Origin of the sequence: Desulfosarcina variabilis str. Montpellier (assembly GCF_048565275.1) — a bacterium.
GTDB classification, from domain to species: Bacteria; Desulfobacterota; Desulfobacteria; order Desulfobacterales; family Desulfosarcinaceae; genus Desulfosarcina; species Desulfosarcina variabilis.
Genome location: NZ_CP159846.1, coordinates 1844819 through 1902489 on the forward strand (window position 1 = coordinate 1844819; position 57671 = coordinate 1902489).

The 57671-nt window shown below is 55.2% G+C and carries 42 protein-coding genes and 1 pseudogene (2 of these 43 running past the window's edge); 24 read left to right on the forward strand and 19 right to left on the reverse strand.

Annotated features, from left to right (window positions below):
• Together Dvar_RS08180 and Dvar_RS08185 are read left to right on the forward strand one after the other, a co-directional pair.
• A protein-coding gene (locus Dvar_RS08180) for a hypothetical protein (protein ID WP_419661202.1) crosses the window boundary here: on the forward strand, nt 1–104 show its 3' portion. It extends 82 nt beyond the left edge of the window; 104 of the gene's 186 nt are visible here — the last part of the coding sequence; its start codon lies off the left edge, out of view; the stop codon is at nt 102–104.
• The gene (locus Dvar_RS08185; RefSeq protein ID WP_419661203.1) at nt 101–277 is read left to right on the forward strand and encodes a type II toxin-antitoxin system PemK/MazF family toxin; all 177 of its coding nucleotides are present in this window, start codon (nt 101–103) and stop codon (nt 275–277) included. Before Dvar_RS08180 ends, Dvar_RS08185 begins: the two co-directional genes overlap by 4 nt.
• 279 nt (nt 278–556) lie before the next feature.
• On the opposite strand, the gene Dvar_RS08190 is transcribed toward Dvar_RS08185, so the two are convergent.
• Nucleotides 557–2449: a hypothetical protein gene (locus Dvar_RS08190; RefSeq protein WP_419664257.1), complete on the reverse strand. Its 1893-nt coding sequence runs from the start codon at nt 2447–2449 to the stop codon at nt 557–559.
• A 72-nt stretch (nt 2450–2521) separates the two neighbouring features.
• Nucleotides 2522–2605: pseudogene (locus tag Dvar_RS08195) on the reverse strand (SEC-C metal-binding domain-containing protein); the annotation flags it as partial.
• A 20-nt stretch (nt 2606–2625) separates the two neighbouring features.
• On the opposite strand from Dvar_RS08195, the gene Dvar_RS08200 reads away from it, so the two are divergent.
• Nucleotides 2626–4707: a DEAD/DEAH box helicase gene (locus Dvar_RS08200; RefSeq protein WP_419664089.1), complete on the forward strand. Its 2082-nt coding sequence runs from the start codon at nt 2626–2628 to the stop codon at nt 4705–4707.
• A gap of 32 nt (nt 4708–4739) precedes the next feature.
• Here the strand turns inward: Dvar_RS08200 and Dvar_RS08205 are convergent, their stop codons facing one another.
• Nucleotides 4740–5363 carry a LysE family translocator gene (locus Dvar_RS08205; RefSeq protein WP_419661204.1) on the reverse strand — a complete coding sequence of 208 codons (624 nt, stop codon included), beginning with the start codon at nt 5361–5363 and terminating at the stop codon, nt 4740–4742.
• A 495-nt stretch (nt 5364–5858) separates the two neighbouring features.
• Between Dvar_RS08205 and Dvar_RS08210 the strand changes: the two genes are divergently transcribed.
• The 5 genes from Dvar_RS08210 (at nt 5859) to Dvar_RS08230 (ending at nt 27267) form a co-directional block, all read left to right on the forward strand.
• Entirely contained in the window at nt 5859–13316 is a 7458-nt protein-coding gene (locus tag Dvar_RS08210; protein WP_419661205.1) for a SpvB/TcaC N-terminal domain-containing protein, read from the forward strand.
• A gap of 105 nt (nt 13317–13421) precedes the next feature.
• Nucleotides 13422–22817, forward strand: a complete 9396-nt coding sequence (locus Dvar_RS08215) for a neuraminidase-like domain-containing protein (protein WP_419661206.1) — start codon at nt 13422–13424, stop codon at nt 22815–22817.
• 204 nt (nt 22818–23021) lie between these two features.
• Nucleotides 23022–23714 (forward strand): sulfite exporter TauE/SafE family protein, encoded by a 693-nt coding sequence (locus Dvar_RS08220; RefSeq protein WP_419661207.1) that lies wholly within the window; start codon nt 23022–23024, stop codon nt 23712–23714.
• 275 nt (nt 23715–23989) lie between these two features.
• Entirely contained in the window at nt 23990–25159 is a 1170-nt protein-coding gene (ercA, locus tag Dvar_RS08225; protein WP_419661208.1) for an alcohol dehydrogenase-like regulatory protein ErcA, read from the forward strand.
• Between the two features lie 86 nt (nt 25160–25245).
• A complete protein-coding gene (locus tag Dvar_RS08230; protein WP_419661209.1) occupies nt 25246–27267 on the forward strand; it encodes a PAS domain S-box protein in 2022 nt (673 codons plus the stop codon).
• Here the strand turns inward: Dvar_RS08230 and Dvar_RS08235 are convergent.
• From Dvar_RS08235 to Dvar_RS08250, 4 genes are all read right to left on the reverse strand, one after another.
• The gene (locus Dvar_RS08235; protein ID WP_419661210.1) at nt 27264–28001 is read right to left on the reverse strand and encodes an ABC transporter permease; all 738 of its coding nucleotides are present in this window, start codon (nt 27999–28001) and stop codon (nt 27264–27266) included. The two genes, Dvar_RS08230 and Dvar_RS08235, sit on opposite strands and share 4 nt — an antisense overlap.
• Nucleotides 27998–28975 carry an ABC transporter ATP-binding protein gene (locus Dvar_RS08240; RefSeq protein ID WP_419661211.1) on the reverse strand — a complete coding sequence of 326 codons (978 nt, stop codon included), beginning with the start codon at nt 28973–28975 and terminating at the stop codon, nt 27998–28000. Before Dvar_RS08240 ends, Dvar_RS08235 begins: the two co-directional genes overlap by 4 nt.
• 8 nt (nt 28976–28983) lie before the next feature.
• Nucleotides 28984–29790 (reverse strand): glutamate racemase, encoded by an 807-nt coding sequence (murI, locus tag Dvar_RS08245; protein WP_419661212.1) that lies wholly within the window; start codon nt 29788–29790, stop codon nt 28984–28986.
• Between the two features lie 64 nt (nt 29791–29854).
• Nucleotides 29855–30313, reverse strand: coding sequence for a ferritin-like domain-containing protein (locus Dvar_RS08250; RefSeq protein WP_419661213.1), 459 nt, complete (start codon nt 30311–30313; stop codon nt 29855–29857).
• 328 nt (nt 30314–30641) lie between these two features.
• Between Dvar_RS08250 and Dvar_RS08255 the strand changes: the two genes are divergently transcribed.
• Entirely contained in the window at nt 30642–31193 is a 552-nt protein-coding gene (locus Dvar_RS08255; protein WP_419661214.1) for a CBS domain-containing protein, read from the forward strand.
• 98 nt (nt 31194–31291) lie between these two features.
• On the opposite strand, the gene Dvar_RS08260 is transcribed toward Dvar_RS08255, so the two are convergent.
• From Dvar_RS08260 to Dvar_RS08275, 4 genes are all read right to left on the reverse strand, one after another.
• Nucleotides 31292–31873, reverse strand: a complete 582-nt coding sequence (locus Dvar_RS08260) for a 2-oxoacid:acceptor oxidoreductase family protein (RefSeq protein ID WP_419661215.1) — start codon at nt 31871–31873, stop codon at nt 31292–31294.
• 122 nt (nt 31874–31995) lie between these two features.
• On the reverse strand, nt 31996–33816 hold the full coding sequence (gene iorA / locus Dvar_RS08265; RefSeq protein ID WP_419661216.1) for an indolepyruvate ferredoxin oxidoreductase subunit alpha: 1821 nt from the start codon (nt 33814–33816) through the stop codon (nt 31996–31998).
• Nucleotides 33817–34345: 529 nt separating this feature from the next.
• Nucleotides 34346–35986 carry an L-aspartate oxidase gene (gene nadB / locus Dvar_RS08270; RefSeq protein ID WP_419661217.1) on the reverse strand — a complete coding sequence of 547 codons (1641 nt, stop codon included), beginning with the start codon at nt 35984–35986 and terminating at the stop codon, nt 34346–34348.
• Between the two features lie 73 nt (nt 35987–36059).
• Complete coding sequence (locus Dvar_RS08275; RefSeq protein ID WP_419661218.1) at nt 36060–36725, reverse strand: TIGR04211 family SH3 domain-containing protein; 666 nt, start codon at nt 36723–36725, stop codon at nt 36060–36062.
• 156 nt (nt 36726–36881) lie between these two features.
• On the opposite strand from Dvar_RS08275, the gene Dvar_RS08280 reads away from it, so the two are divergent.
• Complete coding sequence (locus Dvar_RS08280) at nt 36882–37319, forward strand: DUF1178 family protein (protein WP_419661219.1); 438 nt, start codon at nt 36882–36884, stop codon at nt 37317–37319.
• A 126-nt stretch (nt 37320–37445) separates the two neighbouring features.
• Nucleotides 37446–38171 carry a hypothetical protein gene (locus Dvar_RS08285; RefSeq protein ID WP_419661220.1) on the forward strand — a complete coding sequence of 242 codons (726 nt, stop codon included), beginning with the start codon at nt 37446–37448 and terminating at the stop codon, nt 38169–38171.
• 22 nt (nt 38172–38193) lie between these two features.
• Here Dvar_RS08285 and Dvar_RS08290 read toward each other — a convergent pair whose 3' ends face one another.
• The 5 genes from Dvar_RS08290 to Dvar_RS08310 all read right to left on the reverse strand — a co-directional run bounded on the left by Dvar_RS08290 (nt 38194) and on the right by Dvar_RS08310 (nt 44999).
• Nucleotides 38194–40398 carry an ATP-dependent RecD-like DNA helicase gene (locus Dvar_RS08290; protein ID WP_419661221.1) on the reverse strand — a complete coding sequence of 735 codons (2205 nt, stop codon included), beginning with the start codon at nt 40396–40398 and terminating at the stop codon, nt 38194–38196.
• Complete coding sequence (gene gmhB / locus Dvar_RS08295; RefSeq protein WP_419661222.1) at nt 40391–40954, reverse strand: D-glycero-beta-D-manno-heptose 1,7-bisphosphate 7-phosphatase; 564 nt, start codon at nt 40952–40954, stop codon at nt 40391–40393. Before gmhB ends, Dvar_RS08290 begins: the two co-directional genes overlap by 8 nt.
• Nucleotides 40955–41113: 159 nt before the next feature.
• On the reverse strand, nt 41114–41893 hold the full coding sequence (locus Dvar_RS08300) for a septal ring lytic transglycosylase RlpA family protein (protein WP_419661223.1): 780 nt from the start codon (nt 41891–41893) through the stop codon (nt 41114–41116).
• 208 nt (nt 41894–42101) lie between these two features.
• Nucleotides 42102–44453 (reverse strand): endopeptidase La, encoded by a 2352-nt coding sequence (gene lon, locus Dvar_RS08305; protein ID WP_419661224.1) that lies wholly within the window; start codon nt 44451–44453, stop codon nt 42102–42104.
• A 93-nt stretch (nt 44454–44546) separates the two neighbouring features.
• A complete protein-coding gene (locus Dvar_RS08310) occupies nt 44547–44999 on the reverse strand; it encodes an Hsp20/alpha crystallin family protein (RefSeq protein WP_419661225.1) in 453 nt (150 codons plus the stop codon).
• Nucleotides 45000–45229: 230 nt separating this feature from the next.
• Between Dvar_RS08310 and htpX the strand changes: the two genes are divergently transcribed.
• Nucleotides 45230–46174 carry a zinc metalloprotease HtpX gene (gene htpX, locus Dvar_RS08315; protein WP_419661226.1) on the forward strand — a complete coding sequence of 315 codons (945 nt, stop codon included), beginning with the start codon at nt 45230–45232 and terminating at the stop codon, nt 46172–46174.
• A 91-nt stretch (nt 46175–46265) separates the two neighbouring features.
• Here the strand turns inward: htpX and Dvar_RS08320 are convergent, their stop codons facing one another.
• Nucleotides 46266–46505, reverse strand: a complete 240-nt coding sequence (locus Dvar_RS08320; protein WP_419661227.1) for a hypothetical protein — start codon at nt 46503–46505, stop codon at nt 46266–46268.
• A 186-nt stretch (nt 46506–46691) separates the two neighbouring features.
• Between Dvar_RS08320 and Dvar_RS08325 the strand changes: the two genes are divergently transcribed.
• The 3 genes from Dvar_RS08325 to Dvar_RS08335 are packed head-to-tail and all read left to right on the forward strand — an operon-like array spanning nt 46692 to nt 47949.
• Entirely contained in the window at nt 46692–47267 is a 576-nt protein-coding gene (locus Dvar_RS08325) for a hypothetical protein (RefSeq protein ID WP_419661228.1), read from the forward strand.
• A gap of 42 nt (nt 47268–47309) precedes the next feature.
• Nucleotides 47310–47510, forward strand: coding sequence for a hypothetical protein (locus Dvar_RS08330; RefSeq protein WP_419661229.1), 201 nt, complete (start codon nt 47310–47312; stop codon nt 47508–47510).
• Nucleotides 47497–47949 (forward strand): hypothetical protein, encoded by a 453-nt coding sequence (locus tag Dvar_RS08335; protein WP_419661230.1) that lies wholly within the window; start codon nt 47497–47499, stop codon nt 47947–47949. Before Dvar_RS08330 ends, Dvar_RS08335 begins: the two co-directional genes overlap by 14 nt.
• 3 nt (nt 47950–47952) lie before the next feature.
• Here the strand turns inward: Dvar_RS08335 and Dvar_RS08340 are convergent, their stop codons facing one another.
• The gene (locus tag Dvar_RS08340) at nt 47953–48780 is read right to left on the reverse strand and encodes an aminotransferase class IV (RefSeq protein WP_419661231.1); all 828 of its coding nucleotides are present in this window, start codon (nt 48778–48780) and stop codon (nt 47953–47955) included.
• A gap of 97 nt (nt 48781–48877) precedes the next feature.
• On the opposite strand from Dvar_RS08340, the gene Dvar_RS08345 reads away from it, so the two are divergent.
• Together Dvar_RS08345 and Dvar_RS08350 are read left to right on the forward strand one after the other, a co-directional pair.
• On the forward strand, nt 48878–50854 hold the full coding sequence (locus tag Dvar_RS08345; RefSeq protein WP_419661232.1) for a YgiQ family radical SAM protein: 1977 nt from the start codon (nt 48878–48880) through the stop codon (nt 50852–50854).
• Nucleotides 50855–51243: 389 nt separating this feature from the next.
• On the forward strand, nt 51244–51372 hold the full coding sequence (locus tag Dvar_RS08350) for a hypothetical protein (protein ID WP_419661233.1): 129 nt from the start codon (nt 51244–51246) through the stop codon (nt 51370–51372).
• 336 nt (nt 51373–51708) lie between these two features.
• Here the strand turns inward: Dvar_RS08350 and Dvar_RS08355 are convergent, their stop codons facing one another.
• Nucleotides 51709–52221: a hypothetical protein gene (locus Dvar_RS08355; protein WP_419661234.1), complete on the reverse strand. Its 513-nt coding sequence runs from the start codon at nt 52219–52221 to the stop codon at nt 51709–51711.
• Nucleotides 52222–52399: 178 nt separating this feature from the next.
• Between Dvar_RS08355 and Dvar_RS08360 the strand changes: the two genes are divergently transcribed.
• The 7 genes from Dvar_RS08360 to dsrP form a co-directional block, all read left to right on the forward strand.
• Nucleotides 52400–52825, forward strand: coding sequence for an iron-sulfur cluster assembly scaffold protein (locus Dvar_RS08360; protein ID WP_419661235.1), 426 nt, complete (start codon nt 52400–52402; stop codon nt 52823–52825).
• A gap of 196 nt (nt 52826–53021) precedes the next feature.
• Nucleotides 53022–53543: an RsbRD N-terminal domain-containing protein gene (locus Dvar_RS08365; RefSeq protein WP_419661236.1), complete on the forward strand. Its 522-nt coding sequence runs from the start codon at nt 53022–53024 to the stop codon at nt 53541–53543.
• Nucleotides 53544–53706: 163 nt separating this feature from the next.
• A complete protein-coding gene (gene dsrM, locus Dvar_RS08370; protein ID WP_419661237.1) occupies nt 53707–54750 on the forward strand; it encodes a sulfate reduction electron transfer complex DsrMKJOP subunit DsrM in 1044 nt (347 codons plus the stop codon).
• A 17-nt stretch (nt 54751–54767) separates the two neighbouring features.
• A complete protein-coding gene (gene dsrK, locus Dvar_RS08375) occupies nt 54768–56390 on the forward strand; it encodes a sulfate reduction electron transfer complex DsrMKJOP subunit DsrK (protein ID WP_419661238.1) in 1623 nt (540 codons plus the stop codon).
• Between the two features lie 3 nt (nt 56391–56393).
• The gene (gene dsrJ / locus Dvar_RS08380; RefSeq protein ID WP_419661239.1) at nt 56394–56780 is read left to right on the forward strand and encodes a sulfate reduction electron transfer complex DsrMKJOP subunit DsrJ; all 387 of its coding nucleotides are present in this window, start codon (nt 56394–56396) and stop codon (nt 56778–56780) included.
• 2 nt (nt 56781–56782) lie between these two features.
• Nucleotides 56783–57568 (forward strand): sulfate reduction electron transfer complex DsrMKJOP subunit DsrO, encoded by a 786-nt coding sequence (gene dsrO, locus Dvar_RS08385; RefSeq protein WP_419661240.1) that lies wholly within the window; start codon nt 56783–56785, stop codon nt 57566–57568.
• Between the two features lie 7 nt (nt 57569–57575).
• Nucleotides 57576–57671 carry the 5' end (the start) of a sulfate reduction electron transfer complex DsrMKJOP subunit DsrP gene (gene dsrP, locus Dvar_RS08390; protein WP_419661241.1) on the forward strand. It continues 1062 nt past the right edge of the window, so the window shows 96 of its 1158 coding nt (coding positions 1–96); its start codon is at nt 57576–57578; its stop codon lies beyond the right edge, outside the window.

Sequence of the window (57671 nt, forward strand, 5' to 3'; positions counted from 1 at the left end):
TGGGTGCGGAGATTGCTACAATTAATGCGGATCGGAACCGCCTGGTATCAGCATTGAGCAAGGCCAGAACTGAGATCAATCGGCTGCGTGCCGGATTGGAGTGACCATCAGAGATACCCTTGATCCCACTGTTGGATCGGAAATTCAAAAAACCAGGCCGTGTTTGATTCTTTCATCTGATGAAATGAATAGAAATATTCGATTGGTGATGATAGCGCCGATGACCTCGGCTCAAAAAGATTATCCTACCCGTGCAAGAATCACCTTTTTTTTGTGATGCGACTCACCAAAATGCCGTAATCAAAATCACAGCTGTAATCTTCTCACACTGATAATAATTTGGCCAAATCATAGATCCGGTGAAAAGTGCAGTCGGCCGTCCTGATTGATGAGCAACAACAAAAACAATGGATCGGGCGACTGGCTGCTAACAACCAACACCCAATTCGTAAAAGGGGGGAATTATGATCGCCAAAACAGATCGTGAAAAGTTGGAAGGCATTTTGGAGTAGTTTTTTATACCGATGCGTCACTCGAATCCGTTGATTGGGATAAATCAGGGCTTCAGCTTGTAGGTCCGCTCGATGATCGTACCGATATCCGGTCCTTTCCAGTGGGGGGCGATCCAGCGTACCCGCTGGTCACGCCAACCCGGTGCCGCGCGACGCCAGTGACCGCGTACCATGAAGCGATGAAGGAGCATTCGGCCGCTGCTGATACGCTCCAGCTCCTGGAACTGGCGCAAACGGGAGATTTCGATCGAACCGGGAAGAAAGAAAACCTTTTCATCGCTGAACAACGGCTGGTCTGGCGTTAATTCCGCATTTGGGTACTGCCCGCCCGAGGGACGCGACCGCGGCTGCGGTGCAACGCTTGCGCTGGTGGCATAGAGGATGGCGCTGAGGGTGACATGCAGCAACTGTCCAAAGGGGTCGGCATAAGGCACAGCATTGTGCCCTTCGATTTCGATGGGCGATTGATCTTCAGGAAGTGGCCGGATAAGGGAATCGGCCTGCAGCATCATCTGATGCGTCACCAGATGAGGCGGATCGGCGCCAAGGGCGTCGAAGGCAAAGCAAAGCTGGAGCGAGCGATCCGGGGCTTGGCGCTGTGTTGTCACGTAGACTGTGACAACACGCAGAAAATGACCTGCCAGTGGGCATTCTGGGGCAACGGACAGCATCCGCTCCCCCAGGGAGAGCACGAAGCGATCCGTAAAGACCAGCGCAAAACTGGCAAAGGGTGCGCGCAGATCGGAACCGGGTATCTCCAGATTCGTTTTCGCCAGCATGTAAGCCAGCGAATCGTCTACCCAGAAGGTCTTGCGCCGGTGGAGTTCGAAATTGATCGTGTACGCCATGTGGGCTGTGAGGTTCTCGATGCTCGTTGGAGGCGGGTTCTGAGCACCGATGTCCCGCAAAAAACGCTGAATTTCCAGGTTCATCCGGATATCCTCAATTGTCGTCAGCGTGGATGCATCATCGAAACCGGGCTGCCTGCGAACTTGCTCCGCCACGCCGCGGCAAAGTGGGCCTAATCCGGATACCATTGCAGCCACGCGTTCATGCGCCATGGGCGGTGGATAGTCGGCCCTGAAGCGGTCCTTGAAACCGAGTTCTTCCCACATCCAGGAGGGATCATAAGCCGGCTGCGAATTCTGGAGGGCTTTCTGATAGGAACCTTCCAACTTTTTCTTCTGATTTTTGCCGATCCAGAACCAGGATGATTCGTCCTCCCGCGTGCGCTCGATCGCCTTGGCCCCATCCAGCGCTGTTTCCAGGCAAATAGAATCATCAACAGCAAAGCGGACAAATGTTTCCACAATATCCTCGCCGTCCGTGTTGGCCATGCGGGGCAGGGTAGGATTGAGGATGCTGGAGATCCAGGCCTCGTGTAAAAAAGGGGCCATTTCCTTGAAAAATTCGCTCCCGCTTGCCTGTGGGTGCTTGCCTCGGTACGCCTTGTGGTGGGATGTAAGCTGGGCAACAACCGGTTCCCGGATCAGACCTGGAATGTGAAAAACGCCCATTTCCATCTCCGGTTTGCCCGATGGGCCGAATGCGATAATGCGCGCCGCAATCAGCGCGTATTTGTGCATGGAGCGCGAGCCTTGTTGTTCGTGTACCGTTGTGCGGTGGTTATCGATGACATCGCGCAAGGTGACCGACTCGCCGGGGGATAGATCCACAATCTCATAGAGGCGCAGGGCGGTATTGCGCAGAAGTTCAAGATACAGCCGCTCGCCGGGACTCAGGGGCGGGTTTTGTTCCAGGAAAAGATCTACCACATACGTATCTTTCGAAAGCCGATGGTCGACATACAGCCACATGTCGTAGACCGGATAGCTTTGCTTAAGCCATTCCGGGTCGAGCTCATCGAGCCGATCGGCCCATTTGTCATAGAAGATGTCGTAGGCTTCCTGTTCCTCTTCAGTCAGCTGCAAGTTCACAAATCGTTCCAGTTTTTCGAGCGCGGACCATCGCTCCTCCTGACTGAATATAGTTGTCGACAGTCCCTTGCCCAGGCAGCATCGTTTGAACTTCTTTCCGCTTCCACAAGGGCACGGATCATTACGCTCGCCAGATCGAAAACAGTCGCGGAACACTGCCGGGCATCAATGCCAGGCTGTATCCGTATCAGGTACAGGGCATTGGATTTCTGGCCGGTACCGGTCGCGCCCTGCTGGCCGACGACATGGGCCTGGGCAAAACCCTTCAGGCGATTGCAGCGGCCGTCTGGCTGAAAACGCACGAAAACATCCGCACCGTCGTGATCATCTGTCCGGCCTCCCTGAAACAGCAATGGGCCAGGGAAATCGCCAAATTTACGGATCTGCAATGCCAGATCATCCAGGGGCCGCCGCCCAAACGAGGCGTGCAATATCGCCGGGAAAAGACTTTTTTCGTCATCAATTATGAGTTGCTCCTACGCGATTTGAGCATGATCAACGAGATCCTGCAGCCCGACCTGATCATCCTGGATGAGGCTCAGCGCATTAAAAACTGGCGAACCAAGGTTGCCGCGGCGGTCAAGCTCATCCCCACCCGGTATGCGTTTGTACTTACCGGCACGCCCCTGGAAAACCGTCTGGAGGACCTGTACAGCCTGATGCAGGTGGTGGACCCGAAAATTCTGGGGCCGCTGTGGCGGTATATGGTGGATTTTCATGTGACCGACGAAAGAGGCAAGGTTCTGGGGTACCGGAACCTGTCCGTTTTGCGCAAACGCCTGGCGCCGGTCATGCTGCGGCGTGACCGCGGCATTGTCAGCGATCAACTGCCCGAACGCATTATTCAACGTCTTGATGTGCCCATGACGGCCAAACAGCGCGAGTTTCATGACGATGCCATGTCCAAGGCCGGCCAGCTGGCCACCATCGCCAGGCGCAGACCGCTCACCCCCACCGAGCAAAACCGGTTGATCGCGGCCCTGCAGCAGGCCCGCATGGCGTGCAACGCCGCCGGTCTGGTGGACAAGGAGACCAAGGGCAGTCCCAAACTCGATGAAATGGCGGATCTGCTCGATGAAATCTGCATTCAATCGGGACTCAAAGCCGTGATGTTTTCCTGCTGGGAACTGATGACCCGGATGGTGGAAAAACGGCTGCGCAAAATGGGTTTGGGATATGTGCGGCTGCACGGCGGGGTCCCCACGGCCAAACGGGGAGAACTGATCGATCGTTTTCGGGATGACGATGCCGTGCAGGTGTTCGTCTCCACGGACGCCGGCGGCGTGGGATTGAATTTGCAATCCGGCTCGGCCCTGATCAATATGGATGTGCCGTGGAACCCGGCGGTGCTGGAACAGCGCAACGCCCGGATTCATCGGCTGGGCCAGAAAAGAAGCGTCCAGATCATCACCCTGGTGGCGGCCGCCTCCTACGAAGAGCAGGTTCTGTCTTTGGTGAACACCAAGCAGCATCTGTTCGATAATGTGGTTAACGAAGATGCCACGGAAGATGTGGTGGGTGTGTCCAAAAAAATGCTGGATACCCTGATCGAGGAATTGGCCGGTTCCACGGAAGCAGGTCCGGAAGAACCATTGGAAGAAGTGGCGGCTGACGACGCCAACCCACCCGAGGTGCAACGGCAGTCCACGGCCCGCCCCCTGGACGAGGCCGTGCGCGATTGTATCAAGGGCTTGCAGGAGGCGTTCGGTCCGCGAATCGAACGGATTTTCGGCTCCCAGGGATCGTTGATTGCCGTGATCGACCGCATCGATGGGGATGCGGAGCAAGTGGCCATTGATCTGTCCAAAAAGGTACCCGTGGCCCTGATCGATCTGCTGACACTGGGCAGCCTCAACCGGTTGGGGGCGGCATCACCCCTGGCCCAGGTGCAAACCTATTATGATGCCAAAAAGGACCAGCCGTCGGTCGCCGGGCCTTCCCGCCTGGCAGCCATGGCCGAGGAGAAGTTAAGTGGTGCCAGACTGCTGATGGGCCAGGGGCTGCACACACCCGCGCTGGAATTGCTGCTTTCCGCTCAATTGGCAACGGCGGCGGATCGGGCCGGGCTGGATGCCCCGAAGGCCGCCGCCGAGGCCGGTGTGTGGGTATACAGCGAAGCGATTCCAAAGGGAATTTTAAGCCAGGCGGAGGCCGGTTTGATCATGCAGGCCGTTGGTCTGTCCCAGGCGCCGAGCGTACCCGAGGTGCTGATGGATCAGTTGATCAAAGATACCGCTGACTTCATGGCGCAGTCGTGAATGAATTTCACTGGGGCAGTGCCTTCGGTGAATCAGGAATGGATGACACCCAGCAGCCTCAATCCATCCCGGAACAACAACAGCGCCAGCACGCACAAGGCAAGCCCCAGAAACCGCATGATATATCGATACACCTTGCCGCTTAAAAAAGACTTGGATCTGCCGACCAGCACCGCCAGTACCATCTTTGAACCCACCAGAAATACATAAAAACAGGCAATAAACGCGAACGGTGCGGCCATGCCCTGCTTTGTCGCCCGGGAGAGGATGGGACCGCCGACGCTGAACCAGAACAGGTAGGGGTGGGGACTCAAGGCATTGGCCAGTATGCCTTTGAAAAGCGATCTTGATTTGTCGCCCGCTGCATCTGGATCAGGCGGTTTCGGATTCATGCTCTCATAGCCCATGAACAGGATCACTGCTCCGCCGATCAGTGCAATGATGCCAAGGATATGATTAAACCCTGAGAGTTGAGACAACACCACCAAGGTCAGGATGATGATCGGCAGATCGGTGAAAAACGGGGAGATGGCCACTTTGATTCCCGAACGGATATCATGGCGAAGGGTTTCGGAAATGACTAACGCCAGCAGTGGTCCGGGAGCAAAACCGGCCGACAGGCCAAGCAGGATGCCAACGGTAATGAATTCCATCATCTTCGATTATCCATATCAAATCCTCAAGAACATCAACAAATCCGTTTCTGGTGGTGGGCCGCGCTTTTACTTGAAAGCCTGATACAAAAACCATTGCCCGGCCGATGTCAACGCAAAATATTTTTTGGATAAAGACTGTCCGATAACGAGAGATCACGGAAATCTTCTTTTTGTCATTTTAACTGCCATCCTTGGCTGCTGTAATTTAGGGACGAAGGATCGATTTTTTTACCGTTGCTCTTGAAATGGGTTGAAAGCGTATTATCCTCTAAAAACGATTAGTTTCGGCTTCATCTTACAACCGATATTGTGTTGTGCCTGACGCTGGCCGTTACCTGCGCGACAATTCTTTTTCATCAGATATTCTCTTAAAACGTATTCGTTCCAAATGCTTCCCTTTCATGCCGGGTTGATCGATCTTTCATTAGAGCACACGCCTGGAAACAGCGGTGCCGTTCACATGCTTCTGATAGTCATCCACCATAAGCATGAGCATTGGTTCGAGAACACATTGGAAGGAGATCCATTGCATTCGGTTCAAATGATAATTATACACCAAAGCATCCCTCCGGTGGCCACTTCCCGCCGGCTCCACTAAACGATCGTAGCCCGCAGGCCACCATTACCCTGCCGAAGGGTGGTGGTGCTGTCAAGGGCATCAGCGAGCAGTTCAAGGCCAATCCGGTTACCGGAACCTCCACACTCAGCATCCCGCTGCCGGTTTCTTCTGCCCGCGGCTTCCAGCCGGAACTGAATCTGGGCTACGACTCAGGTGCCGGCAACAGCCCTTTCGGGCTGGGCTGGACCCTGACCGCGGCGGCCATCAGCCGCAAAACCGAAAAAGGGTTGCCCCGCTACCTGGACCGGGACGATTCAGATATTTACATGTTGGATGGTGTGGAAGACCTCGTTCCGCTGCTCGAGGCGCATGGCGAAAGCTGGCAGGAAAGGGGGGGGGCCAGACAGCTGGCCGGTGAGACATGGGCGGTTAAATCCTATCGGCCGCGCATCGACGGGGCCTTTACCCGGATCGAGCGCTGGCGGCATCCGGTGACGAACGTGATCTGGTGGCGAACCACATCGGCCGCCAATGTCACCCGCGTGTTCGGCTATCGTGCCTCGGCAAGAATCGCCGATCCTGAGAATCCGGCGAGGATTTTCAAATGGCTGATCGACTGCGCCTACGACGACAAAGGCCACTACACCCAATACGTTTACAAAACCGAGGATATGGCCGGCGTGGATCACCGCCTGGCCTATGAACGGCACCGCCAGGGCCATCCGGTGGCCCAAACCTATCTCAAACGCGTCTGGTACGGCATCAAACAACCCTACCATCAGTTGTATCCACAAGTCCCTGAAGTTCTCGACAAACCCTTCAGCGCGAACGATTTTCATTTTCAGACGGTTTTCGACTTCGGGGAGCATACCGCCTCGGAGCCGAATCCCGAAGAGAACTTGTCCTGGGGGGTGAGACCCGATCCATTCTCGGATTATCGGGCCGGCTTTGAAATCCGCACGTATCGTCGGTGTCAACGCATTTTGCTGTTTCATCAGTTCGCCGGGCATTTGCCGACCGCCAGCGAACCGGTCCGCCAGCTGGCGTTGGGGTATGACGATACGAACGCAACTTTCAGCCTGCTCACCACCATCGTCAGCACCGGCTTTACCCGCGACGGCAGCGGCGCCCTGCAATCCAAATCCCTGCCGGCCATCACTTTCAATTATCAGGCTCACCCGTGGGATTCCGAGATCAAAACCATCGATTCGGATAGCCTGACCCACCTGCCCGGCGGGGTCGACGGCCGGCAATACCAGTGGGTCGATCTTCTTCGGGAAGGGCTCAGCGGTGTGCTGTCCGAGCAGGCCGACGGGCTCTACTACAAGCGCAATCTGGGACGCGCGGCATTTGCCGACGCCCGCCAGGTGGCCCCGGCGCCATCTGTTCACGGCCTTGCCCGAGGCGATCTGCAGCTTCAGGATCTGGAGGGCGACGGGGCGATCGCGCTGGTCTCCACGACCGGACCGGCCAGGGGGTTTTTCCAATCCTTGGATGGAGAAAAATGGGATGATTTCATTCCCTTCGATCAGATGCCCGGTATAGATTTTAAAGATCCATCCCTGCGGTTGATCGATCTGAATGGCGATGGGCGGCCGGATCTGCTGGTTTCCGAGGAGCGCGCCTTTCGCTGGTATCCCTCACAAGGCCGAAAAGGATATGGTCCCGCGCAGATGGCCGAAACGGCCCTGAGCGAAGAAGAGGGGCCGGCCATTGTTTTTACCAACCCATCCGAGTCGATCGTTCTGGCCGACATGACCGGTGACGGGCTGACCGATATCGTGTGCATCAGAAACAGCAGTATCGTTTATTGGCCCAATCTGGGCTACGGCCGCTTCGGCGCCAAGGTCACCATGGGCGATGCACCCCGGTTCGACCATCCGGATCAGTTCGATCCCGGACGTGTTCGTCTGGCCGATCTGGACGGATCCGGCACCGCGGACCTCATCTACCTGGGCAAAGACGAGCTTTGCTTCTGGCTGAATCTTGGCGGCAACCGGTGGCACCACCCTTTCCAGACGATCAACCCATTTCCTGACGTGGACGATCTGTCAGATGTCTCGGTCATCGACCTGCTTGGTGCGGGCACGGCCTGTGTAGTCTGGTCTTCGCCGCTGCCAACCCCTGTCAACCGGTCCATTCGTTATGTTGACCTGATGGCCGGCACCAAACCTTATCTGCTCGCAACGTACGAAAACGGCATGGGCCGGGAAGTCCGGCTGGGCTACACCACCTCGACAGCATTTTATCTCGAAGACAAACAAAACGGCGAGCCGTGGATCACCCGATTGCATTTTCCGGTGCACTGCCTTTCCTCGGTGGAGACCATTGATCACATCACCAATGCGCGTTTTGTCAGTACCTACCGTTATCATCACGGGTACTACGATCACGCCGAACGCGAGTTCCGCGGATTCGGCCGTGTGGATCAGACCGACACCGAGGACTACGCCCATTTTGTCAACGGCGATTCCGCCAATGTCGTCGATCGCGTGTTGCACCAGTCGCCGGTGCTGACCAAAACCTGGTTTCATACCGGGGTTTATATGGACAACAACCATGTCCTGGCGCAGTATAGGCAGGAGTACTTCACCGCATCCGCCATAGCGGATCTCCAGCTGGAAGAACCGGCGCTGCCGACGGGTCTGACCGCCGCCGAATGGCGCGAGGCGCTCCGGGCCTGCAAGGGCATGGCTTTGCGCAGTGAGGTCTACGGCCTGGACGGTACGACCGACGAATCCATCCCTTATGCGATCACGCAAAATTCCTGCGAGATCAGACGGCTTCAACCCCGGGCGGACAACCGGCATGCCGTGTTTCAGGTTATCGACAGCCAGTCCTTGACCCTGCAGTTGGATCGCCGCCCCGAGGACCCGCGCGTCAGCCACCAGTTGACCCTGCAGACCGACGCCTATGGGCATCCACTTGTTTCGGCAACCGTGGGATACCCCCGGCGGATCAGTGATCCGGACGTTCCCGAAGCAGTACGTGCCGAGCAGGCCAAAACCCACATCGTCATTACGCACATCGACTATACCAATGACGTGTATGGTCCCCTTGCCCAGGGGATCGGCACTGAGCTTTCAGACTCACCGTATCGCCTGCCGGTCCCGTGGAAGACGGCGACCTATGCGCTGAGCGGGCTAAATTCGTCAGCGGATGCACTCTACCGGCAGGATGCGATTTTGAGTGCTTTTAACGATGCCGACGGGATCGGGTATGAGCAAACTTCGGAAACGGGCCTGGTCAAACGCCTTCTCTCCTGCAGCGAAATCCGTTTTGCCAATGACGTCCTCGACGGGCCGCGGGATGCCGGTGTGCCCCACCCGTTGGGTATCAGCTGGCAGACCTACCGGTTGGCCTTTACGCCGTCGCTTATGGAATCCATATACGGCGGCAAGGTGGATCCTGCCATTTTCGATGGTGGATATGTTGACCTCAATGGTGACGGCAACTGGTGGGCGCCTTCGGGCACACCGATTTTTGGCCCTGATGCGGCCCGTCGATTTTATCTGCCAACAGGTGAGCATGACTGCCTGGGAAACCCTTCCTGGATCGATTTGGACGACTATCTGCTGTTGCCTGTTCGCAGCCGTGATGCCCGGCAGAACGAAACCCTGGCGGTCAACGATTATCGCACACTATCGCCGCGGTTTGTCCGCGATCCCAACCACAATTGGCACGCCGTGGCGGTTGACGCGTTGGGCATGGTGGTCAAGTCGGCGGTCATGGGTAAGGTGGCGGGGCTGACCGATGGGCAGGCGCCGGCGCCCGACGCAGCCTGTGAAGGCGACAACCTGGCGTATCCATCGACCGAGCTGAACTACGGTTTTTACGATCCATCGACTCACCAGCCGGGCTTTGCCTACACCCGGACCTACGTCAATCATCACGCCGTGGATCCAGGCGAGAACCGGGCGGATTATCTGCAGCAATACGAGTACGCCGATGGGGCCGGCCAGGTGATCATGGTCAAGAAACAGGCTGAACCGGGGCTGGCCAAATACCGCAATGACGACGGCACCACTGAAACGGTGGATACCGGCGATGCCGTGCGCTGGATCGGCAACGGCCGCACGGTTCTCAACAACAAGGGCAACCCGGTCAAGCAGTACGAGCCCTATTTCAGCGTCACCCCTTCCTATGAGGATGACCCGGCACTGGTGGAAATCGGTGTCACGCCGATCCTTTTCTACGATGCAGCGGGCCGCATGGATGGCAAACTGTACCCCAACCACACTTACGAGAAAGTGGTTTTTGATCCCTGGCAGCAGACAAGCTGGGACGTCAGCGATACGCTGGTTATCGTTAAAGCCGATGGAACCCGGGAGTCCAATCCGGCCGCGGATCCTGATGTGGGCCATTACTTCACTGGATTGGACAGCAGCGAATACCTGCCCAGCTGGCATGCGGCACGCATCGACGGGGCACTCGGCATGGCGCAGCAACGGGCCGCCGAGAAGAGTGAGGCCCATGTGGATACACCCGCCCGGGTGTTTACCGATGCCCTGGGCCGGACGATCCATGCCCTGGCCGACAATGGGGCTTCCGGAAAGGTCAGTACCCGCACCGTTCTGGACATCGAGGGCAACACCCTGGCCGTGGTTGACGACCGGGACAACACGGTCATGCACTATCGCTACGCCATGCTGCCACCGACGGATGAGAAAAGCCCCAAGCCGGCGGTGTACCAGAACAGCATGGACGGCGGCGAGCGCTGGACGCTCTTCAATGCGCTGGGCCAGCCCATGCGTAGCTGGGACAGCCGGGGCCATGGTTTTGAAAACCGCTACGATGCGCTCAGTCGTCCCACGCAAACCAATGTCACCGAAAACGGCAGCCGGAAGACGATCGTTCTGACACGCTATCGTGACAGCGACGGACCCGATGCCGATGCCTGGCGACGTGATAATCTCATCGGCACCGCCCATAAAGCATACGACCAGGCCGGATTGATCGAAATCCTGTCTTTGGACTTCAAGGGCAACCTGCTGCACGCCCGGCGGACCCTGGCGGTGGAATACAAAACCACCATCGACTGGTCGGTGGATGACCCGCAGGTTCTGCTGCAATCCGAGACTTTCGAGACCCGCGCCGAGTACGACGCCTTGAACCGGGTGACCCGGTCCCTGTCGCCCCACAACCCAACCATCCCCGCCAGCGAAACCTGGCTGACCTATAATGCGTCCGGCGCGTTGGACAAGGTGGATGCTGCTGTTCGCGGCGGCCATCGTCAGCCCTACGTCGTCGACATGGAATACGACGCCAGGGGCAAGCGCCGGCAGATCACTTACGGTAACGGAATAGTCACCGACTACGACTACGAACCCGACACCTTCCGCCTGAAAAGATTGCTCACGCGCCGCCATTCGGGTGATTTCTTGCAGGATCTGAACTATACGTACGATCCCGCAGGCAACATTACCGAAATCCGCGACAATACCCAGCAAACGCTGTATTTCCAGAATGCGGTGGTCGAGCCGCACAGTCAATACACATACGATCCGCTCTATCGTCTGGTCGCGGCCACCGGCCGGGAGCATGCCGGGCAGAACCGTTCTCCCTCTTCCTTCAACGGATGGCTGCCCGAAGCCCATCCCAACGACGGCGGCGCCATGCGGTCCTACACCCAGACCTACACTTACGATGGGGTGGGCAATATCCTGCAGATGGCCCATCGTGCCGGCGGTGGCGGGTGGTCACGGCATTATCAATACGCCGGGGAGAACAACCGCTTGTTGGCAACAACCCTGGGCGATCCATCCATGCCCTTTGACGAGACTTACGACTACAACGCTCACGGCAGCATGACCCGCATGCCACATCTGCAACAAATGGACTGGGACGTCGCCGAGCAGCTTTGCCATGTGGATCTGAGCGGTGGCGGACAGGCCTGGTACGTTTACGATGCCGACGGACAGCGGACCCGCAAGATCATCGAAACAAATGGTAGCCTGGTCAAAGAACGCATTTACTTCGGCGGATGGGAGATCTACCGTGAGCGGGTTGGCGACCGGCTGGACCTGGAACGCGAAACCCTGCATGTCATGGACGATCAACGGCGCATCGCCTTGATCGATACCCAAATCGTCAAGGATTCTATACCGGCATCCACTATTTCGCCGGTGGTGCGTTACCAGATGGGGAATCATCTCGGTTCCTCGAGCCTTGAGATAAACGATAAGGGCCGTATCATTTCATATGAAGAGTTTCATCCTTTCGGTACAACGGCATATTTCGCAGGAGAAGGTGTGGTTGAGGAAAACGGTAAGCGTTTTCGCTATACTGGGAAGGAACGGGATGAAGAAAGCGGTTTTTCCTATCATCAAGCACGTTATCTATTAGGTTGGCTGGGGCGCTGGACGAGCATTGACCCGTTTGGCATTAAGGATGGTCCTAATGTGTATGCCTATGCTCACGACAATCCGGCGTGCAGAATTGACCTCAATGGAAGAGATAGTTTTAATGCCGGAAATATATTAGCCGAATTTCAGGATGATTTCGGAGATACATTTGTTGCAGTCCAAGCAAAGAAAGGAACGTGGATTTCAGCGACTGCAAAATCTTTGGGACTTGATGAGACATACTCAAAAGAACAGGGCTACGGTGCCTATGTAGAAGGTGTTGTGTACAATGAGCAGTGGCAAATATTCGAGAACCCGGACAGACTGGAAGTGGGTGAGATTTTTTATGTAAAAATCCGATCAAGTAATTCACGACCGATGCCTATTCCTCCAAAGCCAAAACAATCCAGACAGCAGGAAAGTTGGAGAAAGTTCTTTTTGCGGAACGCTATCGATGCAGTGTTTGTTGATAAAATTGAAGTTGCCGTGCACGGCGGGCTGGGCGTGGAAGCGCTTGAGGGAGCAGCAGGTGGCGAATTGGCGATAGAATATGGCCTGGCATTGTCTTTGATTACGAATCCAAATTCTGAAGACTTTTTGAAAATAGGAGCTAATCCTCTTATCCAAGGGAATTTAGGGGGGAAAGCCGGTCCTGGACAAACCGCAACTTTGATTACGCCGGAAGCAATAGGTGGCGTTAGTATTACAGCAGCTGAATATTTTGGACCTTCCAGCGAAGGTGGGCTTGAGTCCTTGCCAGGATGGGAAGGGGGCGCGTATTTAGGTGCAGAAGCCAAAATTGGGGCCGGTGCAGAAGGAGCAATCGTTGGATCCGCAACACTACCGACAGCAGACGGCATGTGGGTTGGTGCCGGTGTTGATCTTCAAGGAGAAGGCTCTGCGACTGGAGGATTAACAGGTGAAGGAGGCATAAGTGGTAGAAAAACATTTGAGTCGATTGGCGTTGTTGATTTAATGCCTCAATTTTTGCGTAGCTACCATTCCGAATATATTGATTGGGTCAACCGTGGGCGGAATTTGCCCAAATAAGACAAACAATATACCCAATCAAGACACCAACCTTCGGGAACCGTCGGACAATGCCCTATCATCGGCGTTTAGCCGCGATAGAAAAAGATATGGTGGAGGCCAAATATGGCAAACATTGAACTCATCATCACAGATAAAAGGGACACTGCCGTCCAGAGCGTTCAGGCCATTATTCGTTGCGAGTACAAAAATAAGGACTCTTGGCACAGTGAAGTGCTTCTCGCTGATTTGAACGGCATTATCCGTTTGGAAATTGAAAACACTTTAATCCGTCGATTCAACTGGCAGACCCTTCGTCTGGATCTTCGACGCCAGCAAGAAAAACTGTCCTACAGCATTTCCGAACAGGGCAAGGTCGCGCCGGGCCGATACCGCGTTCGTGTCGTGGTAGACGATGCAAAAAGCGACATCGATGGACCAACTACCGAAGATGATAATCCGGTTCAGCCGCCGCGCCCGAATAGATACGCATTGAAGAATGGTTTCTCGGTCAATGGGGTGGTCAGCACCGATGATGGCCGTCCTCTGTCCAACCTGCCGATATGTGCATTCGACAAAGGTATCGGCAAGGAAAAAGAGCTGGGCAAGACATTCAGCGATGATTCCGGCCGATATCATATCGCTTACAAGAAAGAGGGTTTGCTCAATCCGTCATCAGGTACCGCCAACTTGGTGGTTCGCGTTTATGCTTCAGCCGCCGCCAGAACGCCCCTGGCCGTCTCACCCATGAAACAGAATGCCCGCCGGCGGGAAGTCATCGATCTGACGGTGGATTCCTCGGATTACCAGGGACCCGCCCTGGTTGACATCGTGGCCGGCAAGCTTGAATCCCTGCAACTGGATACGGAATCTACGACCCTTGATATGAACGATGTGCGTTTGATCGCCAGACGCACCGATCAGACTGTCGAGGTGGTGATGCACTTTCTTCTGGCTCAGATTTTTGCCCGTAGGGCAGAAATGCTGGCCGGCAAGGCGTTTCCTGTGGCTCCGGTATTCGGCATCCTGCACGCCGGGCTGACCCCGGACGGCTTTGCCGCGGCGCGTGATTCACGGCTGGTCAACCTTCTCAAGCAGGCCATCGGCAACAATTGGATCCAGACGCTGGATGCGCAAAAAAGTGTCGATGCCATGCGGCCCGTACGGGTCAAACTACTGGCCCAGAGCGCAGCGCGTGCCGTTGCCATGATCCGCAAAAAGGGATTGGACGACAAACAGGTGGCGGTGATTCTGGATGCTTATCTGCGCAGCGATCAGAGCCTGTACAGCCTGTTGCATCGACTCGGTGAGCAAGGCCAGATCCCCGCCCAGACGGCCCAGGCGGTTCAGGGCAATCTGGCTTTGGGGCAGTTTATGGGGGGGCGCCTGGACGTGGCCGATGCCTTGGCCACGGACCATGGTATTGCACATCCCATGGATCTGTCCCGCCTGACATCCAAAGACTGGCGCACCATTGTGCAGAAGCATTTTACCGTTCTGGCCGATGACAAAACGGATGAAACAAAAAAGGAGAAGATTAACCGCCTGGCCGATGACATGACCCGGCAGGTGGAAGCGGCGTTTCCGACCGCCGTATTTTCGCAGCAATGGAAAGCCGACGGGGGCCTGGGCAACAACGCGCTTCAATCATACCTGGAAAAGCATCCGGTCTTTGATTTCAGCCGCCAGCGCCTGGAGCAGTACTGGGAGGAGATCGGAAAACTCCCGGCGGCAAAGACCAGAAGCCAGCTGCAGCGGGTGGAGCGGCTCTTTCACATCGCTCCCGATCATCAACGCTTTCCTGCGTTCAAGGCATTGTGGGCGGCAGGGATCGACTCTGCTCGAAATGTCCTTGATCAAGGACGGGGGCGATTTGTCGACTCCATGGTGGGCGCCGGCGTGGATGCCTTGCGGGCCAACGAGATTTTTCGCAAGGCCCGGCGGGTGGCTTCCCGGGATCTGCTGGCGATCCCACCCGTGCCGGTCGGCAAGGGCGAGCGCCAGAATGACGATGAGAACACGGCACCTGTGCGCGTCCAGCCGACCATCGCGGCCCTCTTCGGCGGCCAGGGCGGCAATGGGTGCCCCCACTGCCTGTCCGCCTTCAGTCCGGCGGCTTATCTGCTGGACATGCTGGGCTTTCTGAAAAAGGCCCAGACTGATACCGGGGCCAATGGGCTCGACCTGTTTTTCATTCGTCGGCCGGATGTGGCCAATCTGCGACTGGATTGCCCAAACACCGATACGGTGATGCCTTACATTGACCTGGTCAATGAGATTTTGGAGCATGTGGTGGCGACCAGCGACGTTCCATTTAACGCGCCTTCCGATTGGATGGTCGAGGATACCCTGGATCTTCAGACAAGCGGGACGGCAGAAGATCTCGCCGCCCATCCGCAGCACTTGAGCACCCATGCATACAACCGCCTGCGCCTGATAACCGCTCCGTGGACCCTGCCGTATAATCTCTGGTCCGATGAGGTCCGCACCTATCTTGGGCAGATCGGAATTGACCGCAGTGAACTGCTGGCCGTATTGCGACCGGATGAGGATCCCGTTAAAGTGCTTGAAGTGGCGCTGGCGCGCCTGGGCATCGACGCCACCGAGGCTGCGGTGCTGTCCGCGCCGGCCGACTCGGATGCCAAACGGCTGCTGCTCTGGCAGACCGCTGATCCCGCGGCCGAGCTCAAGGCGCTTCGACTTTTTCTCAAGCGCACCGGCCTCGGCTACGACGCCGCAGCCGATATTTTTTCCACCCGTTTTGTCAATCCCCGCGGCCGTGTGGTAATGCCGACCGACCTGAGCGACCTGGACAATGCCACCCTCAACCTGAAGCCCCAAGACAATGACGCGCTGCTCGACCGCTTTCACCGATTCACCCGTCTGCGGCGCAAAAGCGGATGGTCGGCCCGTGAACTGGATGCCGTGATGCAGACCGTCGCGGCCGGAAGGCTGGATTCAGACAGCCTGGCCGACATCGGAATCATTGCCGAGATTCAGCATCGTTACGGGACTCCCATCGAGGAACTGGCCTGCTGGTTCGGCAACATCGACACCAATGGCAGCGATCATGACCCGGCCCTATACCAGCGCCGTTTTCTGGACGGATCGGTTCACGGCGTCGTTGGCGACGGACAGGTCGATCTGCTCTCCGAGGTTTTTGCCATCACCGGATCCGGCAGGTCACGGAATCTGGTGGTCACGCTGCCGGGCAGTACCTACGACAAGTGGCTGGCCAGGCAGTCCCAGACCCTGCCCGGGGTGTGGGAACTTCACCCGGATTATGCGCCCATTGTCATGGCAGCCTGCAAGCTTTCCGCAGAAGCGCTCACCGCCATTGTTACCGCACCCGGCCTGCTGCCAAAGCGGCAAAAACAGGTGTCCCTGAATCTGTCAACCCTCTCCCAGCTGTTTCGTACGTCCTCTATTGCCAATGCCTTGGGCATTTCCGTATCCGATTGCCTCGACTGGCAGCGTCTGATCGGCGGGCCGCTCGGCGCGACCCCCGGCCAGACTCAGGACCCCGCAACCACGCTGCTGCTGCTCAGGGGGATATCCTCACAGATCGAGGCCGGTGTGAGCGCGGCGGTGCTGCGCGATGCACTGCTGGGTGAAGATGGGAACGGGCAGGCGCCGGCACCGGAAGACATCAACGCCTTGCTTGAGGACATCCGGTCGGATCTGATCAAGACGGCCGGTGAATACCGTGCCGATACGCCGGGTGCGGAAGCGCAGCTGCGATTGTGGCTGAGCCTTGACCCTTCCCTGATCGTCAATGACACGCAGGATGATATCGCCGCCGTGATCGCCATGATTGATGGCAGCCAGGCTTATGACGCGAGTTTTCAAAATGCCCTGGCGTTTCTGCCGCCGGAAACCCGGGGCCGCCTGTTTGCGGCCGATGGCATCACCAACAAAGACGAGCGAATGCTGCTGGCCGCCGCCTCGATGCCCGTCGACAGCATCGCCCTGGGCAAGGCGGACACGCTGCTGCGTGAGGACGAAACACTGGATGACACCGGGATTACCGAACTGTTGAGAATTTTTGCCGGGGTGTCGGCATTGACCCCCACAGAGCAGACCGACCTTGTGAAATCGGCATTGCCCTATCTGGACACGGCCGCGCTGTTCGTTACCTCCCCCGATGCGCGGCTGCAGACTGTCTGCAAGGGACTTTTCGATCATTGGGTGCGCCGGCCGATCGTCGTCCAGCGGCTCTCCACGGCACTGGCGATCAGCGAACGGCACGTTGAATTGCTGGCCGGTGCGGTGCCGGATGATGCCCCAACGGTCATCCAGATTCTGTTGCGGCCTGAGTTCGCAGACGCCCGCGCCGGCGCGACGGCCATCGCCATCGGTGCCATCCTGCGAATGAATCGCCACGCGGCACTGGTCAGCGCCATCGATCTGGATGCGGATGAAGTGGCCTTTACCCTGGCCCATGGGCCTCGGCTCGGCTTGTTTGATTTTCGTGCGCCCGGGGCCGGACAGCTGATGAACTGGCACGCCACGGTGGCAGCTCACCGGATTCATTCACGGGTGGGAGACGTTGACACCAATCTGTATGCAGTGCTCGAGGGAATCATCGACGGGACGGTCGATGAGGCGGGGGCGCAGGCGGCGCTGGCTGCGCTGTTCGGTGTTGCGCCTGCCGATGTGGCACAGCTGGCCGGCGTGGACGGGCTGCAGTTTTCCTATCCGGATCATTACCTGCGGGTGCCGGCCATCAACCGGCTGTATCAGGCCTGTGAGTTTGTGCGGCTAGCCGGCGTGTCCGGCGAGCAGGTGATTCAGCTGGCCCAACCCACGCTCAATACCGAACACGCCAGCATCGCCCGGGCCGCTGTCCGCTCCCATTACGATGAGAACACCTGGCCTGACGTGTCCGGCCAGCTGCGTGAAGGATTGCGCCAGCGCCAGCGGGATGCGCTGCTGGCCTTCGTCCTTACGCGCGGGGCATTCGATTTGTCCCACGAACACGCTTACGCCTACTACCTGATCGACATGGACATGGCCCCCTGTTTTCAGACCACGCGTCTCAAACAGGCCATCGCATCGGTACAGCAATTTGTCCAGCGCATCCTGCTGGGCCTGGAGCCCGGCAACCTGGCCTTTACCCGGGAGGATGCCGTGGAGTGGCAGTGGCGCAAGAATTACCGGGTCTGGGAGGCCAATGTCAAAGTCTTTGTGCATCCCGAAAACTGGCTGGTGCCGGAGCTGCGTGACGACAAGACGCCGTTTTTCAAGGATTTCGAACAGGAATTGATGCAGGGGGAACTCTCCACCGACCTGGCCGAAGGCGCCGTTACCCATTATCTGGAAAAACTGCACGGTGTTTCGAACCTGGAGATCGTCGGCCTTTACGAGGAAAGTGATGACAACGGCTATGCCCTGCATGTCGTCGGCCGCAGTCGCAACACGCCCCATGCGTATTTTTACAGGATCTACAATGGTGAAACCTGGACGCCCTGGGAACCCATCGAAATGGACATCGAGGGGAACCATATCGTTCCCGTCGTCTACAACCGGCGGCTGCACCTGTTCTGGGCGACGTTTACCGAAGAGGTGGATGAGGTTGCCCTGAAAGAGACCGGTATTGAAGATAATATCAAGACGGTCGGGGACAGGATCAAAGAACTGGAAGACTCTCCAAACGGATTGATCGAGACCCTAGAAGGCGTAATCGAAGGCTTTAATGCACAGATCCTTGAATTGGAAGAAGACGGGGTATCCACTCCGGAGAAACCGATCATACAAACATATGAGAATATTGTCGCCATCCATGAAAGTACATTGAAAGATTACAAAGCCGAACTGATAGCGTTGAAAGTCCAGCTGGGCCGACTCGACGCCGATCTCGCAAGGGCAACCCAAAACGTCAGCTACCAGCTCGTGCAAATGAACTGGATCGTACGCGGCCATGACGGCTGGTCGTCGAAACAGGCCACCAAAACGCCGTTTCAAGACCAGCCAGGTTTTGCACCGGATCAATACCAATTCCTCGGCACCACCCAGGCTGGGGGGCTGATCATACAAGTCGTTACCGGGGATTTTGATTTTTCCTATACGAATCGGGAAACCCGAACCGCGGGTCTTTTTACCATGTCCGACTGTACCGGCGAGTTGGTTGTGGTGGACGATCATCTACCGGCGACGCCACCGCTTCAATTCTTCGGGAACAACAGTGAGCTGGTTTTTGCCCATCATCGGATCGAGATGAATAATCCATACAATAACAGCCAACAGTCCCTTGTCGCCTCGGGAGTGGTTCTGATAGAGGATTCCCCCCAGGCAGTGGTCCTTGCAACCAAACTCCATCAGATGGACGGCCGGGCGACGCCTTTTTTCCTGTCCAGTGGCGAGCGCACCTTTTTTGTGCAGATGAAAGCATCCGGCGCCGTATTCGGCGGCTCTGTTGAAGCGCCCATTCCAGGCCCGTTGGACGGGAATAAGGCCGAATTGCTCACCGATTTGCTGAATCTGACGGCATCCGAATCCGAGATCACCATCGGCAATACCGAAAAGCACCACTTCAGCGCTCATTATCACCCCTATACGTGCGCCTGCCTGCGTCAGATCCGGCGTTACGGCATTGCCGGCCTTTACCGCCCGGACCCGGACCTTCAGCCCGGGCGGGATGCTGTCGATCTGGTCCGGCAAACCACGCTCACCGAACCCCGATTCGATTTCGATCAACGTTTCCAGCCCAACCGCGACGAGGTCAGCGGTGCGCCCAAGGATAAAATCGATTTCTCCCATGGGGCCGCCTATGGACAGTACAACTGGGAACTGTTTTTTCACATCCCCATGATGATCGCCACGCGGCTGATGCAAAACCACCGGTATGACGAGGCGCAGCAATGGCTGCACTACATCTTTGACCCCACCGAGCGGGAGGGCAGCGGGCTGCAGAAGTACTGGAAAATAAAACCGTTCTATTACGCTCAGATGTGGGGGGATGCCCAGGATGACCTGGCCGGGCAGCTTGCAACCGTTGACGCGGAAGATGCGATCAGTCTCGATTCGATGATCGAGCAATGGGAACAGCATCCATTCCAGCCCTATGCCATCGCCCGTTTCAGGATCGTGGCCTTCATGCAAAGGGTTGTCATGACCTATCTGGACAACCTGATCGCCTGGGGGGACCGCCTGTTCAAACAGGACACCATGGAATCCATCAATGAAGCCACCCAATTGTACGTGCTGGCAGCGGGCATCCTCGGCGAGCGGCCGCTGATCATAGATTCACCGGCAACAGGCCGCAGTGCCGCTACGGTCAAGGCCTTTATGGATGGTCAGGCCGTGCTGCCATTGCCCGCCGGGCAGGTGCCCGCCACTCCGGGCGGAACCGATGGCCAGGGCGCCCAGGGGATACTCGGGGTCATCGAGCAGTTCTGCCTGCCCTACAACGCGCGTATGCTGGACTATTGGGATACGGTTGCGGATCGGCTGTTCAAGATTCGGCACTGCCTGAACATCGACGGCGTTTTCCGCATGCTGCCGGTATTTCAGCCGCCCATCGATCCGGCCCTGCTGGTGCGCGCCGCCGCGGGAGGCGTCGATATCGGCGCCGTGCTTGCCGATCTGTCCGCACCCCGTCCGCATTACCGTTTTACCACCATGCTGCAGAAAACCTCGGAACTGGCCTCGCTGGTCCAGGGGGTGGGCAACCAGCTGCTGTCCGCGCTGGAAAAACAGGATGCAGAGTCCCTGGCCCGGCTGCGCAGCGACCACGAGGTGGCGCTGCTCAAGCTGGGCACCGCCGTTCGTCAGGACGCGGTGAAAGAGGCCCGCGAGCAGATCGACGCCATTGCATCCGGCAGGGCGATCGTGGAATTGCGACGGGATTTCTATGCGGGTCGGCTGTACATGAACACCGGTGAGCAGCTCGACATCGTTTTGCGGGGGTACGCCTGGTATCTGAGAACCTTGAGCCAAGTGGCCCAGGCCGCGGTGACGCCCATGGAGGCTTTCCCGGAAATCACTGCAGGCGCTGCCGGCATATCTTCGCCGGTGTTCCTGACCAAGATGCCCCGCCCGGCCAATTCCGCCCAATCCGGGGTAAATATGCTGAACGTGTTCGCGGATATGACCCAGACGGCCGCCGGGATGGCTCAGACCATGGGCCAGTACGATCGCCGGCAGGAGGAGTGGGACCATCAGGTGGCTCTGGCGGATGCCGAATTGAAACAGTTCGAAAAGCAGCTGGCCGCAGCCGACATCCGTCTGGCCATGGCCGAGAAAGAGCTGGCCAACCACGAAAAACAGATCGCCTATTCGGAAGAGGCCCACGCATTTTTAAAGGACAAGTTTACCAATACCGAGCTTTACGCCTGGATGGCGTCCGAGCTGTCCTCGCTCTATTTTCAGGCCTACCAGCTGGCCTATGACATGGCCAAGGGGGCTGAGCGCTGCTACCAGCACGAGCTTGGCATCCGCGACACCGGCTTTATCCAGTTCGGCTACTGGGACAGCCTGAAAAAAGGGCTGCTGGCCGGCGACCGGCTGATGCTGGACCTCAAACGCATGGAAAGCGGCTTCCTGGAAAACAATGGGCGGGAACTGGAGCTGAGCAAAACCGTTTCTCTGGCCATGCTCAATCCCGAGGCCCTGCTGCGTCTGACCGAAACCGGTGAGTGTTTCTTCAACCTGCCGGAGCAGTGGTTCGACCTGGATTATCCCGGGCATTATTTTCGCCGGATCAAGAGCGTCAGCCTGACCATCCCGGCGATCACCGGGCCCTATACCACGGTGAACTGCACCCTGACGTTGATCAGCGATCGTTACCGCCGCGAAGCCGTTACCGGTGAGGCGGACGATCAGTATGTGTGGAATGTGGGCGCGATCCAGTCCATTGCCACCAGCAGCGGGCAGGCTGACAGCGGGCTCTTCCAGCTGAACTTCATGGATGAACGTTATCTGCCGTTCGAACGGGCGGGCGTTGTCAGCAGCTGGAAACTGCAGTTGTCCCGGCCGGATCTGGCTCAGTTCGATTACTCGACGATCAGTGATGTACTGATCCATGTCCATTACACGGCTCGCGATGGGGGCCAGGCGTTTCGCAGTGCGGTGGAAAATCAACTGGCGGCATCCATGAACGCCCTGATTACCGACGATGGCGGATTCCCGCTGCTGATCAGCATGAAAAACCAATATCCGGACGCCTGGGCCAGGATGCACCAATCCGATCCGTCGGATTTTTATATATTTGATTTTGAGATCAATTCCACGCATCTGCCGTATTTTCTCAGAACTCGGGTCAGCCGTGCCAAAACGATGAAACTGGGTGTCGTTTCCAAATCTGACACAGAACTGGATTTCTCCGGTGAATCGACTGTTTTGAACGACGATACATCCGCCGGTGTGGTGTTTGTCAATGATTCGACGATGGGCATCCCGGCTGCCGTCTTTTCCGGTGCGATTGCCCTGGGCTCACAGCGGTTGACTTTGCCGCCGGCCGTTTTAACGCGGCTCTCTGATATCAAGGATTTACTTCTCATCCTGATGCTTGATGCCAAATAATCCGCTCATTGAACGGTTTGCTGGCTTTGGTTTGCCATTTAGTACCTTGTTATCAAATGCAATTTGTACTAAGGCAATAGTATAAGACAGGGAAAAAGACCAAAACCCGAATGGCAAACCGATAAACCACCATGAAAAGACTTTTCAGTCCTACCAATGCGATCTTCAACCGGGTTCGCAGTTATTGGGACAGCCATTATTCACATGCTATCCAGCGTTGACACGGCGTCGCTGTTCATGCTTGGCCTTTTGGGCACCGGACACTGTATTGGCATGTGCGGTCCGCTGGTGGTTGCCTTTCCCGGACAAACCGGGCGGTTCAGCGCACATTTGGCTTACCATGCCGGCCGCCTGATCACCTACTCACTGATCGGCGGGTTGATGGGGGCGGCCGGCAGCGGCCTGGTTTGTCTGGCAACGCATTTTGGCAGCAATCCCATGCTATGGGTGTCACGGATCCAGGTGGGTATCAGTCTGTTGGCCGGATTGTTTTTGCTTTTTTTCGGGCTGTCCCGTATCGGATTTGTCGCCGAGCCGGACTGGCTGGCCATTGCCTATCCCAACCGACTTCCCGGATGGAAAACACTCCTTTCCAAAACGGGTGATAAACGGGACAATCGCGAACTTCTGATGATGGGGCTGTTATTGGGCGGTCTGCCTTGTGGGCTGTCCTACGCCGCCTTTGCCAAAGCGCTGTCCAGTGCCAACATCTTTTATGGTTCGTTCATGGCCCTGGTTTTTGGTCTGGGGACCTTGCCGGGACTGCTCGCCATTGGCGCCGGCGCGGCATTTCTGTACAATCGGTTCCGGCAGCAGGCGGACATGTTGGCCGGGCTGATCATGTTGGGGATGGCGGCCATGTTACTGGTCAAAGTCATAGAGGGGGTGTGGGGATAAAGAAGCAATCAATGATTGAATCGAAACAGATTTGTTGGTAGTGTCTATATTAGATATAATTGCAGTTAAATAGCGTTTTCAACTAGGGAGTAAGAAGGTTTTCTTGCAAAAGCATCTGGGTATGCACTTCGTTTCAGCGGATTCCGCCTATTGAGTCCCAACCCCTGTTAGCCACACATTTCATAGCAGATCGCCACAGTGACGTGCATAACCAAATAGAAGAAAATACTTTTACTTTTCCATGTAACCCGGGCACGATGCTGGGGGCTATCCCGATGGATCCAACTGCGTTGATTCAACTAAGGAAATTTTTGGTGCCGGAAATCGTTTATGGTGTTGGGGCACTGAATCTGGCCGGTCGGCATGCCAGTAACTTTGGGGCAACCAAGGTGTTGATCGTTTCCGATAACGGGGTGATCGATGCCGGATGGACCGCCAAGGTCGAAGAAAGCCTTCGTGAGTCTGGGATTCCTTATGGGGTATACAGTGGGGTGACCGAAAATCCCAAAGACCATGAAGTCATGGCCGGGGCCAAGCTGTATCAACAGGAAAACTGTGATTTAATCCTAGCCGTTGGCGGAGGCAGTCCCATGGACTGTGCCAAGGGAATCGGGATTGTTGTTGGCAACAATCGGCACATTTTGAAATTCGAAGGGGTGGATGAAGTATCCCGTCCCGGTCCACCGCTGATTTTTATTCCCACGACTGCCGGCTCATCTGCCGACGTATCGCAGTTTGCCATTATCACCGACACTGACCGGCGGGTCAAAATCGCCATCATCAGCAAGATGGTCGTTCCGGATATCGCGCTGGTAGATCCCCAAACCACCACTACCATGCCGAAGCCGCTGACGGCGGCGACCGGCATGGATGCCCTGTGCCATTCTTTCGAAGCCTATGTGTCCAGTGCATCATCGGCAATCACCGATATGGCCGCTTTGCGGTCCGTGCAGTTGATTGTGGACAACCTTGCCGGTGCCTATGCGCATCCCACGGATATGGTCTGCCGGGACAATATGATGATGGCCAGTCTCATGGCCGGCCTGGCGTTTTCCAATGCCAGCCTTGGGCTCGTGCATGCCATGGCCCATAGCCTGGGGGGAGAAAAAAATTTGGCGCATGGCGAATGCAACGCGGTGTTGCTTGAAGCGGTGGTGCATTTCAATTTTCATGCGGCCGCCGACAAGTATACCGCGCTTGCCGCGGCCATGGGCGTTCACACGGACGGCCAGCCCCCGGATGCGGTGGCCAGGGACTTGGTGGACCGGTTGGTTGGATTGCGCCGGCAGGTGGGGATCACCCAGCGGTTGAAAGATATGGGCGTTACACCCGGTGAAATTTCCCAACTGGCAGAAAATGCCGCTAAGGACCCATGTCTGGCAACCAATCCACGCGTGGCCAGTGTGGAACAAATTGCCAGTATTTACGAAAAGATTTATCATTAACGCATCTGGATCATCAACCACGGCTCGGTACGCGTAGCCGTTGTGACCTTCAGAATACTAAATATAATGGGTTAAACACGTTTGCCATGTGCAAGACAGAAGTCCTCGATAAATTCCAGCAAGCCCGTGAGAAATTTCTTGGCTTGAGTCTGGAATCCACCCGCAAAAGCTATTATCCCCAGCTTAGACAGCAGCTTTCGACCATTCAGGAAAATGAAAAACGGCTGCGCTTGTTGACTGACAACCTGCCGGCCCGGATTTCCTTCATTGATGCCGAGCAGCGCTATCTATTCGTCAACCGTGAGTATGAACGGGTCTGGAAAATTCCACGCGAGAAGATTCTTGGGCAACGGGTTGAAACGGTGGTGGGACCGGAAAATTATCAAAAAATCGAAGGTGCGATCCGTCAGGCCCTGGCTGGTCAGCGAATGCGCTTCGAAGCGGCCATCGTCGAGGGCGACGGCCGCCCCGTGTGGCTGGAGATCAATTATGTGCCTTATACGGACGCGGACGGCAATCAGGCTGGTTTTTACGCCCTGACCCAGGATATCAGCGAACGCAAATGGGCTGAGGAAGCCTTGCGGGAAAGTGAGGCCAAAAATCGGGAACTAGTTCAGTACGCCCCGGCCGGTATTTATGAGTTTGACCTGCAGCGGCGCCGATTCGTCAGCGTCAATCATGTCATGTGTGAATATACGGGGTATACGAAAGAAGAATTTTTACAATTGGATCCCCGTTCGTTGTTGGTGGAAGAAAAAGACCAGCATATTTACGATGCGTTCATGCGTGAGGTCCATTCAGGCCGTCTGAATCCGAAAACAGCGGAATTTGCCATCCGGTGTAAAAACGGAAGTCAGATCATCGTGCTGCTCAACATTCGATTCTTTGCCGAGGATGGCCATCCCAAACGAATGATGGCCGTGGCCCACGATATTACCGCCGTGCGGGAAGCGGAGACGGCAAAACAAAATCTTGAGGTCAAACTACAGGAAACCCAGAAACTCGAGGCCCTGGGAACCCTGGCCGGCGGCATGGCCCATGATTTTAACAATCTGCTTATGGGAATCCAGGGCAATGCGTCTTTAGCGCTGCTGGATATCGATTCATCCCATCCCATGTATCAACGCCTGAAAAACATAGAGTCCTATGTGCAGCGTGGAGTTGATTTAACCCGCCAATTGCTGGGACTGGCAAGGGGGGGCAAGTACGAGGTCAAAACGACGGATTTGAATGCGCTGGTCAAAGCCAGCGCCGATATGTTCGGCCGCACAAAAAAAGAAATTCAGCTCCAGTACGATCTGGAAGATCGTCTATGGCCGGCCGATGTGGACAAGGGACAAATTGAACAGGTGTTGCTCAACCTGTATATCAATGCCTGGCATGCCATGCCCGATGGCGGTAATCTGGTCATTTCTACCGCCAATGTATCGCTTGGTGAAACCGATGTTGCGCCGTATTCAATCCCTGCGGGTCGTTATGTGCGTGTGTCGGTGGCAGATACCGGGTTTGGCATCGACCCATCCATCCGCCGCAAAATTTTTGACCCCTTTTTCACCACCAAGGGCATCGGTACCGGCACCGGCCTTGGACTGGCTTCTGCCTATGGCATCATCAAAAACCACCAAGGCGCCATTGATGTGACCAGCAAAGTGGGGCAGGGGAGTGTTTTCTTTTTTTACCTGCCGGCCTCTGATAAGGCCGTTGATCGGGGGCGTACGGGGGCCGAACAACTGGCCACCGGCAGCGAATCCATCCTTCTGGTCGATGATGAATCCATGGTCCTCGAAGTGGGCCAGCAACTTCTCGAAGCCCTTGGCTATCAAGTCACCACAGCTTCCTCCGGTCAGGCCGCCATCGATATTTACGAGCAATTGAATGCGTCTATCGACCTGGTCATTCTGGATATGATTATGCCCCAGATGGGCGGCAGCGACACCTTTGACCGGCTTAAAACGATTAACCCGGATGTCAAGGCACTGCTTTCCAGCGGCTATAGCATCGATGGTCAGGCCACCAGTATTCTAAACCGCGGATGCAACGGCTTCATCCAGAAACCGTTTACAGTCAATATACTGGCAAAGAAAATCAGGGAAGTCCTTGAAGGCTAATAAATCCATTTGCGCCTGATATTCCATAAACTGGCGGCAAACAAGACTAGGCAAAAGGCGCCGAGAATCAAAAGATCAAGGGCAAACGACATATGGTGCGTGCCGTGAACGGTCCCATGCAGCACATCGACACCATAGGTCAGCGGCAGGGCATAGGCGACCGGTTTGAGAAAAACAGGCAACCTGGCGATGGGAAAAAACAGACCGCACAGAAAGATCATGGGGAAGCGGAAGAAGTTGGAAAAGGTCTGCGCCTCGAATACCTCACTGACCGCCACAGCGATAAAAAGACCCAGGAAGGTCGAGGCCATGGCGATCAACAAAACCGCCGGAACAAAGATATGCCAGGCCACCCCGGACAAATCGGTCAGAAAGGCGGCCATGATGACGGGAACAAAGGCATTGGCCGAGCCAAAGACAATGGCGCCGCCGGTTTTGGCCAGCATGAGCAGTTCAAAGGGAATTGGTGCCAGCAGCAGCCGTTCAAATGAGCGGCTCTTTTTCTCAAAGGTAATGGTCACCGCCAGCATGGATGTGGTGCCAAAGAGAATCGAGACCGCCACAACGCCGGGCAGTAGCGTGGCGATTTTCTCCGGGCCGCTGCCCGAGCGGATGAAAAACATGCCCGTCCAGGCCAGAGGGAAGATGATCCCCCAACTCACGTTGGGCGGTTTCAGGTAGTAGGTGCGCATGTCCTTGCGCACAATGTTCCAAAAGGCAATCCAGCGTTTCATCGGCCGCCTTTTCCTCTTTTCTCTTTTTCCCGGTGCATGGTTTCGGCTTCGATGCCGGTGATGTCCACGAAGATATCTTCCAGCGATGCCCTGACACGGCGGGCCTCGAGCACCACGGCATTCCGGTCTTCAAGGTATCGTACCAACGGTCCGACGTGAATCAGATGCTCGGCTTCGACGCGCAGAACGCCCCGGTCCTGGACATTGAAGGCAAGGTCCCCAAACGCCTCGCGAAGTTCATCCAAAATGTCCACCGGCAGACGTTGACAGGTAATCTGAAGCACTTTTTTGTGCCGTACCGGCTGGACCAGATGCTCGACCGTATCGATGCGTACGATTTTTCCTTCGACGATGAAGGCAATGCGGTCGCAAAGCCTTTCCGCCTCTTCGATATAATGGGTGGTCAGGAAGATGGTCGTGCCGGTGCGGTGCAGATCGTCGATGAGTTTGCGCAACTGGCGCGCACTGGCCACATCGATACCGGTGGTGGGCTCGTCCAGAAAGAGAATTTTAGGTCGATGGATGATCCCCGCGGCAATGGTCAGCTTGCGTTTCATTCCCTTGGAATACCCGGCGAACCGGCGATGGGCCGCCTTTGCCAAACCAAATGTTTTCAGCAGCCGACGGGCGCTTTGCTCCCGATCCTTTTTACCCATCCCATACAAGGCCGCGCAGAAGCAAAGGTTTTCCCACCCCGTGAGTTCCGTATACAAATTGCTTTCGTCCGGCACCACACCAACAAGATGCTGAGCGGCTTTGGGATTTCGCGTGCAATCGATGCCGGCGATGCGGATGCGTCCCCCATCTGGACGGGCCAGACCGGTGAGCATATTGATGGTCGTGGTTTTTCCCGCTCCATTGGGGCCCAGAAAACCGAACAGCTCGCCACGGCCGACATGAAACGAGATACCGTCGATTGCCTGGACAGTATCGAAACGTTTGACGAGATTTTCGACGGTGATGGCGTCAGACATGAAATTATTTAAACACCTATTTCGATTGTGTACACCTTGTGGTCTTCGTCGCTTACCATCTTTAGCACCCGCTTGAGCAGCGCCTTGCTTCCAGTCGTATAAAAATTCGATTGCCCCGGATGTTTTCTGTTTTGGCATTTGATCTGCCGCTTTTCCAGCAGCCGGGCCGTATGCCGGGCCACGGCCGGGGCGGGATTGAAAACCGCAATCGCATCGCCAAGAATCCGGCGGATGCCAGGTTCCAGAAAAGGATAATGGGTACATCCCAGAACAAGGATGTCAATATTGTGGGCCATCATCGGGCCAAGATAGGATTGCAGAAGCTGCATGGTGGCGGCACTGTCAAAATCCAGGGCCTCGACGCTTTCGACCAGTCCATGGCCCACCTGCTCAATGATGGTGATACCGCGCCCGTAGGTGGCTTTGGTCCGGTTGAACAATCTGCCTTTCAGGGTCTGCGCGGTTGCCAAAACGCCAATGGCCCGGGTGCGTGTCTGCTCCAGCGCCGGTTTGATTGCCGGTTCCATGCCCACAAAGGGAATTGGATAATGGCCACGTAAAAATGCAATGGAAGATGCCGTGATGGCGTTGCAGGCAACCACAACAAGTTTGCATCGACGTTCCATCAGAAAGTCGACGATGGTTGTAACGCGCCGGGTGATTGTATCGGCTGGTTTCGAGCCGTAAGGACAGAAACCGCTGTCACCAAAATAGATGAAGGTTTCATGCGGCAGGACCTGAACCAGTTCACGCCATACCGTCAATCCGCCAATGCCGGAGTCAATCACACCAATGGGTTGGGTTGTTAAATCCAAGGCAAATAAGGACTATCTCGGGGTTGTGGGTTGCCCGCGCCTGATCACGCTTACTCCTGCGCGGTTATTTCGGCAGCAATTGTTGAAACTGAGCAATATGCTTTTTTTCTTCATCGATAATCTGCTCCAGCTGCCTGGCGATGGCCGGATCATCAATAAAAGATTTGAGAATTTCGTAAAAAGCGATGGTGTCCTCTTCAAATCCGATGAAGGTTCGGATCATTTCATCGGCGGTATGGATCGCTTCAAAATCAACTTCCTGCAGCGAGAAGGATTGCTCCTGAACCACATCTTCAACCAACGCCCGGCTGAACTGGGCCATCAGATGGTGGTCTTCCCCCTTGGACAATCTATTTTTCAGCTCGTTGAACCAATGGGCATGACTTTTTTCTTCCTCGGCAATCCAGTTCAACAGATCCTGCAGGTTTTTATCCGACGTGTGCTGCCGGGCATCCAGATAGGTTTGTTCGCCATTGTTTTCAAGACGAATGGCAATATTTAAAATGTCTTGCGCGCTAAACATATGGCCTTCCATGCCTCCAGGCGTTGGTGGTATTTACCCGCAGAGGCTTTTTCCATATTGATCATTTGTGGGTCCATACGGGATTGGGTTTCATACCGGGTGACATGCGTCCGGTTTTCGTACTATCGCTCCGTTTGTTAACCTGATTGGATTATTTTTTCAACTTTTCTAAATTTCGCCGTTTATCCGGTGGAAATTGCCACACAAATGTTGAGCCTATATTGGGCAAATGATATATTTATAGTTACACGGGTACAATGGCAAAAACGTTAAAGATTTTTTAAACAGGCTCTCAACAACTTACCCAAACAAGAGGAGCGACGGTATCATGGAAAAAATGAAAGTACGGGATCTTATGGTCCCGGCAGATCAATTCCCCAAAATAGCCGATCACGCAACCTTTTATGATGCGCTTGTTGCCCTTGAAACTGCCCAGGAAAAATTTTTGACCGGAAGCGCCAAACAGAGAATTTTGCTTGTTCAGGATAAGAACGGAAAGATAATCTCAAAAATTTCACCCATCGACCTGATGCGCGGCCTGGAGACCCAATACAAGGAACTCGACATGAGTGATATTATCAGGCGCTCGGGGCTTACCTATATCTGGACGACCATGCAGAATGACCTTCGGCTATGGGAAGACCCATTCGGTGATCTTTGCCGCAAGGCGATCGAGGTGAAAATAGGAAACTTCATCCAGCCCCCGGGGAAAGGGCAGCTTGTTGGTACTGACGATGTTCTGGCCAAATGTTTCCATCTTTTCGTAATCAATCGCCACGACTCACTGTTTGTTGTCGAGAACGATGATATTATCGGTCTGCTGCGTTTCTCGGATGTTTACAAAAAAGTGTCACAGACCATGAAGGCCTGCGCCATTTAAAGTTTGAGATGGTTTATCGTCAGCTGCGCATCCATTATTGATGACCATTGATGGCGATACCTCACGTCTGCTGTTTGAATACACGGCATGGCAGAGTGCTATACTATGGCCTGGCTATTCTCTGCTCCGGCCGATAGTGCCTGTATAGCGCTTTGCAGCAACCCAGGCTTGCCTTCAAGCCGTTTTTTCAGAATTGCCGTGATATCATCCAGGTTGCAGTACAGCATCTGATCCTTGCTGCTTTTGTTTGTCATGCTGGCCAAAGCAAACCCCAGCATGAGCAGGTTCAGGGTTTTCGGTGTGTCCATTTCCTGTGCCAAGCGATCTGCATCAAGAAAAAAGGGGCGGAAAGACTGGTCATCGGCACCGGTTACAGGGGGCGCACTGTTCACGATGGCCCAACCGCCTTGTTTGATATAGCCGCCGTGCTGGACAAGACTCTCGGCTTTGAGGGCGATCAGGCCGTCGGCCCGGCCCGGATTGATCAATGGGCTGGTGAATTCTCCCACCTTCAAATGGGAGATGACCGTGCCGCCCCGTTGGGCCATGCCGTGGGTTTCTGAGGTAAAGACCGGCAATCCCTTGGCAATGGCCGCCTCGGCCAGCAGCCGGGTGATAAACAAGACACCCTGACCGCCGACGCCGCTGATAACGATTTGATAGGTGGATGATGTCGTCATGGTGATTTCGGCTTTTTTATCGTTGTGTTACCTGTTTAGGTATAAGGTATAAGGTATAAGGTATAGGGTATAAGGCTTACTGGGAAAGGATTTCTGGTGTTTAGCGCTCCCCACCCCGGCTTTTACCCTCGCTGAATGGCCCCCTTGGGACAGATGTCCTGCAGACACACGCCGCAACCATTGCAGACCAATGGATCGACGACGGTGCGCTTGCCCTCATCGACCGGGATCAGGGCCGGGCATTCAAAATGCTGGTGACAATAGCCGCAACCGTCACAATCCTCGGTAACCGTGATTGGGATTGGCTCAGCCGCCTGACCCTGGCGGGCCAGGTCGATGATGCAGGGATGGCGGGCGATGACCACCGCCGGACCCTGATCGCGGCTGAATTGAACGGCCTTTTTGACGGTGGCGATAAAATCCTTCAGGTCATAGGGATCACGGACTTCCAGAAATTCTACACCGCAGCCCTTGACCAGGGCTTCCATGTCCACTTTGACCAGCGTTTCCCCGCCGGCGCCTTTTCCCGTGGCCGGGGTCGGCTGGCTGCCGGTCATGGCCGTGGTGCGGTTGTCCAGGATGACCAGAACGAGACGCACATTTTGATTGACCGCATCGATCAAGGCCGGGACGCCGGCGTGGAAAAACGTGGAGTCGCCGATGGTGGCCACGATATCGGGCCGCCGTTCGGCATGGCGATAGGCATGATAAAAACCAGCCGCCTGGCTGATGGCGGCCCCCATGCAAAGCACCGTATCCACCGCTTTGAGATTCAGGCCCAGGGTATAGCAGCCAATGTCGCTGGTGTAGATTCCCCGCGGTGCCGCTTTTTTAATGGCAAAAAAACTGGCCCGGTGCGGACAGCCCGCGCACAGGGTCGGCCGCCGTCCCGGTACCTGGGGGAGATTCGGCAAATCGACCGTTTCTCCGGCAAAGTCGGCGATCAGGGCCATCACCGTCTCGGGCAACAGCTCGCCGACCCGTGGGACGATATGGTTGAGCTTGCCTTTGACCCGCTGGCGGTCGGCCAGCTGCATTTCGATAATGCCGGTGGTTTCTTCTAGTACCAGGATGTCGTCAAAATCCGCCAGAAGCTGCCGGCTGAAATCGGTGTGCAGCGGGAACGGCTGCTGTACCTGAAAAAACGGCAACCGGTCCCACAAGCCGAGATCGCTTAAGGCCTCGGCTGCGTAGGCCGCCGCAACACCGCTGGCCACCAGGGCCTGCCGGCCGCTTGCCTGGGGGTTGCGCAGCACCGGTGCGGTTGCTGCATACTCGGCAATGCGGGCCAGCTTTTCTTCCACCTCCAGGTGCAGTTGATAGCGAAATTTGGGGGTTGCCGCCCAGCGTGACGGATCCTTTTTAAAATCCGGCTCGGCGGTGGTGGCTGGCAAGTCGCCGGGCATCACATCCTGCCGGGAATGACAAACCCGGGTAGTGGGCCGCAGCATGACCGGCGTGCTGAATGTTTCCGAAAGGTCGAAGGCCGCAGAGACCAACGCCTTGGCCTGACGGGGCGAGTCCGGGTCCAGCACGGGGATTTTGGCCATCATGGCCATCATGCGGCTGTCCTGTTCGGTCTGGGAAGAATGCGGGCCGGGGTCGTCGGCACTGACGATCACGAATCCGCCGGCGCAGCCCATGTAAGCGGCACTCATCAGCGGGTCCGACGCCACGTTCAATCCCACCTGCTTCATACTGACCGCTGATCTTAGCCCGGCCATGCTGCCGGCATAGGCAATCTCCAGAGCCACTTTTTCATTGACCGCCCACTGGGTGTGCATGTCAACGCCAAGCCGTTTCTGGTAGGCGGCCACCGAGGCCAGTATCTCCGAGGCGGGGGTTCCCGGATAGGCGGTGGCGATACGGCATCCATTTTCAATCAAGCCGCGGGCAATGGCTTCATTGCCCATCATGAGTTCTTTTTTGTTTGCCTGGTTCATGAGTCCCTTTGCCTTTTTTATTTCTATATAAGGTGTTGCATCAATCCACCGGCACCGATGGCCATGTTTACGCATTCAAGGGGTTTGGTTGCCCAATTGCTAATACATGGTATTGATAAAAATGTCGAGGGGAGCGGAAAGGGCCAGGGCTGTTAAATTTGGGGTGAGTGCTTTGGTCGGAAGCGATTGATGTCCTTTAAAAATGAAGAAAAAATGCCAAAGGCCAAAATCCAAATGTCAATTGAATGATAGAATCGATTGAAAATAGGCAGCATACAACCATTCGGCATTTTTGATTGGATATTTGACATTCATCATGATTGCATTCAGAAAAAATAGTATGGGGCGCATGGGAGCGAGGCATAATGATGGTCGATTACGATTACGAGCACGAGCACGAAAAATGCTAATGCACGTCGTGCTCGTGCTCAGTGAAGCGGTGCTCGTAATCGGAAAGAAGGATCGGCCAATTGAATTGGATTTTTCGTGAGGAAAAGGGGGGCACCCGCACCCCTTGAATCCATGTGCGCTATCCCACGATCTGGCGCCGGATGACCGTGTCTTTTTTCCAGCGGTGATCGTCTCTTTTCGGATAACCGATGTTGTAGTGCAGTCCCCGGCTCTCCTTGCGGTGGTTGGCGCACTTGATGATCAATTCGGCTACGGTGGCGATGTTGCGCAGTTCGATGAGATCCGGCGATACCTTGAAATTCCAGTAGTATTCCCGGATTTCGTTTTGGATATTGTCGATTCGGCGTTGGGCCCGGGCCAGGCGCTTGTCCGAGCGTACGATGCCCACATAGTTCCACATCAATCGCCGGATTTCATCCCAGTTGTGGGCCACCATGATCTGCTCGTCGCTGTCGGTGGTGCCCACATCGTCCCAGTCCGGAATATCCGGCAGGCCGTTCTGGATACCGGCACGAAAATCTTCAATGGACTGGTGGGCGGCTGCGTCGGCGTAAATCAGAGCCTCCAGAAGCGAGTTGCTGGCCAGGCGATTGGCGCCGTGCAGACCGGTACAGGCGGTTTCACCCACGGCAAAAAGCCGGTTAAGATCCGTGCGGCCGAACATATCGGTCACCACGCCGCCGCACATGTAATGCGCGGCCGGTACGACGGGAATCGGCGCCTTGGTCATGTCAATGCCAAAGGACAGGCATTTGGCATACAGATTGGGAAATCGCTCGGTCACGAACTGCGCCGGCTGGTGGGAGATGTCGAGAAACACGCTGTCCTGGCCGCTGCGTTTGAGCTCCGTGTCGATGGCACGGGCGACCACATCCCGGCAGGCCAGATCCCGTTTGGGATCGTAACGCTCCATGAACGTATTGCCCTCAGCGTCGATCAGGCGTCCGCCCTCACCGCGCACGGCTTCGGAAATGAGAAAATTCTTGGCTGCCGGGTGAAACAGGCAGGTGGGGTGAAACTGAACGAACTCCAGATTGGCAACGGTCGCCCCGGCGCGGTATGCCATGGCAATGCCGTCTCCGGTGGCGATGTCCGGATTACTGGTGTAAAGATAGACCTTGCCGGCACCACCGGTGGCCAACAGGGTGATTCCGGCGCCAAACGCCATGACCCGCTTGGTATGGTGATCCAGCACATAGGCACCGCAACAGTAATCTTCATGGGTGGTGGTGACCAGCCCGCGTTTGATGCGGGTGGAGAACGTAATCAGGTCGATGGCCATGTGGTTTTCGTAAAAGTGAATGTTTTTATGCTGCCGGGCACGTTCCAGAAGCACCCGTTCCACCTCCTGGCCGGTCATGTCATGGGCGTGAACGATGCGGTTGCGGGAGTGACCGCCTTCACGCCCCAGATCGAACGACGCGTCTTTGTCCTGCCCGGATGTTTTATTGTCAGTGCTGAAGTTGACCCCGATATCAAGCAACTCCCGTATGCGTTCGGGGCCGCCGGTGACAACCTGGTGGACCACATCCGGATTGCACAGCCCATCCCCGGAATCGAGTGTGTCCTGAATGTGCAGGTCAAACGAGTCGGTCTGATCGAAGACCGAGGCAATCCCGCCCTGGGCGAGGTTGGTATTGCTGTCGACGGCTTGTTTCTTGGTGACGATGGCTACTGTCCCGGTGTCAGCCACTTTCAGTGCATACATCAGGCCGGCAATGCCACTGCCGATAATCAGAAAATCAGTTTTTACGTTCATGGTTCATCTTTCAATTCAAGGCTGATGGGACCGGATCTGGTATAACGGTCGCACGGTTCTTGGTGGGAAGCGGTTAGTACAATCCCGACCTGGGTTTACGCCGGCTGGAACTGAACAACCCGATAAAAAAACCAACCAGCATGATGCCACCGCCGGTCAGAACCCACTGAATAATGCGCGAGCGCTTCATCTGCATGTTTTCATCATCCAGTTTGGCACTGCGGGTTTTCTCGGTTTCCAATTCAGCGGTGATCAGCTGGTGGCGCTTTTTCAGTTTCAAATATTCGGCGGCCTCTTTTTTCAAAGAAGTATAGGCCTGGTTAATTTCATCGCGGTCATCTTGAGTCTGGGAGAGATCCTGATCGACCACTCTTTTCTGAGCGAGGAGTTCTTCGTATTGGGTTTTGATATCTTTAAATTGGGCGGCAAGCACATCATAGTCCTGTCGAATACGATCAAGGACCATGGCACACGGCTGGCGCTCGGTGATATAGCGGCTCAGCACCCAGCCCTCTTTACCGGTGGTCGTGCGCACCATGGACCACTCGTTTCCTTTTTCCAACATCTCCAGTGCTTTGCCGCTTTGAATCAAAGATATAATTTTGCGCTCGTTGCCGGGGCCCGTTCGCATGGTGATTTCAAAGTCTTCGGAAACATAAACGGTTTCCGCAAAGCTGACGGACGGTAAAATGGAAAGGCAAATGAGAATGACCCAAAATTGTGCGCCTGGCATTTTCATGACAAAATTTGACTCCATTTTTGGCTGGGGTTGTGACAACCACTTGAAATGGTCTCATTTGAGTTGAAAAATAAGCATCTGTCAATAATTTCTTTTCAACCGCAAAGTCCTATGATACACGAAAAAGTGTAACAGAAACAGGCAGGTGAAGAATTCATGATCGCATATGACCTACAGTGCAGCAACGGCCATCGATTTGAAGGCTGGTTTGAAGACAGCAATTCCTTTGATCAGCAGAACAGCCAAGGACTGGTTTCCTGTCCGGTTTGTGAAGATACGGTGATCAGTAAACTTCCCTCCACCTTTGCCATCAAGGGGGCGTCTTCCGGATCATCCATGATAAACCAAAGTGACCCGGAGGCCCTGGCTGCGCTGGGCCAACAGATTGTTGATTATGTGGAAAAGAATTTCGACAATGTCGGTGCCGATTTTGCCCAGGAAGCCTTGAAGATGCATTACGGTGTCTCCGAACCGCGTAATATTCGCGGGGTCAGCACCCCCCAGGAAGAAGAAACGCTGAAAAGCGAAGGCATCGATTTTTACAAAGTTCCCATCCCCCAAAAAGCCACTGATCCCGATCCGGATGCGACCTGAACGTCCTTTCAGTATGAATGCTATCCATCCTGGGATGACCACTTGATCTTGGTTCCGTTATTGCGATATGCGTATGGTTCTGATTATATAAATTCTTATTGCACTCTAATCCATATCGATGAAAAAGTGAAAAACCATCTGATTTTATATTTGATCGCGACCATGGTGAATCTTGCTCCAATCACATCTGCTTTGGCCGTCGACAGATTGTTTTTTTCAACATTTGATGATGCCGGAACGACATTGGTGCCGCAGCGCGTTATCAGGGAAGCCTATCGAAGGCTCGGGTATGAAATCGAAATATACTATCTTCCCGGGGAAAGAGCGATTCATTCGGCAAACAATGGAATGGTTGACGGCGAACTGTACCGGATTGCGATCGTAAAGGAAATGTACCAGAATCTAATAATTGTTCCCGTTCCCATTTGCTATATAAAACATTCTGTTTTTACAAAGAATGCTAATTTTCAGCCTGATGGATGGGAAAGCCTGAAGCCCTTTTCCGCGATATCACTCAGAGGCTATAAATATGCCGAAAAGAAACTGAAGGAACACGGAATCCGCTATCATCTGGTTAATGACTTTAACAAGATGCTTGAACTTCTCGAAGAAGGCAGATATGACATCGGTCTCATGAATATGCTTGACGGACTCAAAGCCATGAAAAGCCTGGGCATCAAAGATATCAAAGCCCTTGAACCACCCTTGGACTCTTTACCGCTATATCATTTTCTACATAGAAAAAATAAGGAACTGGTTCCTCTAATTGGTGAAAAATTGAAGGCGCTGAAAGAAGAAGGGTTTGTTAAAGACGTTGAAAACCAAGTTCTCTCGGAATTACTGGAAGAGTGATCTGGTAAATTGAAACCATGGTTCATATTTCCATTTTATCACCGTCCGTTGGCAATTGCGGGTTGAGCCGTTGTGCCAGCATGGAACGCCGCTGACGGGGCCGGACATTGGCCAGGGCGATATCCAGTGCCCGTTGACTGCCGACAATCACCACCTGTTTTTTGCCCCGCGTCAGGGCCGTGTAGAGCAGGTTGCGCTGCAGCATGATATAATGCTGGGTCAACAACGGAATCACCACGGCTGGATACTCTGATCCCTGGGACTTGTGCACGCTGATGGCATAGGCCAGGGTCAGCTCGTCCAGCTCGACAAAGTCATAGGGGACGATGCGGCCGTCATAGTCCACCTCGGCTTGCTCGTTTTCCAGATCAATACTGTGAAAAATGCCAATGTCGCCGTTGAACACTTCCTTGCGGTAGTTGTTGCGCAGGTGCATGACCTTATCGCCTACCTTGAAACGACTGCCCATGACGTCCACCTGATCGCCGCTGGCGTTCAAGGCCTGCTGCAGCATCCGGTTGAGATTGAGCGTGCCCACCAGACCGCGGTGCATGGGGGTGAGCACCTGAATATCGCGGATCGGATCCAACCTGAAATGATCGGGAATCGCTTGTTGGCATAGGGCCACGATGGTCTTTGCCGCTTTTTCGGGATCAGCCTGCTCAATGAAATAAAAGTCGGACAGCGCTTCCGGATCGACTGGCGGCTCGACCTGCGGCGGCTTACCTTTTCGTACGCGGTGGGCATTGATCACGATCAGGCTTTGTTCGTCCTGGCGGAAAATCTCGGTCAATTCAAAGGTGATGATGGTTTGGGACCGGATCAGATCGGCCAGCACATTTCCTGGACCCACCGATGGCAACTGGAAAACGTCGCCGACCAGAATCAGGGCGGCGGTCATGGGCACGGCCTGAATCAGGTGGGCCATGAGCTGGATATCGATCATCGAGGCTTCGTCGATGATCACCACATCGGCCCTCAATGGATCATCCTCGGTACGCTCGAAATGGCCGTCGGCCAGGTTGTAGCCCAGAGTCTTGTGCAGGGTGGCGGCCGACCGGCCGGTCACCTCGGAAAGCCGGCGGGCGGCACGGCCCGTGGGCGCTGCCAGCAGGACCCGCCGCCCGAGGCCTTCCATGACGGCGGTGATCGAGCGGATCAAAGTGGTTTTGCCGGTACCGGGGCCGCCGGTAATCACCGACACCTTATGGGCCAGGACCTGGGTCAGTATTGTCTCCTGCTGCTCTGATAGGGTGATGGCGAGTTTTTTCAGCACCGCCTCGGTGATGATCCGGCTGTCCGGCGGCGGATCTGCGGCCGGGACGGTCTGCATGGCGGCAATTCTTTGGGCGACCCGGGTTTCTGCCTGATAGAGGGTGTCGGGGAACACCAACGCGCCGCTGTCTTCGATCACCAGGGTCTGGTTTTGCACCAGATCGTCCAGGGCGGCGGTGGCCACGTCCTGGGCCAAGTCGAAGACGTCTTGGCATTGGTCCAAAAGCGTGTCTCTGGCAATATAGGTGTGGCCCTGGTCCACGGTTTGATCGATCAGGTGCAGCAGACAGGCCTTGGCCCGGTCTGCTTCGTCCACGGGGGTATCGGCGTTACGCACAATGGCATCGGCAATGGAAAAGCCTACGCGGGGGATATCCTCGGCGACCCGATAGGGATCGTTGCACAGAATCTCTACCGCGTCATTGCCGTATTCGCGCAACAGGCGGGCGGCATGGACGCTGTCGACACCGTTTTGCTCCAGAAACTGCATGAGTGTTCTGGCCGCATGATGGGACTGCCAGGCCTCGGCAATGCGCCCGGCGATCTTTTTGCCGATGCCGTCCACCTCGGTCAGACGCTCAGGCTCGGTTTCGATCACCGTCAGGGTGTCGGCCATAAAGTGGGTGATGATCCGATCCACCAGCTTACGTCCCACGCCCTTGATAAATCCCGATTCCAGGTAGCTGCGGATGCCGTCCACAGTGGCCGGCAGGCGGGTGGTGAAGCGGGTAAAATGAAGCTGCTGCCCGTACCGGGCATGCGTCTGCCACGTGCCCCGGACCTCGATGGATTCACCGGCCTTGGGATCGGGCATGGTTCCCTTGATGGTGATCGTGCGACGGGTTTCATCGGTTAAAAGACGGGCGATGACGAAGTGGTTCTCCCGATTATAATAGGTGATGCGCTGGATGCGGCCGGCAACCACGATTTCCGGTGCGGATGATTTACCCATGGCGCTGATCGAGAATCCAGTCTGCAGCGGCGGCCAGGTCGACGGCCACGTGGTCCGGGACCTGGCCCGCCTGGTCAAGTGCTTGAAGGGCGCTTTGGCCGTTGCCGGTCTGCACCAGCACTGTGCGGCCGCAGCCGGCCGCCTGACCCGCCAGAATATCCTTGGCGCTGTCACCGATCATGACCGCGTGCGACAGATCGATGCCGTGCCGCTGGCAAGCCGCCAGGATCAATCCCGGCTTGGGCTTACGGCAGGCGCAGTGTTCATCGGGGCGATGCGGACAGAAAAAAATGTCGGTGATGCGGCCGCCCTGGTCTGACACGGCGGCACGCAGATTCTGGTGAATGGCCTGCAATTCGGCCAGGGACATCATCCCGCGATTGACGGCCGACTGGTTGGTGATGACGATCACGCGAATACCCGCCTGTGACAGTCGGGTTATGGCCTCGATACTTCCCGGCAGCGGAAAAAATTCTTCCCGGCTTTTGATGTAATGCGGTGAGTCCTGGTTGATGACGCCGTCGCGGTCAATGAATATGGTGTCGGGGAGCAGCACTGTGATGACTATTGCAATTCGCGTCGTTAGGGGTTGTCTTGGCTTAATCGATAAGTGTTAAGGGTTAAGTGTAAAGTGTTAAGGAAAGGATACAATCGATTAGCGCCAGCATTCCTTCACTTAACCACTTAAAACTTTACACTTAACACTGGTAAATTCTTACTCGGCCACAATAAACGCATTGGGATAGCCGTTGTCGGCCAGGTACTTTTCATAAACTTCAGCTGTCCCCAGGTCCTTGCAACTGCCCACCCGTACCCTGTAAAACACCATGTCCCCACGGTTATAGGGAACCACATGGGCATTGGAAAATTGCCTGTCCAGCTTGGCCCGCAGCCGTTCGGCATTTTCCGGATTGGTAAACGCGCCCACCTGAAAGGTGAATGACCCGTTGTAATAATCCACAGGGATAAAAGTGTCGCCCAGGGCTGTGGACTGCCGTTTGCCCAGAGCCACCACTTCCACCGGCGCTGTTCCGGGACCGACCATACCCAGCTGTTTGGCCGCCGTGTAAGACAGATCGATAATGCGGCCCTGGACAAATGGCCCCCGGTCATTGACCCGCACGGTGATCTGTTTCTCATCGTCTAAGCGCCGCACAGTCACCCATGTGCCCAGGGGCAGGGTTTTATGGGCCGCAGTCATGGCGTACATATCGTAAGTCTCACCGCTGGAGGTTTTGCGTCCATGGAACTTTTTACCGTACCAGGAGGCAATGCCTTCTTCAGTATACCCCTTGGCGTCGGGCATGGGCTTGTACCAGGTGCCATCCACCCGGTAGGGTTTGGGATGCCCCTTAAGGGTGGGGGGGGGCGAAGACGGGGCCGAGGCGCAGGCCTGGAGGAGAAACATTCCTGCCGTTGCCAGCAGCAACACCTCTTGCCGAACCCGTCTCGTTCCGATTCCATTTGTTCCTGTTGCCTTTTTCAGTTTCCTCAACGGATGCCTTCTATGGGTATTTTTTCGAATTTTTTGATCATTTGTGTTTAAAATCCCAAAAGACAAATTGCAAATAAATCACAAGCACCAAAACTCAAATTCCAAACAATCGGTTTCTTTTCCTTTTATAATGGGCTTTGCATGAGTTTGAGAATTGGACCTTGTGATTTGGAATTTATTTGTTATTTGGTTATTGGAAATTGAGATTTTATTCGTTAATGGCGATTTTGACCACATCGAGCATTTTTTCCATGAAATGGAACTTAATATCATCGCGTACTTTGGCAGGGATGTCGATCAGGTCTTTCTCGTTCCATTTGGGGATCAGGATCGTTTTGATACCGGCCCGGTGGGCAGCCAGTACTTTTTCCTTGATGCCGCCCACGGGAAGCACTTGGCCGCGCAGGGTGATCTCACCGGTCATGGCCAGGTCTTTCTTGATGGTTTTATTTTTCAGTAGCGACACCAGGGCCGTGAGCATGGTCACACCGGCCGATGGCCCATCCTTGGGAATCGCGCCGGCCGGAACATGAATGTGGATATCATGTGAGTCAAAGAAATTTTCGTCCACACCTAGCTTCTTGGCGTTGGCCCGAATGAAACTCAAGGCGGCCGTGGCCGATTCTTTCATCACGTCGCCCAGTTGGCCGGTAAGGGTGAGGCCTTTTTTGCCCTTCATGGCCGTGGCTTCGATGAACAAGAGGTCGCCGCCGGTGGGGGTCCAGGCCAATCCCATGGCAACGCCGGGGGTCGTCATGCGGGCCTTGGCTTCGGGTTGTAATTTGACCGGTCCCAAGTACTCGGCCAGATCACCGATTTTAATCGTCGCTTTTTTGATTTTTCCCTCGGCGATGCCGGCGGCCACACCCCGGCAGACGCTGGCGATTTCTCGCTCCAGGTTGCGCAGACCGGCTTCACGGGTGTATCCGGAAATGATGTGCCGGATCGCGCCGGTGGTAAAATTGATTTCCTTGGCTTTCAACCCGTGGGCCTCGCGCTGACGCGGAATCAGGTAGCGGCCGGCGATTTTGACCTTCTCATCTTCGGTATAGCCCAACAGCTCCAGCACTTCCATACGGTCGCGCAGGGCCGATGGGATGGTGTCCAGGACATTGGCTGTCGTGATGAACATCACCTTGGACAGGTCAAAGGGAACATCCATGTAGTGATCGGAAAAGGAGAAGTTTTGTTCCGGGTCCAGTACTTCGAGCAGGGCTGATGAGGGATCGCCCCTGAAATCGGAGCCCACCTTGTCGATTTCATCGAGCATGAAGACCGGGTTGTTGGATCCGGCCCGCCGCAGCCCCTGAATGATGCGGCCGGGCAGGGCTCCCACATAGGTACGCCGGTGTCCGCGGATTTCGGCCTCGTCGCGCACGCCACCCAATGAGATGCGGTGAAATTTGCGGCCCAGGGCCCGGGCGATGGAATTGCCCAGGGATGTCTTACCGGTTCCCGGAGGGCCGGCAAAACACAGAATGGGGCCCTTGGAATCGGGTTTGAGTTTTCTCACCGCCAGATACTCGATGATGCGGCGCTTGGCCTTTTCCAGGCCGAAATGGTCTTCGTCCAGCACCGCCCGCGCTTTTTTGATATCCAGGTTGTCCTCGGTGTTTTCGTTCCAGGGCAGTTCGGTCAACCAGTCCAGGTAGGTCATGGCCACCGTGTATTCGGCCGATGAGGGATGCATGCGGGAAAGCCGGTCCAGTTCGCGCTCGGCCTCCTTCACGGCCAGCTCCGGCAGGTTGCGCTCCTTGATTTTGGTGCGATATTCCTCAAGTTCCACGCCGGCATCGTCGGTTTCCCCCAATTCTTCCTTGATGGCCTTGAGTTGCTGACGCAGGTAGTATTCGCGCTGGCGTTTGTCCATGTCCCCTTTGACCTGGGATTGAATCTTGTTGCCCAGTTCCAGGATCTCCAGCTGATGATGGATCAGTTTGGTCACCGCCTTGAGACGCTCGGTTGAATCCTGGATCTCCAGAATTTGTTGTTTTTCCTCGGCTGAGGAGTTGATCGTCGAAGCAACCATATCCGCCAGGGTGCCGGGTTCCCTGATGGAGGTGGCCATGGAACCCATTTCCTGGGGCAGGCCTGGAGAAAGCTGGACAACACGGCCGAACTGTTTGATGACATTGGCCATCAACGCTTCGGTCTCGTTATCCTGATGATCGACATCGTCAAAATAGTCCACCTCGGCCACCAGGTACGGTTTGTCTTCCTGGTAGGATTTAACATGGAAACGGCTGAGGCCTTGAACCAATAGCTGTGCCCGGTTGTCCTCGGTTTTGGCCATTTTCAGGATCAGGGCGACCGTGCCCACCAGGGCCATGTCGCCGCTGTCGGGATCCGGCTTGACGTTTTCCTGTTTCTTGGCCACCACCAGGCCAATCATGCGGTCCTTGGCCATGGCCTCGTCGATCAATTGAACCGACTCACCGCGCATCACCACCAACGGCAACACCATTTTAGGGAACAGGGTGGCGTCGAACAAAGGCAGGATGGGAAGCACGGTTGGCAGGTTTTCGGTGCTATAATCCAGAGATGGCTGCTTATCTTGCATAAGTCCTCCTAAGGGGGAGTCATTCGGTGATTCTGGTTGTGTGGGGTGAACAATACGATGCTGCTCACCATAGAGCCGTGGGTGGCAATACCGTTATTCTTCACTGATGGGAATTTTGTGGACTTTGTCGAGTTTTAGTTTGGCAATCCTGATTTTCAGCAGCCCGTTGGAATAGCTGGAGGATACCACTTCCGTGTCTACGGGGGAGGGCAGGTAAAGGATGCGTTCAAAACGGCCATACTGAATCTCAGCCAACCTGAAGGTGCCGTTGGGGACCCGGGACATTTCCCTGCGGATTCCGGAAATTTTGACTGCCCGGGAGTTGATTTCAAGATCCAGATCCTCTTTTTCCACACCGGAAATTTCCGCCCATATCATTATTTCCTCGGGCGTTTCGAAGATGTCCATCTGGGGCGTCCACATATGTTCCCGGGATGAAAACATGGGGTTGACGGGCCGCGGTCTGAATATGTCTTGAATGGTTTTCCCCAGACCTTGACCCGTGGGATCAAAATTGCTGCCGAATTTGATTTTGATGTATTCCATAATGTTTCCCCGAAACTGTTTTCTGTTATGGATGTGCGATAGAATACGCTGTTTCAACAACCGTATAAATTTAACACTGAAATAAGGGGTTGTAAAGCCGTGTTGCCTTTGGTCGAATCGGTGTTATTTTAGGGCACCCCGAGAAGCGGGGCGTTGATTGGTTGCACGACAATTCGTCTGAACGGCGACTTTTTACGAGTCCATCAACCTTGACCAAGGAGAGAAATAAAATGGGCAATCAGCTCAAGACAACGGTTTTGCTGGCTGGTATGACCGTTCTCATCATGCTTGCTGGAAACCTGATGGGCGGTCGCCAGGGGATGATCATCGCCCTGGTGCTGGCTGCGGGAATGAATTTTTTCAGCTACTGGTTTTCGGATAAAATGGTGCTCAAGATGTACCGTGCCCGCGAGGTCTCGGCACAGGAGGCGCCCGATCTGTACGGCATGGTTCAGACCCTTGCACGCCAGGCATCACTGCCCATGCCCAAGGTCTACATCATCCCCGAGCAGGCGCCCAACGCCTTTGCCACAGGGAGAAATCCGGATCATGCCGTGGTGGCGGTCACCGAAGGATTGCTCAGCCTGATGGGCCGTCAGGAAATCATGGGCGTGCTGGCCCATGAACTGGCCCACGTGAAAAATCGGGATATTCTCATCGGTACCATCGCCGCCACCATGGCCGGTGCCATCATGATGCTGGCCTCCATGGCCCGCTGGTCCGCCATCTTCGGCGGTATGAGCCGGGATGACGATAATGGTGGTGGCGGCATGATCGGCATGATTGTCATGGCCATCATTGCGCCCATTGCCGCGATGATCATTCAAATGGCCGTTTCCCGTTCTCGTGAGTACCTGGCCGATGCCACCGGCGCGCGCATTGCCGGCACACCCGAAGGCCTTGCCACGGCGCTTGAGAAGTTAGGCGCCTACTCCCGCCAGATTCCCATGTCCGCCAATCCGTCCACGGCGCACATGTTCATTGTCAACCCGCTGTCCGGTAAGAGCCTGCAGAATCTTTTCTCCACCCATCCCCCCATGGAAGAACGCATTAGCCGGCTGCGGGGCGTCCGGCCGCCAAGCAACCCGGCTTCACCCCCGCCGCCTCCACCCGGTGGTGGTCGCCAGCAGACCAGTGGTGAGGATTTTTGGGATCGGATGAAGGGGGGGCGGTGATTGGTAATCGGTGGTCGGTAATCGGTGATCGGTGGTCGGTAATCGGTGATCGGTGATCGGTGATCAGTGATGGGTGTTCCGTTAGTGGTGATCAGTTATCGGATTGGGGTGGCGTCGCTTGGCTTTTGAGCGTGGGCTTTAGGGGTGTACTACCATTGACCGATGCCTTGTCTTTGGTCACAGCAGATTTATCCCGGCAGACCTCGCAGCGGGTTTCATCGCACCACTGGCAGGAAAAGCAGGTTTTGCAGGGATGTTTTTTGTGCGGCTGACCGCTACCATCCGGTTCGTAGACTTTGCCGGGCAGCCCGGGCACGCTGATCCAGGCCATCGCTTTTCTCCCATCCATTTTGACGGTTCTATATTTGGGCCCATCCAGAAATAGGCAATCCATTTCTGGATGGGCACTATTTAAAGATTGTGAACCGATGGTGGCTTGTCAAGCCGTTTACTCGTCGCTCCAAGTGTATAAAACCGAAATGCAATGCAAAGGGACGGGAAAGGAGGCTGCAGCGCGGTGGAATCCCTATACGCCAACGGCACCATGCTCGATTTTCAGTGCCGTGGTGTGGCGCAGGCCGATACTTTTTTATGCAAGGCCCAGGGGGCTGTCCGGCACCTGGAACTCTATTTGAAGGGGTTGCGCGCCGTTCAGCGGGGCTGTGTTCAGGATGCTGTCGGGCATCTGCCCATGGATGCGGTGGTTTGCCGGTTTTCCGAGATCTGGCTGGCCACGGACCGATCCCATATCAAGATCATGCGCAAAACCGGAAAAGTGGTTGAAACGCCGGTGCGACTGATGATGCGGCTTGCCGACTGGGCCGGCGGGAAAAGCCGCAAGGAAAAAATGCCGGGTGCCGGTGAACTGGCCGCGACCCTGGAAAGCGATCTGATCCGGGCCGCCAGCCGGTTGCGTCAGGCCGCCGTGGACCCGTCGATTACGCTGACTCTGCCCACAGTGGACCCGGCCACGGTCGCCCTTCTGGATATGGCCGGACAGATTTCCGGATCCACCGGGGTGAGGGAAAAACCTGTTGATGCGGATACGGTGGCCCTTACCGTTGACCTGCCGGCTGCGCTGGCCCGCACTTAGGCCGTGCTGCGCAATCGGAATTAGAAAAGGGTTGTCGATGACATGCTCGTTAAAAAGGAGGCCATGCTCAACGTCATTCCGGCAACGGCGGCGGTCATTTATGTCCTGCATACCGGTGATCCGGTCGGCGCGGTGGGCATAAAAGTCAAACTGACCGGTTTATTCGGTCTCAACGACCTGTCCATCGTCATATTCCCATTATTCACAAACCGAGGCCCTGCAGGCTGCCGTGGCCGCCTTTGAGGGCGAGGGCCGGCGCGTTGCCCCGGGAATCAATGTGCGCCTCTATCAACACCTGGCCCAACGCTGGCTGGGGCCGGTGGGATGGCTGGTCGCCGTCTGGACGCGTATCCTGGTGTTCGGCACCGGGATCGCCTCCCTGCTGGTCTTCAACCTGCCGGTGCTGGCGATTTTGGGATATGCCGGATGGCTGACCGCGGTGAATTTTTTTTCAGGCACGATTCTTTCCGGTGACTTTTTTCTGCACGCCTTCTGGACCATCATCCTGGTACTGCTGCTCAGTTTTTTTCTGCTCCAGGGGGTGATTCGCCTTTCGGCCGGCAAGGACCGGCTGACCGGGCGCGTGTTCAACCAACTGCGGGAAGCAGCGAACGGGCAGGACAGCATCTCGGAAAGTCCGGTCTGGCGGCAGGCCAAAATAATTTTAACACTGGTCCATTGACCACTAATGGGCCTGGGTATACCGTTTGATCTCCGCCATCAACTGCCGGGTCTTTTTTCCGGGTCGGCCGTCGCCGATGGTATCTTCGTCGACCTGGACCACCGGCACCAGGCCCTTGCCGGTTCCGGTGATGAACACCTCGTCGGCGGCAACGAGCTCGCTTCGTGAAATATCGCGGATGTCGATGGGAAACAGGCGCTCGGCCAGTTCCAGGACCACCTTGCGGGTGACACCGGAGAGGATTCCCCGGCCGGGGGTGATCAGGGTTTCACCCGTAAAGGCGAACACGTTGGACGTGGTGCATTCCAGCGCCAGCCCGTTGCGGTCAATGTAAAGCGCCTCGATGGCGCCCTGGGCCGCTGCTTTTTTCAGGGCCAGGCTGGCTGAAATATAGTCGATGCTCTTGGCTCCGGGGATGGTGCGCTCGACTTCCCAGGAGATGATTTTTACCCCATCGGTGTACCAGCTGTCGGGAAGTTTGGGAATCGGTGAAACCAGCACCAACAGTCGCGGTGGGCCGGCAGGGGTCATGAAGTCGGTACTGGAGCCGCCGGTGACGACGATGCGGACGTTGGCTTCGGGGATATCGTTTTTGGCCAGGGTGGCCTTGACCACGTCTTTTATTTCGTCGTGGGTCCAGGGCAGGGCCAGGTCGATTTTTTGGGCCGAGTTTTCCAGCCGGTCGATGTGGGCATCCAGAAAATAGGGTTTGCCGTTGTAGGTGCGCAGCAGGTCAAAGACCCCGATACCGCGCAACAGGGCCAGATCGTCCACCGGGATGACCGCTTTTTCAGCCGGAACGAATTTGCCGTCAACATAGTAAATGAGCACAATTTTTCTCCGCAATGATCATAAATGATGGATACTAAATCTAAAGATTTGATACACTATTGGTCCCATGGGCTCAAGCAATAAACGGAATTACAACATGCCAAACGCCATCAACAATTTGCCGGACAAGGGGGCAAGCCGATCGTCAGACAGCGTGCGATCAACATTTTTGCCCGTATCCCGATTGGACATGCAAAAGCGGGGCTGGGATGCCTTGGATATCATCCTGGTCACCGGTGACGCCTATGTGGACCACCCGGCCTTCGGTGTGGCCGTGATCGGCCGGGTGCTCGAGTCCCATGGCTACCGGGTGGGGATCATCGCCCAGCCCGACTGGCGAGACGCCGAGGATTTCAAGCGCCTGGGCCGGCCCCGGCTTTTCTTCGGTATTACCTCGGGTAACATCGATTCCATGGTGGCCAACTATACGGCCAATAAACGCCCCCGCAAAAAAGACGATCTCAGTCCGGGAGGCAAGATCGGCAGGCGGCCGGACCGCGCCCTGATCGTTTATGCCAACCGTGTGCGGCAGGCCTTCAAGAACGTGCCCGTGGTCATCGGCGGCATCGAGGCCAGTCTGCGCCGCCTGGCCCATTATGATTACTGGGACAACCGGGTGCGGCGCTCGATTCTTTTTGACAGTCGGGCCGACATCCTGGTCTACGGCATGGGGGAGCAGCAGGTGGTGGAGATTGCTCGGCGGCTCGCTGCGGGGGAATCCATCGACAATCTCGATAACATTTGCGGGACGGCGGTCATTCGAAAAGAACCGACGGCGCTGGGGGATGTCGTGAGGCTGCCTTCTTTTGAGGCGGTGACTGATAGCACCAAGGCCTTTGGTCAGGCCTTTGTGGCGTTTTACCGGGAGCAAAATCCCTTTACCGCAAAGGCGGTGGTCCAGGCCCATGGCGATCGATATGCCGTTGTCTTCCCGCCACCCAAGCCACTTGCCCAGGCCGATCTGGATATGGTTTATGAACTCGATTACCGGCGCGGTTGGCACCCCGACGATGACGCCGGCGGCGGCGTTCCCGGGCTGGAGACGGTGAGACACAGTCTGATTACCCACAGGGGCTGCTGCGGTGAGTGCAATTTCTGCAGCCTTTACTTTCATCAGGGGCGTCTGGTCCAGAGCCGCAGTGCCGATTCCATCGTGCGCGAGGCCGAGCGCCTGGTTCGGGATTCGTCATTTCACGGAACGATCAGCGACATGGGCGGTCCCACAGCCAATCTTTATGGGGCCGAGTGCTCCCGGTGGTCAACCAAGGGCTTTTGTCGGAACAAGCGCTGCATGGTGCCAAAGACCTGTCCCAGCCTTGATCCCGGCACCGCCAAAAGCCTGTCCCTATACCGTCGTATCAGGGCGCTTGCCGGCGTCAACCACGCTTTTGTCGGCAGCGGATTTCGCCATGATCTGTTTGGGGACGATGGCACCGACGCCTTTCTGGAAGAGCTGTGCCGGTTTCATGTCAGCGGGCGCATGAAAGTCGCACCGGAGCATGTCAGCGATAGCGTGCTTGAAATCATGGGCAAACCGTCCATCCGCGCCTACGATGCGTTTGTGGCGCAGTTCAAACGGGTGGGCAAGCGCCTTCCCGCACCTCGATTTCTGGTCAACTACTTTATCAGTGCCCATCCTGGCGCGACACTGGAAAGCGCCCTGGAAATGGCTCGCTACCTGATTGCGCGAAACATGCACCCCGAGCAGATTCAGGATTTTATTCCCCTTCCCCTGACCCTTTCCGGGGTGATCTATTATACGCAGGAAGATCCGTTTAGCGGCAAGTCCGTTTATGTGGCCAAGACGTTTCGCGAACGCAAGATGCAGCGGGCGTTGATTCAGTATCGTAACCCGGCCAACCGACCGCTGATCCGCGAGGCGTTGAAGCGGCTAAATGTGCCGCACCTGGAAACGTTGTTTTCGGGGATGTCAACAGCCCATCGTGCAAAGGGTCGCAAAAGGCGCAGCCCACAAGGATCCCGATCGTTTTCAACCGCCACTCATGGGCGAAACACGCGTTCAGGAAAAAAAGACAGGGGATCTTTTCCCGCCAAAACCCAAAAGCGAGGATGAACATGTGTTTCAACAGCGATATTTGATACTTGGCAGCAGCCTGGAGCTATGCTAATAATATACTACCTGCTCAAATAGACATAAGAAGTATTTTTCTGATGTGTAATTATTTTCATTTGAATTATTACCAAAATTTCCACATGTTCACTGGCCAGCAGGCCTAAGAATCAGTAACATTTTGAATCTGTTGATATAGTGCTTCTTCTTTGGGATCGGTATGTAAGTTGCATCTGCCTGGCGTATTGATTGAACGTGCATGTTGGTAGCTGAAACTGAACAACAAGCCCGGATTTCCTCCGGTGGCATCGTAGAAATGGACAAAAAAATGCACAAGGCGCAGCGTATGGCTCCCGAAAGAACAGTACTGATTGATAATGGTGGACGACGATTTGGCAGTGATCGTCGTGTTTTTGAATACAATGGATACCTACCTGAACGCCGTTCTGGAAAAGATCGACGATCCGGTACAGATCGCAGAAAAAGTGTCCGCCTTCCCTAGAAAAGCCAGATACATGTAGGCTCTTCAATCCCAATCCAAACTGACATGCCTTTATTTGCCGGCAGCTTCTTGAGCTGCCTTTTTTGGCAACCCACCGCATGCAACCCGCTTTTCCGATCGTATGGATGGATCCTCTTTTTTAAGGGGTATGGGCCAGGGCAGGCAAAAAAATCACATCTTGCCTGCCTTGGCACCCGTCTACCGCTCATCCGTCAACGGCATCATTGCTTATTCGTGCACGAGCACGAATAACGCCAATGCCTGTCGTGCTCGTGCTTAAGCTATGCGGTGCTCGTAATCGTAATCGGAAATCTCGACATGGCATAATTACAATTGCTGTCGATAAGGGGGGCTTTCAGGCGATCGGTCCGATGGCCACAACTTTTTTTTCTTCCATGAGAACGGCGGTCCCGATGGGGATGGCAAAGCCGAAGACGACTTCGCCTTCATCCTTTCTTAGCACACTGGCTCTGATTTTCAGGCGGTCACCGCAAAGCAGCTGAATCTGGCCATTGATCCGCTTTTTAAACGGTGTGCTGGACGCCGCGCTGATACACACCCCGCCCTCGGAAATATTTTTTACGGCAAATGCGCCCAGGTTGGTTTTAAAAATAGGGCAATGGTCTTCCTGATATTGAATGCGGATGGCTTCCCGCTTGATCATTTCTGTTTCATGATTGTTTTCTGTGGATGGGCCCATCAGCGGATGGTGGGCGAAAAACAGTGACAGAAAATTAATGAACGGAACGGCCATCAGAAAAAAAAGCAGAAAAATCACCAGAACGCCAAGATCCAATCCGCGGATAAAAAGAATCAGCAAGATGGCAGCCAATTGAGCCACATTGGCAACAATGGCGACGTTTTTCATGAACGGCACCCTTTCGTTTCACTATTTTCGGTCAGCCTAACATAAATAATCAACCATCGCAATTGGTTAAGCGCTTATTTGGAACCTGTATTGACAAAGCCGCCGGTGGCTTCTATAACTCCGCCGTTAGTATCGGTATAAACGTGCCGACAGTTCATATCATTGGAGATTGGATAAAATGGAAGAACAAATGGACACGACGGATTTCTGGCAGGACCATTCATTGACTTTTCTTGAAATGGCTTTCCGTGCCGATCATCGGGAACGATTGGAACAAGCCGACGGCTATGCCCAAAAAACGGGCGACTGTGGGGATACCGTGGAGATTTTCATCAATCTGGACGGCAATACAATTAAAACAATCGCCTATGATATCAACGGTTGCCTTAACACCAATGCCTGCTGCAATGCGATTGTCTCATTGGTAGAGGGGAAAACCGTGGAGGCCGCCTGGGAAATGACACCGGACAAAGTCGCCGGTTTTCTGGAAACGCTACCTGCGGACCATTACCACTGTGCCGAGCTGGCCGTGGGCACGCTTTATCTGGCGCTTGCCGATACGCGGGAGAATCAGCGTTCGCCGTGGAAGAAAATGTATCGCTGATTGCTGCCTTCCGGGCAGCCGACGTCTTATTTGTCCTTGACAGAGATGGGTAAGTTGACTATAGATTCGTGCTTGAATTTGGCTGATTTCCAGCCGTTGCACTAGATTTCCACCAAAATAATCCGAACCGACAAGTTGAGGTTGATATAAGGGCATTCGTGTTTGCTTTGCGGATGTCACTGGGGTGAAACCGTAGATGAGTTCAGCACACACACTGGCGGCTAAAAAACAAGAGATCCTGAAAAGCTGGTTCCAGGTCACTGTTGACTCTTACCCGCCCGATACGGCGCGTTTTCTCAAGAGTCAAAAAGATCCCTTTGCCAATCCGGTGGGACAGACCACCCACCAAAGCCTTGAGATGTTATTGGACTGCCTGATAACGGGAAAAGGGCGCGAGGAGATGACCGCTGCCCTGGATCCGATTCTGAGAATTCGGGCCGTTCAGTCGTTTTCTCCATCCAAGGCCACGGCGTTTATTTTCTCCCTGAAAATGATCATCCATCAGCACGTAACGGGTCTTGGTGGTGATAAAAACCCGAATATCAATGCGTTGAACCAACAAATCGACGAGATGGCGATGGTGGCGTTTGATATTTATGTGGCGTGTCGGGAAAAAATTTATGAACTCAAGGCGACGGAATCCAGAAATCAGTTTTTTAGCTCATTAAAGCGAGCGGGTTTGATTGATGAAACCGAGGCAGACGGGCCCGGTTTCTGAATTTTTTTTAATCTTTCGATCAGGCATCCGGCAGCGGTTGTGAATTTACCGAGCCCTCTTTTCAGGGTGCTTTTCATGCCAGCAGTGGTATGGAAAAATAACGGCAAGGGGGCTTTGCGTAAAAAGCTAAATCTGCCAGGGCCAAGGAGTGAGGTGCGGTTCGATGAATAAAAATTACATGGTTAGCCTCATAGCGGTTATCGTGCTGTTCCTGATCGCCTATGTGGGTACGCAGCAGGGGGCGGGCCTGCAGATGGTTTTCGCCATCATTGTGCCCTATCTGGCGGTGATTCTATTCGTTGTGGGGTTTGCCCGCCGCGTGATGGGTTGGGCTCGCTCGGCGGTGCCCTTCCGAATTACCACCACTTGTGGGCAGCAGCCATCCCTGCCTTGGTTTAAACAGGCCAAAATCGACAACCCGTCATCCACAGTAGGTGTTGTTATTCGGATGTTCCTGGAGATTGTCTGCTTTCGGTCCCTTTTCCGCAATTCTCGGATGAAATTGAGGGGCGGGCCTCACCTGACCTATCAACTGGAGTTGTTTTTGTGGATCGGGGCACTGGCGTTTCACTATGCGTTTTTCGCTATTGTTGTCAGGCATTTGCGCTTTTTTACGGAACCGGTGCCGTTTTTCGTGACCCTGACCGAAAATTTGGACAGTTTTTTCCGTACCGAGGTGCTTTACGATGCCGTTCAATGGGGGCTGCCGGGTATCTACATTTCCGGGTTTGTCCTGCTGGTTGCGGCGCTTTACCTGTTCCTGCGCCGGGTGTTCATTCCTCAGGTGCGTTACATCTCCCTGGTGGCTGATTTCTTCCCCTTGTTCCTGATTATGGGGATTGCCCTTTCCGGGATTTTCATGCGCTATTTTACCAAAGTGGATATCGTTGCCATTAAAGAGTTGACCATGGGACTCGTGACCTTCAGACCCACGATTCCCGACGGGATCAGCGCGGTTTTCTTTGCCCACGTGTTTCTGGTCAGCGTCCTGTTGGCTTATTTTCCGTTCAGCAAGCTGATGCATCTGGGCGGGATTTTCCTCAGCCCGACTCGCAACATGACCGGCAACAGCCGGCAGGTCCGGCACGTGAACCCCTGGAATTATCCGGTCAAGGTTCATACCTATGACGAGTATGAAGACGATTTTAGAGAAAAAATGGTCGAAGCCGGCCTTCCGGTCGTAAAAATGCCCGAAGAACAGGCGTAAGATAAAAGGAGCAGATAATGGCAGATGAGCTGATCACAACCGATGAACTATTGTCAAAGATAGATCATCGTCCGTCCGGCACTGGTTGGATGGACACGCCCGTGGATATTCGTAAAGGGATGTACTGCTACGCATCCAACCCCAAGAGCGTCGAAACCCTGAGTCTTCCAAACGCGCGAGCCTGGAATCCACTGGATGACGATTGGAAGCTTCCTGATAACTGGAAGCAGATTCTTTTAGAGGGATTCCGTGAACGCTTGGAAAAATTCCGGTCCTTCAAGGTGTTCATGGACATTTGTGTGCGTTGCGGGGCGTGCGCCGACAAGTGTCATTTCTTTATCGGTACCGGCGATCCCAAGAACATGCCGGTGCTCAGGGCGGAGTTGTTACGCAGTGTCTACCGCAACGACTTCACCAAGGTCGGCAAGATCCTGGGACGTTTTGCCGGTGCCCGACCCATGACCCTGGATGTCCTTAAAGAATGGTGGTACTACCTGTTTCAATGCACCGAGTGTCGCCGCTGTTCGGTATTCTGCCCCTATGGCATCGATACCGCTGAAATCACCATCATGGGCCGTGAACTGCTCAATTTGCTGGGCCTGAATATCGACTGGATTGCCACCCCGGTATCCAATTGTTATATGACCGGTAACCATCTGGGGATCCAGCCGCATGCCTTCAAGGATATGCTCGATTTCTTTGTCGAGGATATCGAGGAGATTACCGGCGTTCAGGTAAATCCCGCCTATATGGAAAAGGACGCCGACATCCTTTTTATCACCCCATCCGGCGATGTATTTGCCGACCCGGGTACCTACACCTGTATGGGCTACATGATTCTTTTTCACTACCTGAAAGAGAAATACGGCCTGAAAATCACCTGGAGCACCTATGCCTCCGAGGGTGGCAACTTTGGTTTTTTCACCTCCCACGAAACCATGAAACGGCTTAATTCCAAGATGTATGCCGAGGCCAAGCGCCTGGGCGTCAAATGGATTCTGGGCGGTGAATGTGGTCATATGTGGCGCGTGATCCACCAGTACATGGACACCATGAACGGCCCTGCTGACTTCCTCGAAGAGCCGGTCAACCCCATTACCGGCACCAAGTTTGAAAATGCCAGCTCGACCAAGATGGTGCATATCGCCGAGTTCACCGCCGATTTGATCAAACACGACAAGCTGGAGCTGGATCCCAGTCGTAACGACAACAAAATTGTTACGTTTCATGACTCCTGCAACCCCGCCCGGGGCATGGGCCTTCTGGACGAACCCCGGTATGTGCTGGAGAAGGTGGCCAACAATTTCTATGAAATGCCGGCCGGCACCATTCGTGAGCAGACCTTCTGCTGCGGTAGCGGAGCGGGCCTCAACGCCGGTGAGAACATGGAACTGCGCATGGCTGGCGGCTTCCCGCGGGCCAACGCCGTCAAGTACGTCCACGACAAATTTGGCGTGAACATGCTGGCCTGTGTGTGCGCCATCGACCGCGCTGCATTTCCTGCATCCATGGAATACTGGGTGCCGGAGGTTGATGTGACCGGGCTCCACGAACTGGTGGCCAACGCCCTGATTCTGCCTGGGGAAAAGGAAAGAGAAACCGACTTGCGCGGCGAGCCGTTGCCGGGAATGGAGGAGTAACCGATGAAGGACAAGAAAAAGATTCTCGCGGGACTGGTTGTTTTTATCGCCGTCATTACTTTTCCCTTCTGGTTCAACATGGGAAAAGCGGCCCCCGCTCCGGAGCTCGTGTTGACCGCCAAAGCCAAAGCCGCCAAGACCTGCGTTATGCCGACCGAGTTCATGAAGGCCGAGCATATGCAGCTTCTGGACGTATGGCGGCACAACGTGGTCAGAGGGGCCGAGCGGATGTTCGTCAGCCCCGACGGCAAGCTTTACAACATGAGTCTTTCCAATACCTGTCTGGACTGTCATTCCAACAAGGCCGAATTTTGTGACCGGTGCCACGATTATGCATCTGTAAGGCCCTATTGCTGGGATTGCCACATAGATAACCCAAAAGGAGAATAGGTATGAAAAACAGCAGAAGACGCTTTCTTCAGATAGCTGGCGTTTCCGCGCTGGGTCTTGGGGCAACACCCGTACTCAATGCCTTTGCTTCTGAAGCCGGTAAAGGGCCCGGTTATCATATTGCCAAGGGAGAAGATGCCCAAACGGCCAAACAATGGGCCATGGTCATCGATACCCGCAAGCTGCAAACCGCTGAAGCGCTTGAGCCCATTATCGAGGCCTGCAACAAGGTTCATAACGTCCCCACGACCATCGAGAACAAAAACCAGGAAATCAAATGGATCTGGGAATCCCATTACCACAATGCGTTTCCGGACAAGACCAATAATTTTCTCAACGAAGAGGTCGAGCATCGGCCCTTTCTGCTCTTGTGTAACCACTGCGAGAACCCGCCCTGTGTGCGGGCCTGCCCGACCAAGGCGACCTTCAAGAACGACAACGGTATCGTGATGATGGATTTCCACCGTTGCATCGGTTGTCGCTTCTGTATGGCTGCCTGTCCCTTTGGTGCACGGAGTTTTAACTTCCGCGATCCGCGGCCGTTCATCAAGGATGAAAACAAGGAATTCCCCACCCGCATGAAGGGTGTGGTCGAAAAATGCAACTTCTGTGCGGAACGGCTGGCCGTTGGCAAGATGCCGGCCTGTGTGGAGGCCTCCAACGGTGCCATCGCTTTTGGCGATTTGTACGATGAAAACTCGGAGGTCCGGAAGCTGTTGAAGGAAAACTACACCATCAGGCGGAAGCAGACCCTGGGAACAGAGCCGTCCGTCTACTACATCGTGTGAGGTGAGCATGCTTGAATTAGCCGTAAAAGGAAATAAATGGTACTGGGGATGGATGATCGTCCTTTTGGGTATCATCGGGGCCGGTTTCGGACTCTACCTGATG

Excerpts from the sequence above, each read along its gene's own strand:
- dsrJ (WP_419661239.1), top strand. The coding sequence starts at position 56,394 with ATGAAGGACAAGAAAAAGATTCTCGCGGGACTGGTTGTTTTTATCGCC.
- Dvar_RS08310 (WP_419661225.1), bottom strand. The coding sequence starts at position 44,999 with ATGGAATACATCAAAATCAAATTCGGCAGCAATTTTGATCCCACGGGT.
- Dvar_RS08355 (WP_419661234.1), bottom strand. The coding sequence starts at position 52,221 with ATGAAAAACGTCGCCATTGTTGCCAATGTGGCTCAATTGGCTGCCATC.
- Dvar_RS08240 (WP_419661211.1), bottom strand. The coding sequence starts at position 28,975 with ATGTCTGACGCCATCACCGTCGAAAATCTCGTCAAACGTTTCGATACT.
- dsrK (WP_419661238.1), top strand. The coding sequence starts at position 54,768 with ATGGCAGATGAGCTGATCACAACCGATGAACTATTGTCAAAGATAGAT.
- Dvar_RS08215 (WP_419661206.1), top strand. The coding sequence starts at position 13,422 with ATGGCAAACATTGAACTCATCATCACAGATAAAAGGGACACTGCCGTC.
- Dvar_RS08330 (WP_419661229.1), top strand. The coding sequence starts at position 47,310 with ATGCTCGTTAAAAAGGAGGCCATGCTCAACGTCATTCCGGCAACGGCG.
- htpX (WP_419661226.1), top strand. The coding sequence starts at position 45,230 with ATGGGCAATCAGCTCAAGACAACGGTTTTGCTGGCTGGTATGACCGTT.
- nadB (WP_419661217.1), bottom strand. The coding sequence starts at position 35,986 with ATGAACGTAAAAACTGATTTTCTGATTATCGGCAGTGGCATTGCCGGC.
- ercA (WP_419661208.1), top strand. The coding sequence starts at position 23,990 with ATGGATCCAACTGCGTTGATTCAACTAAGGAAATTTTTGGTGCCGGAA.
- Dvar_RS08360 (WP_419661235.1), top strand. The coding sequence starts at position 52,400 with ATGGAAGAACAAATGGACACGACGGATTTCTGGCAGGACCATTCATTG.
- Dvar_RS08345 (WP_419661232.1), top strand. The coding sequence starts at position 48,878 with ATGCCAAACGCCATCAACAATTTGCCGGACAAGGGGGCAAGCCGATCG.
- Dvar_RS08230 (WP_419661209.1), top strand. The coding sequence starts at position 25,246 with ATGTGCAAGACAGAAGTCCTCGATAAATTCCAGCAAGCCCGTGAGAAA.
- Dvar_RS08365 (WP_419661236.1), top strand. The coding sequence starts at position 53,022 with ATGAGTTCAGCACACACACTGGCGGCTAAAAAACAAGAGATCCTGAAA.
- Dvar_RS08235 (WP_419661210.1), bottom strand. The coding sequence starts at position 28,001 with ATGAAACGCTGGATTGCCTTTTGGAACATTGTGCGCAAGGACATGCGC.
- Dvar_RS08250 (WP_419661213.1), bottom strand. The coding sequence starts at position 30,313 with ATGTTTAGCGCGCAAGACATTTTAAATATTGCCATTCGTCTTGAAAAC.
- Dvar_RS08320 (WP_419661227.1), bottom strand. The coding sequence starts at position 46,505 with ATGGCCTGGATCAGCGTGCCCGGGCTGCCCGGCAAAGTCTACGAACCG.
- lon (WP_419661224.1), bottom strand. The coding sequence starts at position 44,453 with ATGCAAGATAAGCAGCCATCTCTGGATTATAGCACCGAAAACCTGCCA.
- Dvar_RS08220 (WP_419661207.1), top strand. The coding sequence starts at position 23,022 with ATGCTATCCAGCGTTGACACGGCGTCGCTGTTCATGCTTGGCCTTTTG.
- Dvar_RS08280 (WP_419661219.1), top strand. The coding sequence starts at position 36,882 with ATGATCGCATATGACCTACAGTGCAGCAACGGCCATCGATTTGAAGGC.
- Dvar_RS08275 (WP_419661218.1), bottom strand. The coding sequence starts at position 36,725 with ATGAAAATGCCAGGCGCACAATTTTGGGTCATTCTCATTTGCCTTTCC.
- dsrO (WP_419661240.1), top strand. The coding sequence starts at position 56,783 with ATGAAAAACAGCAGAAGACGCTTTCTTCAGATAGCTGGCGTTTCCGCG.
- Dvar_RS08290 (WP_419661221.1), bottom strand. The coding sequence starts at position 40,398 with ATGGGTAAATCATCCGCACCGGAAATCGTGGTTGCCGGCCGCATCCAG.
- Dvar_RS08260 (WP_419661215.1), bottom strand. The coding sequence starts at position 31,873 with ATGACGACATCATCCACCTATCAAATCGTTATCAGCGGCGTCGGCGGT.
- dsrM (WP_419661237.1), top strand. The coding sequence starts at position 53,707 with ATGAATAAAAATTACATGGTTAGCCTCATAGCGGTTATCGTGCTGTTC.
- iorA (WP_419661216.1), bottom strand. The coding sequence starts at position 33,816 with ATGAACCAGGCAAACAAAAAAGAACTCATGATGGGCAATGAAGCCATT.
- Dvar_RS08255 (WP_419661214.1), top strand. The coding sequence starts at position 30,642 with ATGGAAAAAATGAAAGTACGGGATCTTATGGTCCCGGCAGATCAATTC.
- Dvar_RS08205 (WP_419661204.1), bottom strand. The coding sequence starts at position 5,363 with ATGATGGAATTCATTACCGTTGGCATCCTGCTTGGCCTGTCGGCCGGT.